Genomic DNA, 52,153 nt, shown 5'->3' with positions numbered 1-52,153 from the left:
TTAAGAATTTGATAATTATTATGATTATAGATGTTATTGGTGATATTCACGGTTATGCTGACAAGTTGGTCGGACTCCTAAAGCAGTTAGGCTATGTTCATAATGGCACCTATTTTGTACCGCCAGCGGGTCATCGGGCGCTATTTATTGGTGATTTCATTGACCGTGGGCCACAGCAAGTAGCCTCGCTAGAGATAGTCTTTGCTATGCTAGATGCAGGCGTTGCCGACGCAGTGATGGGCAATCATGAATACAATGCGCTCACCTTTGCCATGCTTGACCCAGAGCAACCTGAGCGCTATTTACGCTCGCATAGTGATGTTCATGTGCGCCAGCATGAAACCTTTTTAGCCGAAGTACCGTTTGGCTCAGAAGCGCATCAATATTGGTTACAGCGCTTTTATGAGATTCCATTGTGGCTTGAGACTGAATACGCTTGCTTTGTACACGCTTGCTGGGATGTCGATAGCATGGCGGTATTAAAGCCGCTATTGACCGCCGATAATTGCTTGACGCCTGACGCCGTTGTCGCCACGGCGCAAAAGCATAGCCCTGCTTATGAAGCGCTTGAGCGCGTGCTAAAGGGCGTAGAAACGGCGTTACCCGATGGTTTAGTCATGGTCGACAAAGATGGGGCAGCGCGCTCGCAAGTACGCGTGCGCTGGTGGCTAGATGAGCTTAACAAACGCACTATTCATGAAATTGCCCGTGCGCCAAGCTCAGGATTGGCACAGATTCCAAGCGATGCCCTAGCAGAAAATATCGAATTTGCCCTTAAAACTCATAAACCGGTATTCGTCGGTCATTATTGGCTAACAGGCGCGCCGCAACCTCTTAGCCCGCAGGTTGCTTGTACCGATTATTCGGCAGCGATTGATAGCGGTTATTTGACCTGCTATCAGCTCGATACCGAGCAGCCATTACCGCTTAAAGCCCATAACTTCGTACAGTATCGTCATGATGAAGACCCAAAGATAAAGGCATAAAAAAAGATAAATGTATAAAATCAGCGTTATTTAGCCAGCTTTGCCATTAAACAGCAAACTTGGCTTTACGAAGGCAGCAAAACTTTTGTATGATGGTCCTTTTGAGGATATCAAAGCATGAGCACCCCATCGGCTAGCGTTACCCCTGTTGAGCAAAGCAGCCCAATCACTTCTCCTGCTGGTCAGCCAAAAGTAGGTATTATCATGGGCTCGCAGTCTGATTGGGCAACCATGAGTGCCGCAGCGCAATTACTTGCCGATTTTGATATTGCCTTTGAATGTGAAGTAGTGTCAGCGCATCGTACCCCTGATAGATTGTTTGATTATGCCAAAAGCGCCAAAAGCAACGGCTTGCAGGTGATTATCGCTGGGGCTGGTGGTGCCGCGCATCTGCCCGGTATGTGTGCCAGTCAAACGCCGCTTCCTGTCTTTGGTGTCCCTGTTAAATCATCAATGCTCAGTGGTTGGGATAGCTTACTTTCTATCGTACAAATGCCAAAAGGCGTGGCCGTTGGAACCTTAGCGATTGGTGCAGCTGGCGCCTATAACGCTGCCCTTCTTGCTATTCAGGTGTTAGCATTGCATGATGAATCGATTGCGACTAAGCTGGATAATATGCGCCAAGCGCAAACCGATACCATTCTTGCCAGCCCAACACCCGGTATTATCAATCAGTAAAGTAAGTAAACTCAGCCAGATGGCGTTAAGTTTTCACAAAAAACCATTAGCAGAACTGCAATATTAACCAAGAAATGTTAAGCGCAATCATCTGGTTTTTAAATCTCAATATCAAACCTGAATACCAAATTAACGAGCAATATTCTAAACTTGATATTTTTACTCAGATGCGTTCTACTAAATACAAGGTGCATACAGTGCACCTTTTCCTATTTTAATAGCATAAGTTTTATCCCGTAAGTTTTAGATATTAGTACTCAAACTCCCTTATTCATTTTCAATGTAAAGAGCCTGCCATGACTACAGCGAACGCTTATCCTGTAACCCAAACCATTCGTACCATCGGTATTTTAGGCGGTGGTCAGCTTGGTATGATGCTCGCCGAAGCCGCCATGCCGCTCGGTTATCAGTGCGTATTTTTAGAAGACAATGCCGACTGTCCGGCCAGCCTATACGGAAAAGTTTTTCATAGCGAGCAATTAGAAGCATTTATTGCCGCAGCTGACGTCTTTACCTTAGAGTTTGAAAATACGCCTACTGCTACCGTTGAACAGCTAGCCAGCTTATCAAAATCTGGCAGCAAGCAAGGCATGTTTCCACCACCGATTGCCCTTGATATCGCTCAAGATCGCTTAAAAGAAAAGCGCATGTTCAATGAGCTTGATATCGCAACCGTACCATTTATGGTGGTTAATTCTGAAGCAGAATTAAAGCAAGCTTGCGACGAGCTAGGATTGCCTATCGTCCTAAAGACCAGCCGCGGTGGTTATGATGGTAAAGGTCAGTTTGTCATCAAAGAAGAAAGTGATATTACCGTTGCTTGGCATGAGCTTAAGGATGCGGTTAGTGGTAAAGGCGCACTAACGCCAACGCCTGCTCCCCTCATTGCAGAAGGCTTTATTAACTTTAGCCGTGAAGTATCTATCATTGCTGCCCGCGCCCAAAACGGTCAAGTACGCTGCTATGATTTGGTCGAAAACCATCATCATAACGGTATATTGGCCAAAACGCGCGCGCCTGCCGTTGGTACCAGCCATTTGTTTCAGCAAGCAACCGATGCGATTACCACTGTGATGAATCATTTAGGTTATGTCGGTGTGATGGCGCTTGAGCTATTTGTGAGCAAAGATGCTCGTGGTAACGACTATCTGCTGGCCAACGAGATTGCCCCACGCGTTCATAACTCTGGACATTGGAGTATCGAAGGCGCGATTACCAGTCAGTTTGAGAACCATATTCGCGCGGTGGTCAATCTGCCCTTAGGCGATACCGATAACGTCCATCCAGCGATTATGCTGAATGTATTGGGTCAATATCCTGATATCAGCGCGGTGCTCAATATCGATGGCGCCCATTATCATAGCTACCATAAGGCTGAGCGCGAGGATCGTAAAATTGCGCATATTACCTTGATGCCAAATGACGTTGCTGACTTAGATATTGCCCTCGCTAAGCTGGTTGCTGTGTTGCCTAATAAAGTTGGTCTTGATAAAAAGTTAGCGCCTACGGTTACCGAGAACCAAGCAAAAACACCAGAGCAAACAGCCAGCACGGAAACTGACCACGCTGTAGAAGATGCTGCTATCAGTGTTAAAGAGAGCCAACCAGAGGGTTTAGAAGATATAGAGCAGCTATCAAACGACCAGCTATCAAACACAGTTAAGGCCAAGAAATAATGCAGATTTGGGTAGATGCTGATTCGGTGCCTCTGATTGCCAAAGACTTGATTATCAAAACGGCTGAACGTACCCAAACCATGGCGATATTTGTCGCAAATCAGCCAATCAAACTGCGCAAATCACCGCTGCTCGTGATGACAGTGGTGCCATCAGGGTTTGATAAAGCCGATGATTATATCGTTGAGCAAATCCAGCCAGGCGATTTAGCCATCACTAGCGACATTCCCTTGGCCAATGATATTTTAGATAAAGGCGGTATGGTTTTAACCACCCGCGGTATGGTGTATGATAAAAATAACATCAAGCAAAAGCTTAATATGCGCGATTTTATGGATACCATGCGCGGCACGGGCGTGCTCGAGCTGCAAGAAATGAGTGGCCAGAAACCTTATGGCGACCGCGATAAAAAAGCCTTTGCCGATGGTCTTAATCGTTTGGTGCGTTAATTGGTGCGTTAATTTTCTTATGCATCATTGGACAGCTACCCTCTCTAACCTTTGTTATAAATTTCTTATTCTTATAAATAACCGCTTTTATAAATAGCAACTTTTATAAAGAACAGTTTTTATAAAGCACAGGCTTGCAAACCGTATACACTCCATAACCAAACACTATGCAAACGGCACGCTTCATAACGAAGTGTGCTCATCATTCTTGTTACGCTATATGCAGCTTTCAAAACAATCGGTTTTTGAATAATTGGTTTTTAAACAATAAATTTTAAAATAACGATAACGTATATAAAACGCATATAAAAATAGGAATGAATATGAAAATTTTAGTGATTGGCGCCAGTGGTCGAGTGGGTACAGATTTGGTTAAGCAGTTATTAGCAGATAACCATCAAGTGATTGGCACCACCCGTCAAGAAGAAAAACTGTTTGATGACGACAATTACAGCCAATTAGATTTGGATATCACCGCAGAAAAAGATGCTATTCAACAGCAAATCGAGCAAGATATCGATGCCGTTTACTTTGTTGCTGGTTCAGGTGGTAAAGACGTCTTAGAAGTTGATTTACATGGTGCGGTTAAAACCATGCAAGCAACAGAAGATAAAGGTATCAAACGCTATATCATGTTAAGTACAGTATTTTCATTAGATACCAGCAAATGGGACAACCCCGGTATTGCTGACTTAAAAGAATACTATATCTGTAAGCATTACGCTGATCAGTGGTTGGTTAATAACAGCAACCTTGATTACACCATCGTGCAAGCAGGTGCACTAAAAGAGCGTGCAGCAACGGGTAAAATCACTATTAATGATGACAATGCGGGTGAAAACTCAATTGCAGATGTGGCTACGACGTTGGCAGCTGTACTCAATGCTGATAATACCAATAAAAAAGTTTTTAGCATGCACAATGGTGAAACTGCAATTGATGCAGCGCTTGCTAAACTGTAATAAACAAAAGTTATAATAAACAATATACAGCTTTGCAGCATTATTAAAAGCAGTACAAGAATAGAAAAGCGCGTAAGCCTTCCGGTTTACGCGCTTTTCTATTCTGGTTTTTTTAATCATTGGCGGCTATGTCAAAATCTACTAGCAAGCAATTAAGCCAAGCCACTGGGAAAAGGAATCACGTCCTCTAATCTGCTAGCCCCTGTTATAACCATCAGCAACCTATCAATACCAACAGCGATACCACTACAAGGTATTAAGTCATCAGACGCTGCTAATAAATGCTCATCAATTGGCATTTGTGGCAAGTTATGATGCTGACGCAATTGATTGTCGCGCTCAAAGCGCTCTCTTAATGCCTGCCCATCTGCCAGCTCATCATAAGCATTGGCAATCTCAATACCATTAATATAAAGCTCAAAGCGCTTAGCAACTATATTACCGTCTTTATCCAGCGCGGTTTTTGCCAATGCCGCAGTTGCAGGGGGATATTCTATAATCAACGTCGGCAAATCATGACCCAAATTTGGCTCGACGGTATGACTAAACAATAAATCTAACCAGCTTTGACGAATATCTTCTTCACTATTGGTGGCGCCATTTTCTGCACTATTAAAATTAAACCCTGTCAAACCCTTATCTTCGGCCACTGCTTGTAGCGTCGCAATACTGGCAGTCAGTGGATGAATACCAACAAAGTCCATAAAGGCATCGACGTAACGGTAATGACTCAGCACAATCGAATAACCATAAAGCGCTTCAAGTAACTCGCCCAATTCAGCAGCCATATCATCTAGGTTATATTTCGGCTGATACCACTCAAGCATAGTAAATTCAATATTGTGACGCACGCCTATCTCATTATCTCGAAATACTGGGCAAATCTGATAAATGGGCACCTGCCAGCTAGCAAGTAGCCGCTTCATGGCGAACTCAGGCGACGTATGCAGATAATAGGTGCAAGGTTTATCTTGGTAGGTGACCTGCGCCGCCACTGATTGCAAAAAGGTATCAGTATTGCCTGCTTGCGATAACAAGGGCGTCTGCACTTCGAGCACGTGACGCGTGGCAAAAAACTGCCGAATAGCACTCATAAATTGCGCACGCTTGTGTGCCATTGATACGGTCATGGTCGGCGCATAGCTAGATTTAGAAAAGGAATTACTTGCTTGAGTCATTATTATTTACTGCAATTTAAGGATAAAGAATAGATTTTAAAACGATGTTTTAAGTTTTAAGGCTACCTAGCTTTTAAAACCAGCTAACTTTTAAAAACGCCTAATTTTTACGATTGCCATTCACGGCGTAAATGATAATCTCGGCGCAATTGATCAAAGTCGGCGCCCTTTACTTGACCATCAGCTAACTTACTTCGTAGTGCAGCATCATCTTGCATGATATTATAAAACTTAATCAGTCTCTCCGGATGCGCCTTGAGCTCAGACCATAAAAACATATTGAGCGGCAATAGCGTTTGCATAGACTGCGCCGGTGTGACCGCCAGTTTTTCACAAAGCGCATCATAGATAATTTGCGTACCACGCAGCTTACCTTCGACCGTGTAGCCTGCGATATGCGGTGTGGCAATCGCAAGTTTGGACAATAAACTCTCAGAAATCTCTGGCTCATGTTCAAACACATCGAGCACCAATTGGCGACCCGTACGTTCAATATCAGCTACTAAGTCATGCGCATTAATAACCGGTCCGCGCGCGCTATTGATTAATAATGTATCTGCTGGCATCACATCTAAGGCATTTTTATCGATTAAATACCGGGTTGGATAGTCGCTGCCATTAGGATTAGCATTATCTTTTTTATCGGTTAACGGCACATGCAAGCTGATAACATCACTTTGGCTAAGCACTTGCGCAAAGCTGGCATTATTAATATTCGATGCAGGCAGCAGCGGATCGTAACCCAATACCTGCCAACCTAAATCATGAGCATATTGCGCAAGGGTGCTGCCAATATTACCCAGTCCGATAATGCCTAAGGTTACTGGCGGCATCGATGGCTGACAATACTGCGGACGTAAGGTTAAGATAGCGGTTAATACATATTGCGCAACCGAATGCTTACTACAGCCAGCGGCATTGGCAAAGGTTATATTGCGTGCTGCCAAATAATCTTGATCGACATGATCGGTACCGATGGTCGCCGAACCAACAAACTTCACACTATTATTATCTGCCAATAGCGCCGCGCCTACTGGCGTCACCGAACGTATCAATAGTACTTCAGGTTGCAACTCTGCGAGCAACTGGGCATTGATATCACGTCCAGCGACGGTAAAAATCTTCACCGTGCGCTTCGTCTCTTGCCCAAGCGTTGATGGATTAAAAAACTCATTAAGGCTAGCGATATTGCTATCAGCAACAATGGTCAGAGGACGCATATTATCGTTATTCGTAGTGCTGGCATTAGGCATCTTTAAATATCCCTATTTATAAAGGTTTCTTATCAACCATCGCATCATTAGGACAGTATGTTTTTTATTATCAAACTCTATGCGCTTCTCTTTTTAACCTTAGGTTTGGTCAGTAGAAACGGTATTTTCGTCTTTATTTTGCTCAGTAGCTTTAGGTTGCAGTGGACCGTCAACCAACATCCCTTCTTGCTGGGCAAACAACTCATTCTTATGCTGTGATATCCATTCACGCCATACGGCAAGGCCGATTGCCAATACCACAGGACCAATAAACAAGCCAACAAAACCAAACGCGGTTAAACCGCCCAATACCCCGATAAAAATAATGATAAAAGGGATTTTGGTCGCGCCACTAATAACGATAGGACGAATAAGGTTATCAACCCAACTGATAACCAGTATACCCCAAAGCGCCAAGCCAATCCCTTCTACGGTATGACCTTGGCTCAATAACCAAATCGATACCGCGCCCCAAACAAATGGCGTACCAAAGGGAATTAAGGCAATGATAAAAGTCACAATGGTGAGTAAGATAGGACTTGGCGCGCCAGCGAAATAGTAACCAATACCCGCGAGCAATGCCTGCGCCAATGCAGTCAAGCCGATACCATAGACGACCGCGCGCGTGGTCGTACCGACCGAATCAATATAACCATCGATACGATTGCCAATGATATTACGCAGCGCTTGACGGATTTGACGTACCAAACTGGTGCCATCACGATAAAAGAAAAACAATGTCATCAGCGCCATACCAAGCTTGGCCAAACCACTGAAGACGACATCAAAAGCGACTTTGCCATAATAAAGATGCGACTGAACCCAAAGACGAAAAGCCTCTAGCGTCCCCTCAGGGTTTTTGTTGATTCTCCACAATACATCTTTGACTTGCTGACCGATGATGGGCAAATCTTTGACAGAATCAGGCACATCCAAATAGCCCACTTTGATGCGATAGACTAAATTACTAATGAGGCTTAACGCTTCTTGCTGCAAAATAAAGATACCAACGACGAGCGGCACACCAATCATAAGCGTGATGCTCACCGTCATAATAGCGGCGCTAAAATTTGAGCTGAATCGAACTCTTTGGTGAAAAAAATTATAAATAGGGAAAGTCACGTAGGCTAAAATCGCTGCCCATAGCGCTGGTACAATAAAAAACTGTACGACTTGGAAACATAATACGAACAGCACCACCAATAAGGTAATGGCCAATAAGCGCTGAATAAGAAATTCTTTTGTCCAGTTTTCAATCATAGCGTATAAACCAAGAGCAGGCAGCAAAAAGCCAATCCGGCTTTGCTGTAACGTTTATAAATAGGTGGATAAAAATCACAGAGCTTGTCCGTTACAGACCATGTCCGTTATTGGTATCCCTTAGCGAGTATGTTAAGTGGTAAATATTAGGTAATAGTTAATATTGGATAATAAGTTTCGTCGTAACTGCTACGTAAAGCAGTTGCTGTCAATACAGCGCGCAATACAGCTACCGTACCATACAGCACCTTTATAAACATCATATTTGGCTAGCAAAACAGCATTAATTTCTAAAAACAATCTTTGCTGATTAAAATAGCGTTAATTTGATATTTACCTGCACTTAAATGAGGTAACCCGCCGACAGTAACGGTTTATTATGCAATAAAATAAACCCAATAAATAAGACTATGTTGTAATCTTTACTTACATTTATCTGTACGCATTATCAGTGAATATAGGTGCTTGCACGCAAAAATTCCTAAGCAGATTTATCCTTGTAGAATAACGGCTATCTATCGCCTTTTTAGTCACTTCTGCTGTGATATCTTGCCAGCTAAATCACTGCTCAGTTCTATTAGTACGGACAATTGATGTTATACTAAAGGGATTAATCTGAACGCTTGGATGCTGTTAAGTTAGTATGACCTTATAGGTTTTTAGCATTATCAGCCTTGGCGTTTTGAAAATTACTTCTTGCAATCCTCATCTGCCACCCTACTCTAGACTGTCTTAATCACTGGTATTTAGAGCGGCGCTGCATATTTTGGTATTGTCGATAAGCATTATATTGATGCCTATCCAAGCTTGGCGCTCATTATTTCGACTCACTATTCAAGCGTCGTGTTTTGAGTGCCTAATTAAACACTTATATTTTGCGTTACTTTTATAAATTACTTTGATTTGGTTTTATTTGAAACCAAGACGGATTCAACACATTTACACAACCTATTGATAGGAACAATAACAATGTCAAGAGACACTGCAAAAGATACTGATAATCCCAATTCTACTGCCTCAAATGACGCCAATACGGCATCTAAACCGCAAGACAGCGTGACTTTTGCGCTAGCCCAATCGCATTTTTTGGTTGGTGATATCACAGCCAACGCTGAAAAAATGCGCACGCTCGCACTACAAGCCCGTGAGCAAGGCGCTGATGTAATTATCTTCCCAGAGTTAGCATTATTGGGCTACCCACCACAAGATTTATTGCTACGTCCTAGTCTTTCAGGTCGTATCAAAAGCGCGCTGTCGTCTTTAAGTGATATCGATGATATCGTGATGATTGTAGGCTATCCGCATGTTGATCATCATGGCACCTTTAACTCGGCTGCGATTTTGCATAACGGTCATCAAAAAGGCTTTTATCATAAACAAATCTTGCCAAATTATGGCGTATTTGATGAGCGCCGTTATTTTGATAAAGGTCGCAATCAAGTTTTATTTGACTATAAAGGCATTACCATCGGTCTACTTATCTGCGAAGATTTATGGGAAAAAGGTCCGATTGCCGAGCTTAAAAAACAAGGCGCTGACTTGATTGTGAGCTTAAACGCCTCACCTTTTGAGATTGAAAAACAAGACAACCGTAAAACCATGCTGGCCAAACGTAGTCGCGAAAACAATTTGCCTATCGTTTATCTAAACGCGGTTGGCGGTCAAGATGACTTGGTCTTTGACGGCGGCTCTATGGCCATCCAAGCCGATGGCAGCGTAGCTCACGAAGCCTCACGCTTTATGAATCAGCTCATGCTAGCGACATTTAATGTAAAGACGGCAAAATTTGATACGCAAGCAAAAGCGCCTTTATCATTGAGCCGTGAGTCAGAGATGTACCAAGCGCTGGTTGTTGGTCTCCGTGATTACGTCAACCTTTCAGGGTTCACTGGAATCATCGTTGGCTTATCAGGCGGTATCGATTCAGCCTTGACCTTGTGTATTGCCGTCGACGCTCTAGGCGCTGATAAAGTCTATGCGGTGATGATGCCGTACGAATACACCTCACAAATCAGCTTAGAAGATGCGCAAGCACAAGCACGTCGCTTAAACGTTTCTTATACCGTTTGCCCAATTTTTGATGCGGTTGAAGGTATCCGCCATACCTTAGCGCCACTATTTAACAAGTCTCCTGCTGATACTACCGAAGAGAATATCCAAGCGCGCGCACGCGGTGTGGTGTTAATGGCACTGTCTAATAAATTTGGTCATTTGGTCATCACTACGGGTAATAAATCAGAATTGGCTGTTGGTTACTCAACGTTATACGGTGATATGGCTGGCGGCTTTGATGTGCTAAAAGACGTTTATAAATCACAAGTTTATAAACTTGCAAGCTACCGTAACCGCTTAGAAGATACGCCAGTTATCCCTGAGCGTGTGATTACGCGTCCGCCATCGGCTGAGCTGCGTCCTGATCAAAAAGACCAAGATAGCCTGCCTGACTATGATGTCTTAGATGGTATCTTAATGTCGTATATCGATGAAGATATGGGCTATCAAGATATTGTCGATAAAGGCTTTGATGCTGATTTGGTCGCCAAGGTTATTAAAATGGTTGATAACAGCGAGTACAAACGCTCGCAAGCACCGATTGGCACTAAGATTAGCCATAAAGCCTTTGGTCGCGAGCGTCGTTTCCCACTGGTGAATAAGTGGTCAATAAAAGGCTAAGCTTTAACTACTGATTTATCATTACAACCTTTTAGATATGCCGTTATTTTTTAGATTAACCTCTATTTAAATGACAAACTAAAAGGTTGGATAGATTTAAGTTTTTATATAACTTTATTCAAGTGTTTTATAATTAGCTGGGTGCTTACCCAGCTTTTTTAGTTTTTATTGATAAATAATTTTCATTATCTGCTACTTGCCCCAAATTTTTATACATAATCGCTTACTTCACCCTATTCCAACTACTGTTTTTAATTTAGCTACCCTACCTATTTTTATCCGAGTCCGTCATGAGTTTGATCACCGCTACTATCTTCCTTCTTTTATTACTTACCTTGAGTGCTTTTGTCTCTGCCGCCGAGATTGCCATCGCTGCTGGTCGCAAGATTAAGCTCCAAATCATGGCAAAAGAAGGCGAAGTCCGCGCCCTTGATGTCCTGCATATGCAAGAAAATCCTGGTGGATTTATTACTGTGGTGCAAGTTGTTCTGAACGCCGTCGCCATTTCAGCCGGTGCGGTTGGTGAGTCAGCCATTAGCCCTTATTTGCAACTGTTGATTAAGCATGAAGCGGCGGCATCTATCATCTCGTTCGTGCTTATTACCAGTTTATTTTCCTTACTTGCTGATTTGATGCCTAGGCGCTTGGCGATGTCTAATGCAGAAATCTTTGCTGTACGACTGGTACGCCCGATGATGGCGTTGACTTTTATCTTTAAGCCGGTTATTTGGGTCTTTGATGGCGCCGCAAACCTTATCTTTGAGCTTTTTGACATATCAACCATTCGCCAAGATGACATTACTCCAGAAGATATCTATGCGGTAATGGACGCTGGCGCTGAAGCCGGTGTGCTCAAAAAACAAGAGCACCATTTGATCGAAAACATCTTTGAGATGCAAGAGCGTACCGTCACCTCAGTGATGAATCCGCGTGAGCATATCGTGTATTTTGATAGCAAGACCAGTACAGAGGAAGTGGTCGAGGTGATGATTGCGCAGCCGCATAATAAGTTTTTGGTCTGTGAGGAAGACGATTTAGAACAAATTATCGGTTATGTAGAGTCGCGCAGCTTTTTAGCCTTGGTACTTAACCAGCAAGAGGTTAGCCTAACTGACAAAGCGCTATTAAAACCGGCATTATTTGTACCCGATACCTTGTCTTTGTTTGAAGTATTAGAGATGTTTAAATCAACGGGTGCTGACTTTGCCGTTATCGTTAATGAATATGGCTTGGTGGTTGGCGTCATTACCCTACGCGATGTGATGAGCATTGTCATGGGTGAGCTGGTGACGGTTGAAGAGCAGCCTATCGTGCAGCGTACGGATAATTCGTGGCTTATCGATGGTATGACGCCGATTGAAGACGTCATTCGGGCACTAGATATTGTTAATTTACCGCGCAGTCAGAACTATGAAACCATCAGCGGTTTTATGATGTATATGCTGCGCAAAATTCCTAAAAAAACCGATACCATCGAATACGCCAATTATCGTTTTGAGATTATCGCTACCGACAATCTTAAAATTACCCAACTACTTGTCACCAAACTTGAAGAAGCGGTTAAGTAAAAAATCGGTTCAAATTTGGTATTAATATGTGATGAATCAATTGAGTGTCAGCTTAGTAGTTTAATGCTTTAACAGTCAATTAATAACAAGCTCAAAATCAGGCACGCGCGCCAAATATTGCCGTGCCGACGCGTACCATGGTCGAGCCATTGGCAATGGCTTCACCCATGTCACCACTCATGCCCATGCTCAGCGTATCCCACTGCGGTAACTCTGGATGCTCAATCTTGATATCTTCAAATAACTGCTTGGTTCGAGCAAAGGCATCGGTGTTGGCTTTCGCCGGAATAATCATCAAACCACGCAGTTGCAAGCGCTCGTAATGTTTAATGGCAGATATCAATGCGGGCAATTCGGCTGGCAAACAGCCGGACTTGCTGTCTTCATTATCGATATTGACTTGTATCAGAACATTAAGCGGCGGCAGTTCAGCTGGGCGTTGCTCATTGAGGCGCTTGGCAATAATCTCGCGCTCCAGCGTTTGCACCCAATCAAAATTCTCAGCAATATCACGGGTCTTATTACGCTGAATGCTGCCAATATAATGCCAAATGATAGGTTTGCATTCTGGCTGTTCTCGTAAAACTTGTATTTTTTCAAGCGCCTCTTGCAGATAATTTTCACCAAAATCACGCTGCCCTTGCCGCGCTAATGTTACGATCATCTCAGCAGGCTTGGTTTTGGATACCGCCAGTAAGGTGACCGCATTATGCTGCCTTGGCGCTTGGGCACACGCCTGCGCCACCTGTTTATTAACCTGCTGCCAACTTTCAATTAGATTTATATTCTCGATGTTACCTTCCTCATTTTGCGTATCAAATGCAGTCACAACAGTAGGAATATTATTTTTATGGGTTTGCTTAAAGATATCGTTCATAAAAGGCTCACAGGGATAAAGGATGCTATTGTCTTAGATCATTATTTTTATAAGTCATTTTAACTTTTGATAAATACTCTTTTAATAGAGAAATAATAAATCAATATTCATAAAACCAAGAATTACTGAACTATTTTTGCATTTTATTTATATAGTAGATGGTTAAATAGCCATAGTCTTGTTATGATATTGTTACATGGTCTAACATTTACTACTAAAGACAGTAGTAATGGTAACAAATACAGCGAAGATCAACATATTTTTAAGATAATTGGCTTAGATGGCGTTATAGAATAAGTATACGTTATACATTCTATACGCTTTTTGGCTCACCCTTATTTATTGATAGGAATATCCGATTATGGCTGAAAAGAATAACTTAAGCATCGAAGACTTGCTGCGCTTTACGGTCAAGCATAAAGCCTCAGATTTACATATTTCAGCCGGTATGCCAGCGATGATTCGTGTCGATGGTGAGATGACCCGTATCAATATGCCAGAGATGAGCCATCAGGTCGTGCATCAGCTGATTTATGACATCATGAATGATAAGCAGCGTGCCGACTTTGAAGAGTTTTTTGAGACCGATTTCTCTTTTGAGATTCCAAATTTAGCGCGCTTTCGTGTTAACGCTTTTAACCAAAATCGCGGTGCAGGCGCGGTCTTTCGTACCATTCCCTCTAAAGTCCTTACCATGGAAGACTTGGGTATGGGCGAGGTTTTCAAACGTGTGTCTGACTTTAAACGCGGCGTAGTATTGGTTACAGGTCCGACGGGTTCAGGGAAGTCTACCACGCTGGCAGCCATGATTGACTATATCAATGAAACGCGTAAAGAGCATATTTTAACCATTGAAGACCCGATTGAATTTGTCCACGAGTCTAAAAAGAGCTTGATTAACCAACGTGAAGTCCACCGCGATACTTTAGGTTTCGAGCCTGCGTTGCGTTCTGCGTTACGTGAAGATCCAGACGTTATCCTCGTTGGTGAGCTACGTGACCTTGAGACTATTCGCTTAGCCTTGACAGCCGCTGAAACGGGACACTTGGTCTTTGGTACTTTGCACACCAGCTCAGCGGCAAAAACCATTGACCGTGTGATTGACGTCTTCCCTGCTGCTGAAAAAGACATGATTCGAGCGATGCTTTCAGAATCGTTGCAAGCGGTCATCTCACAGACTCTTTTGCGTCGTCAAACCGGCGGACGAATTGCTGCGCATGAGATTATGCTAGGCACGCCTGCTATTCGTAACTTGATACGTGAGAATAAAATCGCTCAGATGTACTCCTCTATTCAGACGGGTGCTGGTGATGGCATGATTACCCTTGACCAAACGCTTAAAAATCTTGTCTCAAAAGGTACTATTAGCAAAGATGTTGCACGTCCTTATGCTAAGCAGCCTGAGGCGTTTATTTAGTACTGGTGTTTAGAAGACTAAACCCTTGTAGCACTAAGTTTTGATAACATTACAAATTGACAATCATAGATTTTTAATCGGCTTTATTCATTTTTAATGGTCGTTATTGGCAGTCTTTAAAAGTTTATTGAAGCACCTTTTAATCTATATATTCCAAGTGTAGGTACGTTATGGACATTGATAAACTTTTACAGTTAATGATCAATAAAAACGGCTCTGACCTTTTTATTACCGCTGACGTTGCGCCATCCATGAAAATTAATGGCAAAATTTTGCCCGTGGGCAAAACGCCGTTAACGGCTGAGCAAACTATGAGATTGGTTAAAGGCGTGATGACGCCAAGCCAACAAAAAGAATTCGACGAAACCAATGAGTGTCAGTTTGCGATTACAGACCAAGCTCAGCAAGCGCGTTTTCGGGTTAGTGCCTTTATCCAGCGCGACATGGCGGGAATGATTTTACGGAAAATTGAGAATAAAATCCCAACGGTTGAAGAACTGCGCCTGCCACCAGCGTTAAAAGAGCTGGCGATGAAAAAGCGCGGTATTATCTTGCTGGTTGGTGCAACGGGTACCGGTAAATCCACCACCCTTGCGGCAATGATTGGGCATCGTAACCAGAACTCACACGGTCATATTATTACCATCGAAGATCCTATCGAGTTTGTCCATAAGCATCGCGGTTGTATCATTACTCAGCGTGAAGTCGGTATCGACACCCACTCTTTTGAAGCAGGGCTGAAAAACACCTTACGCCAAGCGCCTGATGTTATTTTGATTGGCGAGATTCGTAACCGCGAGGTCATGAGCTATGCGATTCAATATGCTGAGACCGGACATTTGGTCTTTGCCACCTTACACGCCAATAACGCCAACCAAGCTATTGACCGTATTATTCACTTCTTTGAAACCAGTCGCCATAATCAGTTGTTTATGGATTTATCACTGAACTTACAAGCTATTATCGCTCAGCAACTGATTCCAACGCCTGATGGCAAAGGACGCCGCGCTGCTATTGAGATTTTATTAAACTCACAGCTGATTAGTGACTATATCCGTAAGGGTGAGGTTCATGAAATCAAAGATGTGATGACGCGCTCACGCGAGAGTGGTATGCAGACCTTTGACCAAGCGCTGTTTGATTTGTATGAACAGGGCGAAATCACCTATAAAGAAGCCATTCTGCACGCCGACTCTCCTAATGATTTGCGCTTAAAAATCAAATTGAGCAATAAAAATGGCACCGCCAATTTAGATGAAGGCGCTGATAGTTTATCGCTAGATATTACCTAGCTTTATATTACTTAGCTTGATCCTACTTATTAATTTATTCAGTATTTTCCATAAAAAAGCCCTCATCGAATGTGAGGGCTTTTTTATGGCTTTAAAATTAGCAGTATCAGCTATTTTTTTGAAACGCTTATTTTGCGTTGTCTTTGCAAGCCTGATTATCACAAATACCGTAGAGTACTAAAGAATGACCAGATAGCTTAAAGCCATGCTCTGCTGCTACTTTGGTCTGCTCTTCTTCGATGATTTCATTATGGAATTCGATAATCTTACCGCAGACATCACAAACCAGATGATCGTGATGCTCTTCTTGGGTAATCTCAAATACCGATAGATTGTTTTCAAAGTTATGACGCTCAACGATACCCGCTTGCTCAAACTGCGTCAGCACGCGATAAACGGTGGCGAGACCCACATCCTCACCTTGCTCAATCAGCGCCTTGTACACCTCTTCTGCACTCATATGATGCAGCTCTGCGCTTTCAAGCAGCTCTAAAATTTTGATACGCGGTAACGTTACTTTCAAACCCGCTTTACGTAAGTCTTGATTGGTAAAAGAAGCCATAATATCCCTTCTGACTATGAAAGTCTTAGCAAATAAATTCAAAAAACACGAGTTAAAAATCATTAATCATGAGTAATAATAGCGGATAAAAAAATATCAGCCATAAAAACCTAGCCACTCTTAGGCGAATTTCTAGAGCAATTTTTTATAAAAATTTGACGCCAAGTCTATGAATTTAAAATATAAATAATAAATACCGCCAGATAGCGTTTGGTAAATAATGTCGTAAGTGGTAGGCAATTGCAAGTAAATGACGTATCATTTGTCCAAGATTGCCTGCAAGACCAGCCTTATCGGTTCTTAGCTGCGCCTAACCCATTTTTTATGAGTCATCTTACCATGATAAAGACATTGAATTTTCGTTCGTTAAGCTCTGCAAGCGCAGTACGCAAGATTGCCATTACCAGTATGCTTAGTGCCGCTGTCGCTATGTCTGGCTGCTCATTACTAAGTGTGTATAAGATTGATTTGCCACAAGGTACCGCCATTACCCAAACCCAAGCACAAAAACTACAAGTGGGTATGAATCAAAATCAGGTACTTTATATTCTTGGCAGTCCGGCAATTAAAGATACATTAGAGCCTAAGCGCTGGGATTATATTTACGATTATAAAGCAGGGACAGAAGGTCGCCGCAAAGGTATCGCCGATGTTAAAAATGCCAGCCAGCATTTAATTGTCTATTTTGATGATAATGGTATAGTCACTCGTATCGAAGGTATTGACAGCTTACCGGCGTCGTAAATCTGCTCGAAAACCATAACGACTAGCTAGCAAATCATAGCGACTGACGGTTAACCCCGAGATTTATTTTTGCGCTGAGACATAGGATCAGCGCTTAAGCTGCGATATACCTCTACCCGATCAAAAGGCTGCAATATATAATTTAGTGGCTGCTTTTGTGCATATACCCCGACACGCCAACGCTTAGCCGTTGGCGTCGTCATATCAGCCGCTTGTTCGCACCATTTTTCCAGCTCTTCAAACTGTGCCAGCCAACCCACTTGCGCCAAAGCCTCATATAAAGTAGTACCTTGACTGACTTTAACGGTTAGGTAATGCTGACGCTCTGCTTCTTCGGCATACGCCAGATATACCGTCATCAAATTGCTTTGTTCAGCTTGAGACATATTAATATTAGCTTCACTGTTGCTAGCTTCACCGCTATCAGCTGCATGGTTATTAGCAGCGTTCATTAGCTTAACCACTGCAGCACCCAACCGATTAACGCTAACAGTAATGCCAATGGCACAATCAAGCGTATCGCAACCCGCCATAAGTTATAAAAAGCTTCATTGCCAAAGTTTAAAGACTTACGCAAATGGCTGATTTTCATCTGCCAACCGGCAAAAACCGACAGTAATAACACGGCGATACTACTGATAATCACCAAAATGCCAACCAGCCAATTGGTCGGTATCGCAACTACTAGCAGCAGGGCTAGCACAAAGGTTAATAGCACACTGACCAATAAGCCAAATTTATACGCCAATTGCTGCGTGCTATAGTGTAGTAAGTAGCTGGCCACAAACAATACGCCGACCCAATATAGCAGCTGCCCAATCGGTGGCAACGCCATACCGCTGATAAATAATGCGACAACACCAACCACCAGCTGTAATATCCAAATCGGTAGGACAAGCTTGGTTGCCCGATATTCTTGCTCAGCATGATGGCGAGAAGGTTTTTGGGCGTTATGATTATCCACCCCGACCGCAGTAACGGCTTGCTTGCTGACTAAATGCTGACCAAACCAATATAAACCAGTACCTGCACCCACACTGACCAATGCCAAGGCAACAGCACGTGCCCACTCACTTAAGCTGACATCGGTCATCGCAAAAGCAACATTTGGTAAACCGTTTGCCACTCCTAGCAGCAAGCCTATCAGCATTAAACCCAAGCCAATCGGTAAAGGTGCGACGCCCAGTAAGCTTAATAAGACAGCAATGACCATTAGGCCTGCGGCAATAGCAAAGCTTGGCACATCAGGTGCGCTATTTAATTCGGTTAGAGCGGCTAAAATACCAGTACTTGCACCAGATATGACCAGTGCTGCAATAATAATGGACACTAATGCGGCGAGCCAACCAAAACCGCGCCATAAAGAGCTGGCATCTGCCTCGCGCGTAAGCTTTTGCATACCCGCTAAAGGCGCCTCGGCACTACGATAGGCCAAGGCAATCTCAGCATACACGACCGGTAATGAGACCAGCACCATAGCTAATAGCCAAAGCAACCAGAAATCGATCTCACCTATAGATGCGGGTGCAAACCAACGAAACAGTAATAGCGGCAGCAGCGCGGCGATAAAGTAAGAAGCATAGCGAATCATCATAATTTAAATCCAAGCGATTCAAAGTGAATAACATTTAATGATATAAAGCCCTGATAAGCGCCGATATTTTTTCTATTAGCTTTATATATAGCTGTGTATACAGGCGACTTACCTTGTACAAGTTTTATAAAAGATTATGCAAGTTATATAAGGACTGACAGTTATAAAAAAACCCCGAAATCGGGGTTTAATAGCTAAAGCATAACGGCTGCATGAAAGTACATAAGTTAGTATTTCATTTAAACATGCAACAAATTAGTGGATAGCACTCACATAATCTGACAAGATGCGAATATCGCGATCAGACAGTTTTGAAGCAACGGTTTGCATCATGCCCATCTCACCTTCTTTTGCCGCATCGTTGACACGTTTTTGCTCATCGCTGTCGATATCATCTACACGACCAGCCGCACGGAAAAGCTTTAATTGAGTGGCGATATATTCAGCATGCTGTCCACCTAAACGTGGAAATGCAGCCCAAGCGTTACCCGCTGCATCTGGACCATGACAACCTGCACAACCGATGACACCGCGTGTCTTATCGCCGCCTAAAAACAGCTTAGTCGCTTCTTGCGTGGTTGCAGGATTACCGAATGCCACACCCCAAGGTTTTTGGCTCGCATAATATCCTGACACGTTGGCCAAATCTTGCTGAGATAAATTGGCAACTTGTGATTGCATGATACCGTTTTTACGATAGCCCGATTTAAAATCAACCAATTGTTTGTATAAGTACTTCACGTTTTGACCGCCAAGATTTGGCTGGGCTGGTATAGGACTCACACCATTAACACCGTGACAAGCAGCACAGACCGTTTCTGCGACTTGTTTACCAGCGTTAAGATCATATTCAGGAACAGTGATAGCAGCTTGTACGCTGAAACTTGCAACACATAAGCTGGCGGCAGCGATTAACTTTTTCATTGATACAAATCCTACTAACTCGGCGTAAGCATTATCTAGCATGATTGCATTATTTAGAGACACAAAATATACAGAGCCATCATTTAGCCAGCTAAGCCATATATTCTGCGGTCTTTATCACAAGCAGCCCGAAAGTACTTACTAATATCAGGGTTTATTTTGGATTATTATAGCAAGACTTTTTACTATTTGCCTACTTAATCGTAGCATTGGGGATTTTTTCTATTCATATCCTAATCACCTACTTCATAAAAACAAAAAAGCGCAAAAGGTTTAGTAGCCTTGCGCCTTATATATTTTTATAAACAATGATGGATAGCTTTATAACTTAGGTATGACCTATGCACGGGTTGAACGCTATTTACTCATATATTCGATAAGTTTACGGTAATCAGCATCGCTGCAATCTGTGCACAATCCACCGGCGGGCATTTGAATCATGCCACTTTTCACCGATTTAATCAGCGCAGGCATGCCCTTTTGTTTGATGAGCTGTTGCCATTTGGCACTGTCGCCTTTTTTAATGGCATTGAGCGCGCCACTATCGTGACAAGCAGCACATGAGTTATTATAGGACGTTGCAATATCAGCCGCACTGGCAGTACTTAGCATCGCGGTGCCAATTATGAGCGCGGTTGCCGTACTGGCTAATAAGCGATAGCTTTTGGCAACTGTTGTGGTGATTGAGAACATGGGACACCTCACATCGTTTCTTCATTCGCTTAATCAATAATTTTATTAAACGTCTTTCATTCAATCTGTCTGACTAAAGATTGTAACAATATATGTCGTATTAATATATATAAATATAGTTTAGCTTTGTTAACGGCTGCTCATGAGGCAGAAGACTGCCCTAAGAGCCGATTTACTTGAAAGTCATTTTAAGACTATGCCGCCAATAGTCTGTAATTAATATAAGGGTAATGGCCGTTATTTCAATAACTAAGCGCCGTAATAGTATAGAATAGGCGGTATCCTAAAACCCTTATATGATTGAAGTCTTATTTTTGCCGCGCACCTATTCCATACGCTGCTGTAAGCACTGCTTAATTCAAAAACTTTTATTACCGTATCCAATTTTTCAAGATTAATGAGTCACTTATGAGTACCCCGTTCAAAGATGTCGCCGCTGAACACGCGGCTTTTAATACCAAAGCCCGTCAACGCATTCAGCAAACTGAATTTCTCATGTCTGCGCCAACTTTTCGCCTTTGTCCGCCTGATGTTGGATTAGAGATTGCCTTTGCTGGACGTTCAAACGCTGGTAAATCATCTGCTATTAATGCACTGACCAATCAGCGTCAATTGGCACGCTCGTCTAAAACGCCTGGCCGTACGCAGATGATTAACTTTTTTAGTATTGGCGATAGTGATAGACGTTTGGTTGATTTGCCCGGCTATGGTTATGCGGCCGTACCGCTTGAGATGAAAAAAGAATGGCAGGTTGAGTTAGAGGAATATCTCGTATCGCGCTCAAGCCTTGCAGGTTTGGTGTTGATGTCAGATATTCGTCATCCACTGAAGTTCTTTGATGAGCAAATGCTGCATTGGGCAAAAGATGGCGATCTGCCAGTGCATATCTTGCTGACCAAAGCCGATAAGCTTAAATATGGTGCCTCTAAAAACGCGCTACTGAATACCCGTAAAAGACTGAAGCAATTGGGCTTAAACTGTACCATTCAGCTATTTTCAGCGTTAAGAAAAGAAGGGCTTGATGAATTGGCAGGCGTCATGGGCAACTGGTATGAGTATCAGCTGGATGCCAATAAAATTATTGAATCCTCTTTTGCCTTGCTAGAAGGTGCTGAGCTAGAAGACGCGATTGCAAAGGACGCTGCTCAAACAGGCAACGTTGAGAAAGATAGTGCTGAAAAAGATAATATTGAAAAGGACAGTGCTGAAAAAGACGGCGAGTAAACCTCATGGTTTTCGCCAGTCACGGTTTTTGTCAGTTATAGTTTTTAACCAGTCACAGTTTCAGCCAAAAAGAGTTTATCGCTAACAACGATAAACTCTTTTTGATTTTTATGACCCTCTTTTACCATTTAAACGAATGCTTATTTAAGCACACAATAGCTCAGCCAATGCTTGCGGGGTATCTACTTGATAAGTTGGCTGCTCGGCAGCAAGCTCGCTACTCGACGCCGTACCATAATTGACCGCAATACTGGTCATGCCCAAACGGTTGGCCATTTGAATATCATAAATACTGTCGCCGATAAATACCGCCTGCGAGATAGGCTGCTTGGTATAATCTAAAATATCGCTGAGCATTTGCGGGTCAGGTTTTGAGCCTGATTCATCAGCACAGCGCGTGATGGCAAAATAGTGATGACTGTCAGAGCCATCTAACACCCGATCTAATCCCTTTCTTTTCTTACCAGTGGCGACCGCCAGCTGCTTATCTTGCTGTTGCAAGGTTTGCAGCATAGTTTCGATAGGCGCAAAAAACGGCGTACGATGGCTGCTCGGAATATAATAATCCGCATAACTTTGCTGAATCGCTAGCTTCTGCGCAGCGGTTGCTTGCGGATATAAAATCTCAATGCCATGCATCAAGCTCAGGCCGATGATGTCTTTGACGGCCTGATCGGTGGTAGTAAAGCCATGCGCCTCGCCTGCCACATGCATTGACTCAACGATTAAGCCAATCGAATCCATCAAAGTGCCATCCCAATCAAAAATAATCAGCGTTTTATCTGCTAAGTGATGCTCGGCTGCTAAATCAGAAGTATTTGCTGCTAATGCATGAGCGAGTGCTGCTGTTGTCATGGACTAACCCTTAACGATTCATCGTAAATGGCGGATGTGAAAACGTCACGGTCACTTATTTGGCTAAAACATGCCCTTATAAGTTACTGTGACGTTTGTGCTTCATCTTGAATATTAATATAAAAACTGAGAATGGAATATCAGTCATTTAAGCTTATTCAGGTAGTTTAATGTCAGCTGGCAACCAAGCTACCATCTCATCTGGTAATGGCGCAGTAATGGTCTCATAGCCGGGAATATCCAAACGCCACGCATGCAAGCACAGACGATGCACGCCAGACTTGTCATGCACGTTGTATTTATCATCACCTAAGATAGCATGACCAATATGCGCCAAATGCACGCGGATTTGATGGGTACGACCGGTCAATGGCTTAGCTTCAATCAAACTGACTGGCTGATTGGCCAGCATAAAGCGACCATGAACGATAATATCTGTCTGACTTTCTTTAGCTTGGGCATCTTGTGCATCTACTTTTACGCGGCGCTCACCACTAGCCAGTGTATAGCGCAATAATGGCGCATCAATACGCTGCTCGTTCAGGGCAGGCTGACCTTTGGCGATACATAGATAATGTTTTTGGATGGTCTTATCAACAAGATGCTGCTGCAAGGCTTTTAACGCTGAGCGTTTCTTAGAAATCATCAGCAGACCTGAGGTATCTTTATCGATACGATGAATCAGCTCTAAGTACTTTTTGCCCGTCACTTCCCGCATGGCTTCAATAACACCAAAATCTAAACCACTACCGCCATGAACGGCGATGCCCGATGGTTTATTCAATACGATTAACCCTTCATCTTCGTAGACCACACGTGCCAATAAACTCTTGGCAAATTCGGTACTGATAATAGGTTTATCACGGGTGGCTAGCTGAACAGGCGCAATACGTACGACGTCTTCACGCTGTAATCTGTCATGCGCTTTACAACGTTTATTATTGACGCGCACTTCGTCCGAGCGAATCATTTTATAGATATGCGGTTTAGGCAAGCCTTTTAGACGATTGAGTAAAAAGTTGTCCAAGCGCTGATCATGCTGATGGCGAGTGACTTCAAGGTAGTTGACCTTTTCAAAGTTACTAATTTCGTCATCGGCACTTTGCGGGCGCGTTTTGCTATTAAAGATAGCCGGAGCTTCGTGGATAGGTTCGTCGTTTGTCATTTTGTCGTTTGTCATTTTTAGTTAGGTATTTACATAAAGATTTGCTATAGTTTAGCATGTTGAGCGCCAATTAAGCAGAGGCTGCGACAATAATTCATCGTTGTTACAGACAGTGTAGCGCCATTTTTACTGCTGGTCAGTACTGGTTAGTTAAGCGCTGCCTGTTATAAAATCTGCCACGCTTGTGTGTTTCATCTGATTTTAAGGGTGTTATATCCCTTGATATACCCTATAATGCCCCATAAATTGTAAGAACAACGCTGACATTTATTAGTACAAAACAGTATTAGTACCAGATAAGTTATCAGCATAAGATTGTTTATCATTACAGAATATTGTGACATTAGACAACATCGCTTTGATAGATTTTTAAAACATTTTATCAAACGATAACAACATAACATTTACTCACTACCGCATAACCACGACTTGCCTTGATAACTATTTATGATCATACATAATTATTTATCATCCAGTCCTTTAGGCGCGCAGATGAGCAAGTATGGGTCGTTTAGAGCCAGAATCGAGCATCATTAACTGATTGTCGATAGCTGCCTGAGTATTGGTGGTCAAACAGAGGACGATAAGTAGAATAGACAAGAGACACCGTGCCGATAAGCCGGTCATTTATTCTGTTTGCCAAGTACGCCCCGCTGATGACGAAAGCAGCGCCACCTAGCTTTGAGATACCCCAGATATATTGACGTTATACCCAAAAGAACGATAAATAAAGAATGACCAATTGCTTCACCTAAAAGGATAACCGCTGCACGGCACTATTTTATACGATAACACTTATATAATAGTCCTTAATGACAGCGATATTATTGCTAGACCTTGATTGATTACTGTGACAGCACGATGCTTTTTTAGTACCTGTGACCTTTTGACTCTCAGTCATTATCCACCGCCACCCTTACAACGTGCGCTGACCCTCAAACTGGATAAGACGACTGCTAATAAAAGACCACTCACTTGCTCCTGCATTAATCATTAGAACAAGCCTATTCATAATAACTCTATAGATAGTAGCCTTACACCCTATCTTATCTATATGAATGTTACCGACATTAGCATACCTTATCGCTAATACATTTTAGGTCAAAAAGCGATTGCGAAAAGCCCGCGCGCTTAACTGCATTTATGCTTTACGTTCTACCGCTCATTAACGTCTGCTCAGGCTAATTGTATTATTAGCCACACTTGCCTCCCTGCCCTAAAGCCTGTCTCGTCGTTGTTCTGCGTACTCATAGGATACTAATATGAAACGCATTTTAATCAACGCTACTCAAAACGAAGAAATTCGTGTTGCCCTTTGTAAAGGCAATCATCTTTACGATTTCGATTTAGAAAACCGTACCCGCGAACAAAAAAAATCTAACATTTATAAAGGTCATGTGACCCGTGTCGAGCCATCGCTTGAAGCGGTATTTGTCGAATATGGCTCACAGCGTCAAGGCTTCTTACCGATTCGTGAAATTTCTGCTGAATATTTAAGCGGCAATCCACGTGATGAAAACATCAAAAAACTGATCAAAGAAGGCGATGAGCTCATCGTCCAAGTTGAAAAAGAAGAGCGTGGTAATAAAGGCGCGGCTTTATCAACTTACGTGTCACTAGCAGGTCGTTATTTGGTGTTAATGCCAAACAACCCTCGTGGCGGCGGTATTTCACGTCAAATCTCGGGTAAATTGCGTGAAGATATGAAGCGTATGCTTGGCAGCTTAGATTTGCCAAAAGGCATGAGCGTTATCATTCGTACTGCTGGTATTGGCAAAACCCAAGAAGACTTGCAGCATGACTTAAATCACTTGCTTAATATCTGGCAAGCCATCCAAGAACAAAATCAAAAATATCCTTCACCGCGTTTGGTACATCAAGAAGCTGGCGTCGTGACGCGCGCCGTGCGTGATTATCTACGTGATGATATTGCTGAGATTTGGATTGATAACGAAAACGCTTATATCGAAGCGGCAGGTTTTATCGACGCGGTGATGCCAAAACAAGCTGAAAAGCTACGTAAATATACCGATTATGAGCCAATGTTTTCGCGCTTTAATATCGAAAAACAAATCGAAACGGCCTATCAACGTGAAGTACGTTTGCCATCAGGTGGCTCAATCGTTATTGACCAAACTGAAGCCTTGGTGTCTATCGATATCAACTCAGCCAAGTCAACCAAAGGCTCTGACGTTGCTGAAACTGCTTATCATACCAATTTAGAAGCTGCCGATGAGATTGCCCGTCAATTGCGCTTGCGTGATATGGGCGGCTTGATTGTCATTGATTTCATCGATATGAATGACAATAAGCACCAAAAAGAAGTTGAAAAACGTTTAGTCGATGCCACCAAATATGACCGCGCCCGCGTACAGTTCGGTGATATCTCTAAATTTGGTTTGATGGAGATGAGCCGTCAGCGCCTGCGCCCATCATTAGAAGAATCGACTGGCTATATCTGCCCACGCTGTCATGGTAATGGCATGATTCGTGATTTGCGTTCATTATCACTATCGATTATGCGTCAAATTGAGCAAATCGCTCTTAAAGAACGTCAAGGTGAAGTACAGGCAGAAGTCCCAACGGATATCGCTGCTTTCTTATTAAATGAAAAGCGCGATGCCTTGGTCTACCTTGAGCAAGACAGTGGTACGCGTATTACTATCTTGCCGCATGCGCATTTAGAATCGCCAAACTTTAAGCTACACTTTAACCGTGACGGTTTTGCCCCATCAAGCTATGAGCGTATTACGGATACAGCCCAAGAACATAGCGATTTGGGTTATGAAGTTGACTGGCAAACCGCTGAAAAAGAGCGTCCTGAGCAGCAGCCGACGCGCCAGCCACGCCAAATAGCCGATAACAGCAGTAATAATAACGGTAATAACAGTCAAGCGAATACGAGCGCCAATACCCAGCAAAGTGCGCCGAGCCAGCAGCAGAATACGACCAGTCATAGCAATGACCATCGTAGCAATGCCAATGCTAGCAATGTTTCATCAGCACGGGCGCCGCAGCCACAAACACCGACGCAAAGTGCACCGGCTGTTGTGGCTACAGCTGCGCCAGTAGTGACCCAAACTGCTCCTGTTGCTGCTGCCCAACCGCAAGCCGTTGCTTGGTTGTCTAATTTATTTGCGCAAGCACCGCAGGCACAGACCACTCATAGCGTCAGTAGTCGTGATGCCGCTGAAGCCATTGAAGCACTGGTCAATACGGGCGCGCAAAGCTTAGGCTCGTTTGGGCAAGTTGATAACAGTGTGCTTACTGATAACAATCAAGCTACAGCTGCGCCGCAAGAGAGCAATCAACAAGCTAATAATCAGCCGTCAAACGCCAATCGTCAGCAGACGTCTAACAACACAGCTGATGACAATAACGATGCTGAAGAAAGAAGAAGACGTAAGCCACGTAAATCACGCCCTTCTAAGACGCGCCAAAGAAAAGAGCCGTCAGATGAAACGAGTGATAACGTCGCTGGCGATACGACAGACAGCAGCATAAGTAGCGCTGATAACAAAGAATCGAACAGCCAAGATAAACGTCAGCAGGATAACAGACGCCCTAACGACCGTAATCGCAATAATCGTCAAGACAGCGCTCGCAATGGTAATGAGAGCAGCGAAAATAGCAAAGGCAATGAACGTCATGAGCGTACCGATACTGATGACAAAAACGCCAATACTGCAGACGAGCAAACTCGTGCTAAGCGTAAATCAAATAGCCAACGTCAATCACGCGGCAAACTTGAGCGCGGCGAAACGTTAAGCGCTGACAATGCACAACAAAATGCTCAGCTAAGCACTAAAGAGGCTAATAATGGCAATGGTAGAAGCCAATCTAGCTCACGCCGCAACCAAGACCCTAATGAAGTTATATTACAGGTCAATGAAGCAGCCACGGAACTCAAGTCGCCAGAAGTGGTACATTTATCTTTAGATGACAGTAAATCTGTAGCAGCCACTCGCCAAGCACCTGAAAAGCAAGGCGCTGAGAAAGCTAGCAATGACGCTGATAAGCAGAAAGCACGTCAAGAAGACAGCACGCCGAAAAATGTAGACAAGCCGGAAGCTGTTGAGCAAAAGACTGACAGTCAAGCGGCTAAAAACAGCCGTGAATCGGTTGATAACGGTGAAAAAAACAGTAAGCAAGTCGATACAGATAAAGCTGTTGACAGTGATGCAGTTCATCTAGAAGAAGCAAAAATAGCAGAGCCAAAAGCAGACCAAGCACAACCAAGCGCTACTGAAGCTAAAGTGCAAATGTCTGACGCTAAGTCTACAGATGACAGTAAAATCGCCGCTAAAAAAGTTGCTGCTAAAGAAGCAGGTGCAGATGAGCAAGCAACGTCTAACAGCAGTGATGTTAAAACTGACCGTCCAGCTGATAGCAAAAAGCTAGCGGAAAGTCAAAAGCCAGTAGATGCCACTGCTGAAAATGAAGCAGCTACAGAGAAAGCTCAGGAAACAGCTTCTGATGTTGCCACTGATGCTAAGGCTGACGATGCCAGCAATAGCAAGCAACCAGCGTTCGAGCTTAACCATGACGCTTTGTTTGCTAAGCGCTATGTGACGGCTAATAAGTTTGGTCAAGCCAGCAATGACCCACGTCTGGTACGTCGTCAACAGGCTCAAACACCGATAACTAAAAAATCGGTCGCTGAAATACCTCAGGCAAATCAGCAAGACAAGCCAACCGCTGTAAACGTACCAGCTATCCGTGGTACGGTTGGTGAGTTTATCCGTGCGACGCTACCAGAAGCGCAAGCGCGCTTAGCAGCAGAGGGCGTTATCAACTGCTTTAATGCTGCTATTGCCTTGCATGTTGAGCAAGCGCAAGCCGCTACTACTGACGAGGACAAGGTTAAAGTCGATAGCAGTAATGAGCCTAAAGTAGTGACTGGCGAAGCTGCCAATCAAGAATTTAACTTTAGCAACTATGGTTATCAACCTTTAGCAGCAGATTATATCGCCCGCTTTGAGAAGATGACGCAAGCGGTCAGTCAGTTTGCCGCCGCGCAAGGTAAAACAGCCGTTGAACCACGCGCTATTAGCAAACGGGCAAGCAACGACCCACGCGGTCAGCATCCTGACTATCAGGAAGTAGCTGTAGTTACCACTTCTGAAGCGCCTGCAGATGACGCTTTAGCTGCCGACAACGACATCGATGTTCATGTAGATGCCCATAAAGTAGAAGCAAATGCGCTTGTAAATCAAGGTCAGACAAACGATGTCAGCGCCGATAGTGAGCAGCTGTTAAAGGTTGAGCAAGCACTAGAAGAAGGAAACGCGGCGCAATCTGATGTTGAAGCAGCGAAGGCGGAAGAAGTCAAAACAGCAGATGCTGATACTGAAACCAGCGTTTCTGATGTCGAGCAAAGCGAAACTGAGCAAGCGCCTGAGCCAACTGAACAAGTATCAGAACCAGCGACAAAAGAAGAAATTCAAGCAGCGAAGTCAAAAACAACCATCGCCAGTTATAAAAACATGATTGAAAATGTGGCTGAGCAGTTGTTGCCACAAAAAGGCATGTTTAATTTAACCACGCCAAAAGTACCTAAGGCGCGCACGCGTAAGCCGAAGACTGAGCATAAGAAGCCAACGCAGGCGGAAAAATCAGAATCTGATGATACTGATAGCGAGAGCTAATCGCCTTTTATAAACAGTCTTTCAGAAAATGTAAAAGCCCCAAAGTTGTTAGCAACTTTGGGGCTTTTTTATATCTTCTTCAATGTAGTTGTTTATCAATAGCGGTTTTTATCAACAGCGATTGTTATAAATAAGGCTCTCTAATAGTCAGAACCTTTAATAACCAGAATTCTTGAATAAGATTAATGTGTAGAAGGCGCGTCTTTATTGCGTATTTTATTAATTACCGTCAATAGAGCAACGATAGCAGCTCCAATGATAAAGCCGATAACACCATTTAATAACGCCGTGGTAAAGCTCTCAAAAATGCCCGTTAAATGGGCAATATCTTCAACTTCATGGTGTAAAAAATTAATACCGTGTACCAAGATACCACCACCAACTAAGAACATCGCCAAAGTACCAGCGATCGATAAAAACTTCATCAATTTAGGCGCTGCCGCGAATAAAACCTTACCGACTTTTTGAGTAAACTTGCCGTCTTTTTCCATCATATGTAGGCCCACGTCATCGATTTTAACGATACCAGCGACCAAACCATAAATACCAACGGTAATACCAATGGCTAAAATAGACAGCACCAAGCTGCGCTGTAACAAGGTAGCCGTTGCCGTCGCGCCTAGCGCAATGACGATAATCTCTGCCGATAAAATAAAGTCGGTACGTACCGCCCCTTTGATTTTTTCTTTTTCAAAGGCGACCAAATCGACCGTTTCATCGGCGTTGGCTTGCCGGCGCGCATTTTGTTCTTCATCATCAGGTATAGCATGCGGCCAAAAGCGGTGAATAACCTTTTCAGCACCCTCATAAACTAAAAATAGACCACCACACATAAGCAAAAACGTGATTAAAGGCGGATAAATGGCACTGATAAGAATGGCCGCCGGCACCAAGATAAGCTTATTAATAAACGAGCCTTTGGCGACCGCCCAGACCACTGGCAGTTCACGATTTGCTTTGACGCCGGTGACCTGCTCAGCATTCAATGCCAAATCATCACCCAACACCCCCGCGGTTTTTTTGGCGGCGACCTTAGTCATGACCGACACATCATCTAATATCACGCTGATATCATCAAGTAGGGTTAATAAACTGGCACCTGCCATATGGGCTCCTTAGAAAATTAGAAAGAAAATTAGAAAAATTGTTTTAGTAAATAATTTAGACATAGTTTAATTGAGAGATAGCTTATAAGAAACGGTTATAAATAGTAGCCTACCTAGACATAAGCCGAGATGAAATAGTGCAAATGTATTTTATTTCTCTTGTTGTAACATTTATCTATAAATTGTAGATTTGACAATGCTAAAACTCACCTTTAGTGGTTATTTATAAAAATATGCTAATATGACAGCTATTGCCACTTATCTTTTATTATCAATAAATTGTATATCACCATTGCAATATATGGCCCTGATAACAAAATCTAGTGAATATGCGGCAAGCGTTTACACATTTTTTACTGCCCTTTACTGCCCTCTTTTTTATATCTATATCTTGCTTAGGCACGACTGCCTAAAGGAAACACCCTATGTTTTTACCTTCTTTTTCTAAAACTACCGCTACTCGTGATGCATTTTCTCGCAAGCCTTTATCTCGTATGATGATGGGTGCGTTGCTAGTCGTGGTTGCGGCGGGCTGCTCTAATAATGCCGCTGATGCAACCAGTAATACAGGCATCGTCAATAGTGCAGAAGCCAAAGTCAGTACCGCGCAGGTGGCAGCCGATAGTGATTCAGCAGTGGTAAAATCCTTACAAGCAAACCTAAAAGCTTCAGGCATTGAAGAAAACATTCTTTCAGCCGTACCAACGGACATGAAAGATATTTACTGGGTAACGGCATCGGGCTTACCTTCTTTCTTTACCGATAAATCTGGCAAACACATTATCCAAGGGCAAATCATCGCCGTTGGCGCAGAAGCACCGGTTGATATCAGTGGCGCTTTGGTTGCCAAAACCGCGCAAGAAGCGCTAAAAGCAGTCGACAAAAAAGACATGATTATTTATCCTGCTAAAGGCGAAACCAAATCTGTCGTGTATTCCTTTACCGATGCCGATTGTCCTTATTGCACTAAGCTTCATGAAGAGATAGATGACATCAATGCGCGTGGTATTGAAGTGCGTTATTTGGCATGGCCGCGCAGCGAAGGCAGCATTCCAAAGATGGAAGCCATCTGGTGTAGTGAAGACCGTAATGCGGCGATGGATCAGGCAAAAATGGGTGCTAACGTCCAAGCCCCTAGCTGTAATAGTCCGGTAAAATCGCAAATCGAGCTTGGTATGGCACTGGGCGTCCGTGGTACACCCGCTATCTTTACCGAGTCTGGACAACAAATCGGTGGTTATTTACCGGCTGCACAATTGGCACAAACAGCGATTGATGCCAGCTAGTCGTTTGCCCTGATATTATTGACTTTGGCGACAGTGAGTTTGGGTAGACGCCACAAGCGCTTGTCGGTATGATACGATAAAGCGCTTGGCGATATTAGTCGTATATTTTTATACCGTTCTTCCTTATATCAGCACTCTTTATATCAACCCTTTTATATCAGCGTTTTTATGTAAGAGCCTGTATAGAAGCATTCTTATCCAACTCTATAATCTCTTGAGGATACTGTGAGCAAATCCATCAAACTAGCGATACTTGGTCTCGGCACCGTCGGAACGGGCGTGATCAACCTAATCAATGATAATTTAGATGAGTTAAAACGCCGTAGCGGACGCGATATTGTGATTACCGAAGTCGGTACCCGTCGTCAGCGCGATGATATCGATCCGAACATTATTCAAAACAGTGACTTGATGGCAGCCGCTGCCAGTGACAATGTCGATATTGTCATCGAAGTGATTGGCGGTACGACGCTGGCTAAAGACGTGATTATGCATGCCATCAAAAACGGCAAACATGTGGTCACCGCCAATAAAGCGCTGCTCGCTGAACACGGCAATGAGATTTTTGCCTTTGCGGAAGCCCATAACGTACATGTTGCTTATGAAGCAGCAGTGGCAGGCGGTATCCCAATTATTAAAGTCATGCGCGAAGGCCTTGCTGCCAATAAGATTGAGTGGTTAGCGGGTATCATTAATGGTACTGGCAATTTTATCATGACTGAAATGCGTGATAAAGGTCGCCCGTTTGCCGACGTATTGACCGAGGCGCAAGAGCTTGGTTATGCTGAAGCCGATCCGACTTTTGATGTCGAAGGCATTGATGCTGCTCATAAGCTCGCCCTTCTTGCTTCTATTGCCTTTGGGATTCCGCTACAGTTTGATAAAGTTTACTGTGAAGGGATTACAGCTATTACTTTGCAAGACGTCAACTACGCTGAAGAGCTTGGCTATCGCATCAAGCATTTAGGCTTTGCTGTACGCCGTGAAGGCGATGGCTCAGGTGACAACAGTACGGCGGGTATTGAGCTGCGCGTCCACCCGACGCTTATTCCACAAAATGCCCTACTTGCCAACGTCAATGGCGTAAAAAATGCGGTACTGGTCAACTCTCATCCGCTTGGACAAACGCTCTATTGCGGCGATGGCGCAGGTGCAGGTGCTACCGCTTCTGCGGTGATGGCTGATGTGATGGATTTGGTTCGTGTTCTTGGTAGTAAAGATAGCAACAATGAAAGCACGAATGGTCACCATGTGCCACATTTAGCCTTTATCCCAGAGCAATTATCAGACACGCCTATCTTGCGCGCTGAGCAAATGATTACCGGTTATTATCTGCGCGTACATGCGCATGACAATCCTGGGGTATTGGCTGATATCACGCGCATTTTGAGTGATGCGGGTATCAATATCGATGCCATTTTACAAAAACCTGCCCATAAACTTGGTCAAGTGCCGGTAATTATCTTGACGCTACCTGTGGTTGAAAGTCAGATGAATATTGCCATTGAAAAAATCGAAAAGCTCGATACTATTACTGATAAAGTAGTGCGTATCCGCTTAGATGAGCTGGCGTAATTTATCCAGCGCTTAAGCTGTATGACTCATTAAGCCAGACCGCTACGAATCAATAAGCGGATGGCTTTAGCTTAACTGTTTTATTTTAATGATGAAAAATAGCACTTTCGTTTCAAAACCTAAAAGGGAAGAAGAATAATGTCAAATGATGCAATTGTAATTTTAAACGGCGCACGTACTCCAATGGGCGGCTTTCAAGGCGCACTTAAAGACATGAGCGCCACAGAATTGGGCGCTGCTGCTATTAAAGCCGCTGTTGAGCGTTCAGGCGTAAGCGTTGATAATATTGATGAAGTCATCATGGGCTGTATCTTGACCGCCGGTCTTGGTCAAGGCCCTGCTCGTCAAGCCATGCGTAAAGCAGGTCTAAATGATGCTACTGGTGCCGTTACCATTAATAAACTTTGTGGTTCAGGTCTAAAAGCGGTTATGCAAGCGCACGATGGTATTAAAGCGGGCAGCTTTAACGTGGCAGTTGCAGGTGGCATGGAATCGATGACCAATGCGCCTTATATTATGCCAGGGTCGCGCGGCGGCTATCGCATGGGACATAAAGAAGTCAAAGACCATATGTTCTTAGACGGTCTAGAAGACGCTGAAACAGGTAAGCTGATGGGTCAATTTGCCCAAGAAATGGCCAATGAAAAAGGCTATACCCGTGAGCAAATGGATGATTTTGCCATTGAGTCGCTTAACCGTGCGTTGACAGCCATTAAGGACGGTCATTTTAAAGATGAAGTTACGCCAGTTACTTTCAAAACTCGTAAAGGCGAGCAAAGCGTCGATACTGATGAGCAGCCAGCCCTTGCCAATGCTGAGCGTATTCCTACCCTACGCCCAGCTTTCGCTAAAGACGGTACGATTACCGCGGCAAATGCCAGCTCAATCTCAGACGGCGCTGCAGCTGTCGTAATGATGAAAGAGTCACAAGCAAAAGAGGAAGGCTTAGATTATCAAGCACGCATCGTAGCCGCGGCTTCTAATTCACGTCATCCAAGCGAATTTACCATTGCTCCAGTTGGCGCGATTGAAAAAGTATTGGACAAAGCAGGTTGGTCAGTTGCTGATGTCGACCTATGGGAAATCAACGAAGCATTTGCGATGGTAACGATGGCTGCGATGGATGAACTCAACATCGAGCACGCTAAAGTCAACGTCGAAGGCGGCGCTTGTGCCCTTGGTCATCCAGTAGGCTGTTCAGGTGCGCGTATCTTAGTGACGCTTATCAACTCGCTAAAACGTACGGGCGGCAAAAAAGGCGTCGCAACCTTATGTATCGGTGGTGGTGAAGCGGTTGCTGTAGCAATTGAACTGGCTTAATTTTAAACCGTTTAACCTTTTAACTTCTAAATCTTAGCGCCTTAAAAAATTTTAAGACCCTAATATTGAGTTAATAGTTCTAAGCGTTAACTGATTTTCTTACTATTTAAAAACCGCATGACTTTTGGTTGTGCGGTTTTTTTATGCGTGAAATTTACAAATCACGAAAATTTGTTTATTGCTGTAAGAAAGCCTTAACTTAAATTTATATAGTGATAGTGAGTTTTACAGCCTATTACACGCAATTACCTCAAGCGCACACTTTGCTACCTTGCTCATATATCTCATTGAAAATCGTGCTGTTACGATATGAACAAGTTGATGGAAAGGCTATTTACTAGAGTTGTTAATTAAATTAACAATTTAGCTATCCACTAGAGCCGTCTTGGCTTAAGACAACAACTTACCAGTTTCTCAGTAATGCGATTTTTATCGCATTTTATTTTAAAACAATAATTACTAATTTATTTAAATAAAATTTACTCATATAAAAGGAAGATAATAATGAGCCAACTAATTCGTTTAAGAGATATCCAAGCGACTCACCGTGACCTTATCGGTGATGACTATTATGACCCAACAGGCAAAACAGCATACGGCGTCAATGAAGAAAAAATCGGTAAAATCGAAGGCGCTTTAGTAGAAGATACCACCGGTCGCATTCGTTATCTAATCGTTGACGCAGGCGGTTGGTTTAGCTCAAAAGAAGTATTGGTACCAGCAGGTCTAGCGCGTATCGTTGGTGATGATGTCTTTTTTGATAGCCTAACGCAAGCGCAAGTCGAAGCAATGGAAGTATACGATCACGACTATCAATACAGCTATAAAGAGCAGTATGAAAAAGATCGTCAATCATTTGTGGCTGATAGCATTCCAGAAGCTGAACGTATGGAGATTGCAGACCATGCCTATAATGCCCCAAATACGCTAGAGCTCCTAGAAGAGCGCTTGACAGTTAATAAAGATCGTATCGTAGCAGGCTTGGTAAAAGTCGGTAAGCATGTGGTGACTGAAGAGCGTAATATCGACGTCGAGCTAGAAGAAGAGCACGCTAATATCCAGCGTACCAACGTAGACCGCCCAACAGACCGCCGTATCGGTGATATTGATGGCAACCAAACCGTGGAAGTTGAGCTAGAAGCGGAACGTGCCCGCGTTAATAAAGAAACTTATGTCTCTGAAGAAGTAAATGTCGGTAAGACAACTGAGCGTCATACTGAAACGATTGCTGAAACCATTCAACGCGAAGAGTTAGATATCGATGGTGATGGTAACGTGGTTGACCGCGATGGTAATCTTTTTGACCGCGATGATATCACTGCCGAAGATGTACGCCGCGCTCGTGGTATGTAATAAGCAATTCTTTCGCATAGTTCCACCATCTTTGATAAGCAATTCTTCATAAGATGAATGCATACTATGTGACCGTAATTAGCAGCTGAGTGTTATGCTCAGTAGATAAGACCAGAGCTCGCCTCTGGTCTTTTTTTATACCTATTTATTATATCTGCCCATAAGGAATATGATCATGAACGCCGACGACAATGACATGAAACAGCAGCCAATTAAGCAAGATGCACACTTAGCAACAACGAATGCTTCTTCTTTAGATAGAATAGCCAACCATAGTGGTGAGAATAAATTACCCGCGCCTGATTTAGCTACACCTGACTTATCTACTTCCTCCCCTACTTTTAAGTCTAATCAGCAGCAAGCACTAATAGGCAGTGGGCAAGATGGTTTATTCAATAATTCAGCAAACAATCTGTCAAATAATCTAGAAGACATGAAAAACGGTGGTTATCTAGAACTATTAGAAGAACGCCCTGTCATTAACAAGGAACGCTTGGATGTCGGCAAAGTAACGGTCACTAAGCATACGCGCACAAAAACCATCGACGTACCTATTGAATTGGTAGAAGAATATATTACTGTACGCACTGATTATTATGATGCAGAAAGTCAGGATTTATTATCAGGTAAGTACGATGATAAAGACATATTACGTCACGTGGAGCCATCGTTAGATAGCAGAGCCGTGGTAACAATCAATGGCAAACAGATTGAGATGGGCGCTGAGCCGATTGAGATTATTTTATCGCGTCAAGTGGCGACGATTACCAAAGATACTCATGTGATGCAAGAAGTAGAGATTAATAAAACCACCCATACGCATACCGACAGCATTCAAGTAGAAGTTAAGCATGAAGAGCTAGATGTTACCGAAGAAGGTTTTTTAGCCCATGAACGTGAACATAGTACATCGTATAAAGAATAAAGTTATATAAAATCGAGCATTTATTCTAAGAACTTCAAAGGCCAGACCAAAAAAAAGCAACGTCAGCGTTGCTTTTTTTATAAGGTTTTATCTAAATTTAATCAGAAAAAACCTCATTTTATAAACCTACTTTTATACTGCGTCTTCTACAGTTGCAGCATCTTCGGCTTTCTTACACTCATACGTGCTGACGTTGGTTGCATCTGCACCCGCCGTACGCATCACACCTGTTTCGCGCTCTTTATGAGCCACGCGCCACTGTATAAAGCCTTCACCACCATCGATGGCAGTTTTTGCTTCAAACACTTCAGGGTTAGTCGCATCGTTGGTTTTCGTTAAAGTCGCTGTACCTTGGGCAGTTGCAAGAATGACCTGATTATCAGTATCTTTATACGTCGCTTCAACGGCGAGCGCAGGTGAACATGAATAACTTATTTGATTGACGCCGGTATTAACAGAAGCAATCGTATCATCTTCTACGTCGCTGGCAGGCGCATCTACCACCACATCACTAGGCTCGGCAGGATCAGCAGACATGGGTACAGACTGCTCTTCACTGATACTGTCTTCTAGACTTGGCTCTGTCTCTTGCTGTTGTTGACAAGCGCTAAGCGTCATGGCACCCGCCAGTAAACTGGTTAGGACAACAGAGGTACGCAATTTTTTTAATAATTCTACATTCATCACACTCTCCCAAATAAAGATGTTAAACACTATAGCGCGCCCGTAAATTCACGCCTATGTTGGATTTGTAATTAATCGCTAAAAAGACACTGATACTTTTATAATCGTAATTCTCATACTCATACTCATACTCATACTCATACTCATACTCATACTCATACTCATACTCATACTCATACTCATACTCATACTCATACTCATACTCATACCAATTATTCGATATAAGTACTAAGGCTATATCTATAAAAAAAGTCCCTATCTATTTTAGATAGGGACTTTTTATCATAACTTAACAATGGTTGATTATCAATGTTTAGATTTTACCGTGACATTGTTTATATTTCAGTCCTGAGCCACAAGGACACGGGGCGTTACGGCTGATATTCATACCAGCGTATGGGTCTGGCTCATTTGCACCACCACTACCCACCACAGCGCCTGCTGCGGTCGCCCCAGCAAGATTGCGGTTTTGTGCAGCGGCTCTATCGGCGCCGCTATCCATATTGTCGATATCGCTGTGCTCAAACTGCATTTGCATCTGCGCCGCATTTTCACGCTGCTGCGCTTCTAATGCTGCAAGCTCTTCTTTGGTCGGGATATGTACACGTGATAAATCTTGTACCGTCTCAGATTTAATTGCCCCAAGCATCATTTGGAATAATTCAAACGACTCACGCTTATATTCTTGCTCAGGGTTTTTTTGTGCATAACCACGCAGATGAATACCTTTACGCAGCTGATCCATTTGGGTTAAATGCTCTTTCCAATGCTTATCTAGGCTTTGGAGCATAAAGTGACGCTCAAGCTGGGCGGCATCTTTTTCGCCCATTTGCTCACGGCGGCTATGATAACGATCCAATGCCGTTTGGATGATTTTGGCACGTAAGCCTTCTTCATCTAGGCGGCGATCTTCATCAAGCCAATCGTTAATGGGCATGGCAATCTTGAATTCGTCCTCAAGCTCGTCTTCTAAACCATCGATATTCCATTGGTCATCGATAGAGCCCGGCGGGATAAACTGGTTAATCATGGCATTATAAACTTCATGATGCATGACTTCGATGGCCTCTAACAAATCTAGCTCTGCCAGTAAATCATCACGCTGGCTATAGATGACTTTACGCTGCTCATTGGCGACGTCATCGTATTTCAATAGGTTTTTACGGGCATCGAAATCGCGGCTTTCTACTTTACCTTGGGCATTTTCAATCGATTTTGAGACCATTTTATGTTCAATGGCTTCATCTTCTTTAAGACCCATGGCGCGCATCATGTTAACGACGCGGTCACCGGCAAAGATACGCATCAAGTCATCTTCAAGCGATAAGAAGAAGCGCGACATCCCTGGGTCACCTTGACGACCGGCACGACCACGCAGCTGGTTATCAATACGGCGTGATTCATGACGCTCAGAGCCGATAATATGTAGACCACCAGCAGCAACGACTTGGTCATGCTTGACCTGCCACTGCGCTTTTAGGCGTGCCATCTCTTCTGGACTAACCGAATCAATATCTTCGATAAATGATTGCCAGTTACCACCAAGGATAATATCGGTACCACGACCAGCCATGTTGGTCGCAATCGTTACAGCCTTTGGACTACCAGCCTGTGCGATGATCTCTGCTTCACGCTCATGTTGCTTGGCGTTTAGGACGTTATGTTTGACGCCTTCTTGGTCAAGCAAATAAGACAACTCTTCACTGGCTTCAATCGTCGCCGTACCAACCAATACTGGTGCGCCTTTGGCTTGAATTTCTTTAATCTCGCGGATGATACCTTTATATTTCCCTAACTTGGTTAAGAAAATCTGGTCATCCATATCGATACGCGCAATTGGCTCATGGGTTGGAATCACGATGACATCTAAATCATAAGTGGATTTAAATTCTGCCGCTTCGGTATCAGCTGTACCTGTCATACCTGACAGTTTGTCATAGAGACGGAAGTAGTTCTGGAATGTCGTGGTTGCAAGCGTTTGGTTCTCTGCTTGAATTTCAACATTTTCTTTGGCTTCTACCGCTTGATGCAGACCTTCTGACCAACGGCGACCGGGCATCGTACGACCAGTGTTTTCATCAACGATAACCACTTCGCCATCATCAACGATGTAATGGACGTTTTTAACGAAAACATGGTGAGCACGAATCGCTGCTTGGACGTGCGCCAATAGTGGCAAACGGCTTGGGCTATATAAACTTTCATTTTCACCAAGCTCGCCAACTTCAATTAAGAAACGCTCAATTTTCTCATAGCCTTTTTCGCTAATCTCGATTTGACGGTTTTTCTCATCAATCCAGAAATCTTCTTCTTCGTTATTCTTATTGGCTTCTTCGTCTTTTGAACGAATAAGCACCGGAATAATGGTGTTAATCAGCGCATACATGCGTGATGAATCTTCGGCTTGACCCGAGATAATCAATGGCGTACGTGCTTCATCAATTAAAATAGAGTCAATTTCATCAATGATACAGAAGTTTAGCGGACGCTGTTTTTTCTCAGCTAAGCTAAAAACCATATTATCGCGCAGATAATCAAAACCGTATTCGTTGTTGGTACCATAAGTGATATCTGCTTGATAAGCGTCAATTTTTTCTTGAGGCGGCTGCTGCGAATAAATAACGCCAACCGTCATACCCAAAAAGCTGAATAATGGACGGTTTAATTCCGCATCACGCGCGGCCAAATAATCGTTGACCGTGACCAGATGGACGCCTTTGCCACTGATAGCATTGAGATACATGGCCAAGGTACCCATTAGAGTTTTACCTTCACCGGTTTTCATCTCAGCGATTTTGCCTTCGTGCAGGGTGATACCACCGATTAGCTGCACATCATAGTGACGCATGCCATTGACGCGTAGCGATGCTTCGCGGCAGACCGCAAACGCTTCTGGTAATAATGCATCTAAGCTTTCACCTTTTTGGTGTCTTGCTTTAAACTCTTCGGTTTTTTGTTGTAATTGCTCATCAGACAGGGCTTGTATCGTAGCCTCGTGTGCGTTGATTTTGCTGACCACTTTGCGCATGCGCTTTAATTCGCGGTCATTTTTCGTGCCAACGACACTGCCTATAATCTTTGATAACATAATTTTTTGACCTATGGAAATATTCGATAATTAGTGCGCATTAGCCAAGGCTTCATATGCTGCCGCCTTGTCATCATAGCTATCATAGTCATCACCCGACCAACGTACCACTTAATGAAGTACTGACTAATGACGTGTCGCCTAATGAAGTATCGCCTAATGAAGTATCGCCCAATTAAGTGTGACGTCATTATATATGGTTATGACGCCGATGGATACAAGGGCAATGAGTAGATATTTGCCGACGTAAAAACCTAGTAGGACGTGATGAACTACCCACTACCTAAAGAGGTAGGGGTTTCTTAGATAATACCCATACTTGATACGATATTTTGTATCAGCGGTTAGGTAAATTGGCTAAGCTAACCCCGCCGCACCGACGGTTTTTGATTGTTCAGCCAGCATCAATCCTTGATTTAAGATATTGATGCTGGCGTTGATGTCCCTATTATTTTTTTGCAAACAACTAGGGCAATCCCATGATCGCACTGACAACGGTAATTCAGCTTTAGTCAGTAAATGACCACACCCTGAGCAAGTTTTAGAGGATGGATACCATCGGTCTATCTTGACAAGCGTTTTACCGTACCATTCTGCCTTGTATGCAAGCATGGTAGTGAAGGTTGACCATGAGCTGTCTGAGATGGCCTTAGACAGCTTTTTATTCTTAACCATACCTTTGACGTTTAAATCCTCTATAGCAATAACATCGTGGTTTTTGATGATTTTGTATGAGAGCTTATGTAGGAAATCTTTGCGGCTATTGGTTATCTTCTCGTACACTTTAGCAACTTTAACCTTTTGTTTTTGATAGTTGCGACTGTCTGACAACTTACGTTGCTGAGCTTGAGCAACTTCTCTACGTCTGGCTAAAATCTTTTGTTCTCGCGTAAGTTTACCTTGCAGCCTTGATAAAAACTTAGGATTAGCAACCCTACACCCGTCCGATAAGACGATAAAGTCTGTCAATCCTAAATCAATACCTATTCTTAAGCCTGTTTTTGGTAACTCGCTGACAATAGTTTCGACTAAGAGGCTCACATAGTATTTACCCGATGGGCTTTTACTAACCGTAGCGCTCTTGATTAAGCCGTTTATTTTGTCAGGGAATTTAGCGCTGATATGACCAATCTTAGGCAGTTTAACAGTGCTATCTGTGATCGCCACTGTGCCTTTTTGATTGTTAGTGATATAGCTATCACGCTGACCTTTTTTCTTAAATTTAGGAAAGCCCGCGCCTTTAAAGAACTTACTATAAGCAGCTCTTAGGTTTTGCTGGACATTGGCTAGTGCCAAGCTGTCTACTTCCTTTAGCCACTCAAACTCTTTTTTATATTGGGCAGGTGTATTTTTAAGCTCAGTATTGGTTTCTTGGTAATGACTTATTTTATCAGCAAGCATCTTATTCCAGATAAAGCGCGTACAACCAAACGACTTAGCAAGGAATATCTGCTGCTCGTCATTTGGGTATAATCTTACCCTGTAGGCTTTAAGGATTTGCTTAGTCATGACTCCCCTTGATTGATAATATATTGCTTAATAACTTCTAGTGGCGCGCCGCCTGTAGTGATTAAGCAAAACGATTGCGACCAAAACTTAGATTCCCAAAGCTTATCTTTAATTCTAGGGTAACCTTTTTTTAGTAAGCGAGAGCTAGCTGACTTATACGCATTAATGAATTTACTGATTTCGGTTTTAGGATGGGCTTTGAATAAAACATGAACATGGTCTTTGTCATGATTCCATTCTAGTAGCTCGATTTTATAGCTCATACCGATTCGTTCAAATATTGCTTTAGCGGCATTAGATATTTCATTATCAAAAACCTCACGGCGATACTTAGTTACCATGATAAGATGGTAGTTTAGCAAAAAGACTGAATGAGCATTAGTATCTAATATCATTGCTATACATAAACTTAATTAATTTACACTGATCGTAAGCCAGTAAAATATCAAAGTCAATAAAATACGTATTCATCTCACCACCTAAGAGATGGGAGACTTCTGCGCTAAAATGTTAAAATAGCGCTTATAGTCTTAATCTTTCAAGCTTTTCCCTACTCCATTTAACGGGATAATTTACTAACCCTCAGCCGTTATTTATTCTTATAAAAATCAGCATTTCGCCCCACGTAAACCCATTTAAGCATCATAAGAGATCCTGCATGACCGTTAAGCCGTCCGCTCAAAATCCTCATTTAGCTGAACCATTAGTCATAGGTGATGCCGTTTATCACTTGGCAGACCATACGCCGATGATGGTGCAATATCTAACCATGAAAGCCAACTATCCACAAGCGCTGCTGCTGTACCGGATGGGTGATTTTTATGAGTTATTTTTTGATGATGCCAAGCGCGCGGCGCAGATACTCGATATCACGCTCACTCGCCGTGGTACGGATAAAGCCGGTAACACCATTGCGATGGCAGGAGTGCCGTTTCATGCGGCTGATAGCTATATGGCACGGCTCATTGCCGCTGGGCAGACCGTGGTCGTTTGTGAGCAAATTGACGAGTCAGTTACTAGCAGCCCGTCCAATACACCGACAATGGGCGAGAAGCAAAAGAAAGATAAAAGTAAATCGGCAGCTGGCACTATCATGCGCCGTGAAGTAGTTAAAACCCTGACTGCAGGAACGATTACCGACGATGCGCTGATTGCGCCCAATCACACACCGACTGTCGTCGCCATTGATATCGAAATTCCTAAATCAAACAGCAAACAACCCTTGCAAGCAGCCATTAGCCAAATGGATTTAACGGCTGGAACCCTAACGACGCAAACGCTTAGCGCCAGCTCGAATAACAGCCATGATGATATTGAAGGCTTGCAAACTCAAATGCTGACGGTGCTGGCACGCTTTGCGCCGAGTGAATGTATTATTAGCGAGGCACTTGGCAACAGTTTTGACAGTAGTGGTAGTAATGGCGAAGATTGGCTGCTATGGCTACGGCAAAATCTTGATTGCCCTATTATCGAAGTTGCGGCTAATGACTTTCACCGTGAGCATGCCAGCGCAACCCTTTGCCAGCAGTTTGACGTACAACGTCTAGATGGGCTTGGTATTAGTGACGCGCCACTTGCCCAATCTAGCTGTGCCGCACTAATTCATTATGCACGGCAAACCCAGCAACGCCATGTGCCACAAGTTAACCAGCTTGTTGTTGAATATAATGATGATTATTTAATCATTGATGCCAATAGTCAGCAAAACCTTGAGCTGTTTACCCCCGTTAGCAGCAATGGTACATCATTAATATCGGTACTTAATCATTGTCAAACGCCAATGGGACGCCGCTTACTCATGCAGCAAATGAAACGTCCCTTGCGTCAGCATACACGTATTAATCTGCGCTTAGATGCAATCACTAGCCTTTTGCAGTCGGACAATCATTCTGACGAAAATAAGCAGGTTAATGAAAACTTAGAAAAACATTCATTGGTCAGCAGTTTGCGTGAAACCTTAAATGCTATCGGTGATATTGAGCGTATCAGTAGCCGTATCGGGCTGATGAGTGCCAAGCCACGTGACTTGCGTAAATTGGCTGATGGTATTGCTAGTAGCGCCCAGCTTAATACTTTACTGATAAATGCAGGTATTAGCCATGAGCAAGCAGGATTGCTGCCCATGCTGATGCAGCAATTACCTGCCCAACTACCTGCCGTACAATCCGTGGCCGAGCTAATCGAGCGCGCTATTATTGCAGAGCCACCAGCGCATATTCGTGATGGTGGCATGCTTGCGGCAGGCTACGATGCAGAGTTTGATCGCCTCAGCCATTTGCATGACAATATCCAAGTGACTTTAGATGAAATGGTTGAACGTGCGCGTCAGGAGAGTCAATTACCCAGTCTAAAAGTCGGCTTTAATAAAGTCAGCGGCTTTTATTTTGAATTACCCAAAATGCAGGCAAAGAATGCACCGGCGCATTTTATCCGGCGGCAAACGCTGAAAAGCAGCGAGCGCTTTATTACTGATGAGCTAAAAGAAGTCGAGACCGAATATCTAAGCGCACAGACATTAGCGTTGACTCGCGAAAAGCAGCTATATCACGAACTATTGACCATATTAAGTAGCCATTTAGCCGAACTGCAACAGCTTAGCGCGGCTATCGCACAAATAGATGTCCTTAGCAATTGGGCACAGCTTGCCATAATTTATAATTGGCAACGTCCAGTCATGAGTAACGACTCAAAAAATGACAGTTATGCAAAAATTGATAGCCAAACTAGTATTTATATCAAAGCAGGTCGTCATGTCGTTGTCGAAGCTGCTTTAAATCCAATCCATACGAGCAATAATATTCATCAAAGCAGTACCAAACATAGCAGCCATTTCGTTGCCAATGATTGCGCATTAGGCAGTCATACCAATCCTGAAAGACTGTTAATGATTACCGGTCCTAATATGGGCGGCAAATCTACCTATATGCGGCAAACCGCGCTGATTGTCCTACTCGCTCATTGCGGTAGTTTTGTCCCAGCATCAAGCGCTCATATCGGTGATATCGACCGTATCTTTACGCGTATTGGCTCAGCTGATGACTTAGCAGGTGGCAAATCTACCTTCATGGTTGAGATGATTGAAACCGCTAATATCCTGAATCAAGCGACCAATAAATCACTGGTGCTGATGGATGAAGTCGGACGCGGTACGGCTACCACTGATGGTTTAGCAATCGCCCATGCTTGCGTCAATAGATTGGTCGAGATTGGCTGCCTGACATTATTTGCCACCCATTACTTTGAGTTGACAAAATTGGCGCAAAATAACACAGAAAAAAATATAGAAAATAATGCAAGCAATCATGCCAATATCCGCAACGTCCATGTCGCCGCCAGTGAAGTCGATGGTCAGTTGCTATTACTCCATCAAATCAAAGATGGCGCGGCAAGCTCCAGCTTTGGACTCCATGTGGCAAAAATGGCTGGTATCCCAACTCAGGTGCTTAATGATGCCAAACGTTATTTAATAGACAACCTAAAAGCGGAAAACGAAAAAACCATTGATGATAAAAATGAATTAGCTAAGTCGTTAAACGATAAACAGCAGCAAAATTATGAGAGTAAAGTAGAAAGCATAAGGGTCAGTGATACTACTCGAACTCAAAAATCAGGTAATATTCCACAACAAAATCATTTGTTTAGCTTACAAGATGAGCTAAGTGCGATTAATCCTGATAACCTAACGCCAAGGCAAGCACATGACTTACTTTATCATCTAAAGGAAATCATTAGTCATTAAAGGGAATTGTCAATGAGTGGTAAAAGCGCTAAAATGTGCCTTATTTTTAATCTATTCTATTTCGCCCAATCCAATAACAGGTAGACAGTACTATGACCTTTGTCGTTACAGAGAACTGCATTCTTTGCAAATACACCGACTGTGTGGAAGTCTGTCCTGTAGACTGCTTTTATGAAGGACCGAACTTCCTCGTCATCGACCCTGATGAGTGCATCGACTGCGCACTATGCGAGCCTGAATGCCCTGCCAATGCCATCTTCTCAGAAGATGAAGTGCCAAAAGGGCAAGAGGTATTCACTCAGCTAAATGAAGAGCTGGCACAAAAATGGCCAAACATCACTGAGATGAAGGGTCAATTACCAGAAGCTGAAAAGTGGGATGGCGTGGAAGGTAAAATTCAGTATTTAGAGAAGTAGCTATTAAGACTCAATAAGATATAAAACCTGTATCATAGTAAGTATTATTAACCGGTTTATGGTTTACAAGCATTTGGTAAATATCTGGTGTTCACTGTCGTGCCAACGCCTGTTACTCCAGCTATAGTAAAGTTACCACAAATCCAGGCTGAACCACCATCAACCGTAGTCATCGACAATACAGCACCTGAAGCTTTGCCTATATTTATAGTTGCCGTCATTACACCGTTAGGGTAAGTTCCCTGCACTGTGTTACTGACGACTGAGTATTTCCCCGTTCGCATGGCGCTAATCTGATTAGTATTTAGAGTAGTATTGAGATCGATTATTTTCGTCGGCCAAGCATTTTTTTCTTTACCATATTCAGCCAAGGGTTGCTTTAACGCTCCTAACAAATGCACCGCCTCACTGACTTGTGCGCGCGTGATATAGTCTTGATAAGCAGGAATAGCAACAGCCGCTAGGATACCGATAATAGCTACCACAATTAGGAGTTCCGTGAGTGTAAAGCCAGACTCACTAGACATTTTATTATGCGAACTGTAATTTTGAATTTCTAAGTAATATAGATGCATACCGTTTTCTGCAGTTATCGATTCAACGACAGTCATGCAAGAAGTATACCTATTATTTCCTAGTAACTAAAAATCTAGGGGCTGTAGTATATAAGGATTAAATATCACACCATATTCTCAGGGTTTTAAGCTGATTAGATGGTGAGCCATAGTTAAATCTAAACTCGCACTCTTTTAAAAATAAATGGAAGTTCTTTTTATCAATCCCATTATATTTTCTGAGGGTTCGCTTAGACTGATTCCAAAAGTTCTCAATGCCATTGATGTGATTGCTTTTACCACAAGTAAATCCTTTAGAGTGATTGACTCTAAAATGTTTAAACTCGCTCACATCCAATGCATTGTAACCTCGATAACTATCCGTATAAACAAAGCTGTCAGGCTTAATTTTACGCTTAATAACAGGCATTAGAGTAGTCTGTCTGCTACGACAATGGTATAAACCCTTACCGTTTCGTTTTAGAAGACCAAATACAGCTGTTTTACCAGTAGCCCCGCAACCTCTTTTGCCTTTGCGTACGCCACTAAAGTAACTTTCATCTAATTCGACTTCACCATCAAAAAGCTCATCAGCTTGTAATGAGAGATGGTTATCTATAACAAGTCTTATTTTATGATAAAAAAGTGCAGCAGTGTTAGGTTGGATATTGAGTAAATCTGCGGCTGTTCTAGCGGTTACTTCAGCCGTAAAATCTATATATCCATTTTATTAAAAATAACAGAAGGTAGGTTTTTTATGATCAGCATGATTAGTAACCATTTACTAGGCGTATAAATAAGCTTTCTGCTATTACTTATAGCTTTAATAATATTTTTTGCGACGTGCTTAGGATCAGCCAGCTTTCCTTTAATTACTAAGTCTTTTGTCATAGGCGTTGCGGTAGGACCAGGTTTAATCAAGGTTACCGTGACTGCGCTTTTACGTAGCGCTAATCGGTGCTGTAAACCTTGTGCATATGTATCGATTAGAGATTTTGATGCGCCATATATATAGTTAGAACCACGACCTCGATCACCTGCCACTGACCCTATAATACCTAGTTTCCCATGATTATTTTTTATCATACTTTGAATAATCGCTTCAGCAAATAGAACAGGTGAGATACCATTTATTTCTAAAGAATGCTTACAATCAACTATATCGAGCTGACATTCTTCTTGTAAAGGCAAGCTACCATGCGCAATAAGAGCAATATCTATCGCAAAGTCTTGGGTTAAGGTCTGAATATAGCTTTGAATCACATTAGCGTCTAAAAAATCCATTACTTGTAGCTGAATATTGGTTTGCGGCCATCGGCAAATAAGGTCTTTCGCAACTCTTTGTAATTTATAATTATTACGTCCTACAAGTATTAAATCACATGGCTGCTGACTAAGCCAAATTCTTACACAATGCTCTGCTATGACAGAGGTCCCTCCTACAATTAGAATATTTTTCTTTTGCAAAACTGCCTACTCCCCTAATAAACGCCGAGACATATCCGAGCTAATGCCTGGATCTTTATATTTTAGAAATTTTTCAAAATTTGGATAGCCCACTTCAAATAACTCTTTAGACATACAAGCATCTTTTGCTAAATAAAGTCTACCTTTAGCATGATAAACCAGACGATCTAACTCAGTAAATAACTCAAGAGTAGGTTGACCTCGATTAGGAAAATCTAATGCAAGTGTAACTCCAGGTCGAGGAAAACTCAGCATACCTTTAGACTGACGATTACCAAAAGTTTTAAGCACTGCTAAAAACGAACCTTGATTATACTTTTTTATGACCTTTAACATAGCCTCAATAGTTTGTACCCCAACATCACGTGGTATGACGCATTGGTACTGATAAAAACCACGAGCTCCATAGATTTTATTCCAGTCATGTAACTTATCTAATGGATAAAAAAAAGGTTCATAATATACTATTTCTTTCCTTCGCATTAAACGGTGAGTATGGAAGTAAGAGAAATTAAATAAAGGTAAACTAACTTTATTTACCAAAGAGATAGGTGGAGTGAAAAACAACGTTTTGTCTTTATATTTTGGTATAGATAAGTTTTTTGATTCAGATAGGTTCCCACGAATAAACAATCCCTTAACTGAAGATCCAGTTAAGCAATCGATCCAAGAAACGGTATATTCCCAATCCTTTTCTGAAGAATCAGCTAAATCAAAAAACTCTTCTATGCTGTAATAGGGGATGGTTTCAGAATCAATCCATGGACTTGAAATAGCACGTAGCCGTAACTTTACTTCTAGTATCAAGCCTGTTAATCCTATACCCCCTAATGTTGCATAAAACCATTCAGGTTTTTCACGACTAGAGCATTCAATAATAGCTTCATCAGTACGTAATATCTTAATATATAAAATGTGATCACCAAATGTACCAAATCTATGATGATTTTTGCCGTGAACATCATTACTGATAGCACCTCCTACTGTGACCATTTGCGTACCAGGTGTAACAGGTAACATCCAGCCTTGTGGTATCAAGACACGGTTTATTTCCTGTAAACTCACTCCAGCCTCACAATGCAATATCCCACTTTTTATATCAAACGATATAAAATGATCTAAGCTAGTTGTATGCCATAAGCTACCATGTGTATTCAAAGCCGCATCACCATAACTGCGACCCATGCCATGGGCAATACCAGGACAGTGATGCTTTAATTGATCTATAGCGTGACTAGGTGTGTCAAAAATAACTATATTATGCTCTATACTTGCTAGTCGACCCCAAGATTGTATTTTAGCCATCTGATAAATAATACCTTATAAATACATAACGTTGATCTAATTTGTACTTAACTATATAGCCAATAATTAATCCTAAAATTCCACCCAAATAGCGCATTTCTTTCGTTGCAAAAGCATAGTGAAAAGTAAGCTCAAAGCCCCAAAAAATTAAAGTCGTAACAACTCCCATCACTGCATACAAAAAAAATACTTTGCTGTTATGTACTGTACTTGTTGTTTCATATTTAAATATATATTTTTTATCTAAAAAGTATTTTATTAATAAGCCAATCACAGTACCCACCAGAATAGAAGAATAAAGTGAGAACTTACTAGAATCCAAGTGAATATATACCTCTTGTGTTAATATATTACAGGAAGTAGCGACAACTGCAAACAAAGTATAGAGCGACGCAATTTTAATAGATTCAATCATAGGCTAACCTAAGTCAATATATTATTATTAACTAATCTTTTATCGAAAATCATCATATGTATAATATATCTAACAATTTTATCACCATTGAAGAGTTTTTGGGCTTAATTAAGCTCACTCGGCCTAAACAATGGGTGAAAAATGGTTTCGTTTTTGCTCCATTATTATTTGCTGGCGAATTTTTAAATATAGAGTCGGCCTATCTTACTCTATTGGCATCAATCGCATTTTGTATTGCTGCTTCAGCAGTGTATATTCTAAATGATTTTAAAGATATAGAGAAAGATCGTAAACATCCTACTAAGTCTAAAAGCAGACCTTTAGCGACAGGGCAAGTTAGACCTAAAACTGCCATATATCTACTCATTTTACTCTATCTCATTTTATTATCATTTTGGTTATATATTCCCTCGGTCATGTTTGTCATTTTACTTTATTTGCTGATTAATTGGGGTTATACATTTAAGTTAAAGAATGAGCCTGTGCTAGAGATATTTATTGTGGCTTCTGGTTTTGTACTGCGTGTTTATTCAGGAGCTCTTGCTATTGCGGTTCCTATTTCAGAATGGATGTTTATAACCACATTAAGTATTTCACTTTACTTGGCTTCTATTAAAAGAAGGCAAGAGATAATCATTAATAAATCTCATGGCAGGGATGTTTTGGCAAAATACTCTATTGAGTTGGTAGATCGCTTTGCAGAAATGTCCGCTATTATGGCAATTGTTTTTTATAGCCTCTATGTAATGGCGGTTCAACCTAAACTGGTCGTTAGCATCCCTTTCGTAGTTTACGGTTTGTTCCGTTACTGGTATTTGGTTGATGTATTAAATGAAGGTGAGTCACCAACAGATGCACTTTTACAGGATATACAATTACTACTGACAGTGATTCTTTGGATAGGATGCTGTTTCTGGGTCATATATTTAAATTAACCTAATCATGAATCCAATTTTAAAGAGATCACTGTGTCATATTATATCTACGCAATAACGCCATTTTTTGCCTGGTTTGTCTGTGGTATTACAAAATTTATTCTCAACTGCATAATAGAAAAAAGACTGGCTTTTGACCTTATAGGTTACGGAGGCATGCCAAGCAATCATAGCGCCATTGTCACTAGTATAGTCAGCCTGATTGGCTTTAAGGTCGGTATAGATATACCAGCTTTTGGAGTAGCGCTTACACTAGCTTATATTGTCATATTGGACGCTAGTAGTTTAAGAAAACAAATAGAAAAGCACGCCATTGGCATTAATCGATTAAATCAACTAAACAATAACTCAGTAATATTACTTAGAGAAAGAATTGGTCATTCTAAGACTGAAATATTCGTTGGCATAGCTATTGGTTGCTTGGTGGGTTTTGTTGGAAGTATGCTATAAGCATAGTTTAAAACGAGGTGTATTAATGTGAGTTTTTACAAGACAAAAAAATTAGTGCTGCCAGTAAGCTTGCTGGTATTTGCTGTGTATTTTTTATTCTCAGCATGGGTTGCTGATGATGCATACATTACGTTTAGAACAGTAGAAAACCTTCATAGTGGATATGGTTTGAGATGGAACATCATCGAGAGGGTTCAAAGTTATACACATCCTTTATGGATGATACATTTGGTTGTTGGCAAATATATCATCCACGATTTGTATTATCTCAGCTTAGCATTAGGACTTTTATATACCTCTTTAACGATATATTTCCTATATTTATTGACTAATAAATATATTATACAC

At 42.5% G+C, this 52,153-nt stretch carries 44 protein-coding genes; 23 read left to right on the top strand and 21 right to left on the bottom strand.

The features are described 5' to 3' along the window. The first annotated feature begins 20 nt into the window (after nt 1-20). From JMX50_RS12570 to JMX50_RS12550, 5 genes are all read left to right on the top strand, one after another. Nucleotides 21-986: a metallophosphoesterase gene (locus JMX50_RS12570; protein WP_201629897.1), complete on the top strand. Its 966-nt coding sequence runs from the start codon at nt 21-23 to the stop codon at nt 984-986. A gap of 117 nt (nt 987-1,103) precedes the next feature. Continuing rightward, the gene (purE, locus tag JMX50_RS12565) at nt 1,104-1,664 is read left to right on the top strand and encodes a 5-(carboxyamino)imidazole ribonucleotide mutase (protein WP_201629896.1); all 561 of its coding nucleotides are present in this window, start codon (nt 1,104-1,106) and stop codon (nt 1,662-1,664) included. A 296-nt stretch (nt 1,665-1,960) separates the two neighbouring features. Continuing rightward, nucleotides 1,961-3,340 (top strand): 5-(carboxyamino)imidazole ribonucleotide synthase, encoded by a 1,380-nt coding sequence (locus JMX50_RS12560; protein WP_227671062.1) that lies wholly within the window; start codon nt 1,961-1,963, stop codon nt 3,338-3,340. Continuing rightward, nucleotides 3,340-3,789 carry a YaiI/YqxD family protein gene (locus JMX50_RS12555; protein WP_021814375.1) on the top strand — a complete coding sequence of 150 codons (450 nt, stop codon included), beginning with the start codon at nt 3,340-3,342 and terminating at the stop codon, nt 3,787-3,789. The genes JMX50_RS12560 and JMX50_RS12555 overlap by 1 nt, the downstream gene beginning before the upstream one ends. A 323-nt stretch (nt 3,790-4,112) precedes the next feature. Beyond that, complete coding sequence (locus tag JMX50_RS12550) at nt 4,113-4,751, top strand: NAD(P)H-binding protein (RefSeq protein ID WP_201629890.1); 639 nt, start codon at nt 4,113-4,115, stop codon at nt 4,749-4,751. A 152-nt stretch (nt 4,752-4,903) separates the two neighbouring features. On the opposite strand, the gene epmA is transcribed toward JMX50_RS12550, so the two are convergent. The 3 genes from epmA to JMX50_RS12535 form a co-directional block, all read right to left on the bottom strand. Then, on the bottom strand, nt 4,904-5,929 hold the full coding sequence (epmA, locus tag JMX50_RS12545; RefSeq protein ID WP_201629889.1) for an EF-P lysine aminoacylase EpmA: 1,026 nt from the start codon (nt 5,927-5,929) through the stop codon (nt 4,904-4,906). 107 nt (nt 5,930-6,036) lie between these two features. Further along, nucleotides 6,037-7,149: a 4-phosphoerythronate dehydrogenase gene (locus tag JMX50_RS12540; protein ID WP_201629902.1), complete on the bottom strand. Its 1,113-nt coding sequence runs from the start codon at nt 7,147-7,149 to the stop codon at nt 6,037-6,039. A gap of 132 nt (nt 7,150-7,281) precedes the next feature. Then, nucleotides 7,282-8,442 carry an AI-2E family transporter gene (locus JMX50_RS12535; RefSeq protein WP_227671060.1) on the bottom strand — a complete coding sequence of 387 codons (1,161 nt, stop codon included), beginning with the start codon at nt 8,440-8,442 and terminating at the stop codon, nt 7,282-7,284. Between the two features lie 969 nt (nt 8,443-9,411). On the opposite strand from JMX50_RS12535, the gene JMX50_RS12530 reads away from it, so the two are divergent. Both JMX50_RS12530 and JMX50_RS12525 read left to right on the top strand, forming a co-directional pair. Continuing rightward, nucleotides 9,412-11,115, top strand: coding sequence for an NAD+ synthase (locus JMX50_RS12530; RefSeq protein ID WP_201562350.1), 1,704 nt, complete (start codon nt 9,412-9,414; stop codon nt 11,113-11,115). Between the two features lie 290 nt (nt 11,116-11,405). After that, nucleotides 11,406-12,683 (top strand): hemolysin family protein, encoded by a 1,278-nt coding sequence (locus JMX50_RS12525; protein ID WP_201619100.1) that lies wholly within the window; start codon nt 11,406-11,408, stop codon nt 12,681-12,683. Nucleotides 12,684-12,780: 97 nt separating this feature from the next. On the opposite strand, the gene JMX50_RS12520 is transcribed toward JMX50_RS12525, so the two are convergent. Beyond that, nucleotides 12,781-13,512 carry a YggS family pyridoxal phosphate-dependent enzyme gene (locus JMX50_RS12520; protein WP_413786839.1) on the bottom strand — a complete coding sequence of 244 codons (732 nt, stop codon included), beginning with the start codon at nt 13,510-13,512 and terminating at the stop codon, nt 12,781-12,783. Nucleotides 13,513-13,921: 409 nt separating this feature from the next. On the opposite strand from JMX50_RS12520, the gene JMX50_RS12515 reads away from it, so the two are divergent. Both JMX50_RS12515 and JMX50_RS12510 read left to right on the top strand, forming a co-directional pair. Next, nucleotides 13,922-14,977, top strand: a complete 1,056-nt coding sequence (locus tag JMX50_RS12515; RefSeq protein ID WP_149490560.1) for a type IV pilus twitching motility protein PilT — start codon at nt 13,922-13,924, stop codon at nt 14,975-14,977. 170 nt (nt 14,978-15,147) lie between these two features. After that, complete coding sequence (locus JMX50_RS12510; RefSeq protein WP_201619098.1) at nt 15,148-16,269, top strand: PilT/PilU family type 4a pilus ATPase; 1,122 nt, start codon at nt 15,148-15,150, stop codon at nt 16,267-16,269. Nucleotides 16,270-16,396: 127 nt separating this feature from the next. On the opposite strand, the gene fur is transcribed toward JMX50_RS12510, so the two are convergent. Beyond that, nucleotides 16,397-16,831 (bottom strand): ferric iron uptake transcriptional regulator, encoded by a 435-nt coding sequence (fur, locus tag JMX50_RS12505; protein WP_201562358.1) that lies wholly within the window; start codon nt 16,829-16,831, stop codon nt 16,397-16,399. 324 nt (nt 16,832-17,155) lie between these two features. Here fur and JMX50_RS12500 point away from each other — a divergent pair, with 324 nt between their 5' ends. Further along, a complete protein-coding gene (locus JMX50_RS12500) occupies nt 17,156-17,575 on the top strand; it encodes an outer membrane protein assembly factor BamE (RefSeq protein WP_183619781.1) in 420 nt (139 codons plus the stop codon). Between the two features lie 50 nt (nt 17,576-17,625). Here JMX50_RS12500 and JMX50_RS12495 read toward each other — a convergent pair whose 3' ends face one another. From JMX50_RS12495 to JMX50_RS12480, 4 genes are all read right to left on the bottom strand, one after another. Then, nucleotides 17,626-18,027 (bottom strand): RnfH family protein, encoded by a 402-nt coding sequence (locus JMX50_RS12495; RefSeq protein WP_227671059.1) that lies wholly within the window; start codon nt 18,025-18,027, stop codon nt 17,626-17,628. Continuing rightward, nucleotides 18,027-19,169 carry a hypothetical protein gene (locus JMX50_RS12490; protein ID WP_201629882.1) on the bottom strand — a complete coding sequence of 381 codons (1,143 nt, stop codon included), beginning with the start codon at nt 19,167-19,169 and terminating at the stop codon, nt 18,027-18,029. The genes JMX50_RS12495 and JMX50_RS12490 overlap by 1 nt, the downstream gene beginning before the upstream one ends. Nucleotides 19,170-19,424: 255 nt before the next feature. Next, nucleotides 19,425-20,093, bottom strand: coding sequence for a c-type cytochrome (locus JMX50_RS12485; RefSeq protein ID WP_201562362.1), 669 nt, complete (start codon nt 20,091-20,093; stop codon nt 19,425-19,427). 357 nt (nt 20,094-20,450) lie between these two features. Further along, nucleotides 20,451-20,786, bottom strand: a complete 336-nt coding sequence (locus tag JMX50_RS12480; RefSeq protein ID WP_201629875.1) for a c-type cytochrome — start codon at nt 20,784-20,786, stop codon at nt 20,451-20,453. Nucleotides 20,787-21,194: 408 nt separating this feature from the next. Between JMX50_RS12480 and yihA the strand changes: the two genes are divergently transcribed. Then, nucleotides 21,195-22,010 carry a ribosome biogenesis GTP-binding protein YihA/YsxC gene (gene yihA / locus JMX50_RS12475; protein ID WP_201629873.1) on the top strand — a complete coding sequence of 272 codons (816 nt, stop codon included), beginning with the start codon at nt 21,195-21,197 and terminating at the stop codon, nt 22,008-22,010. Nucleotides 22,011-22,154: 144 nt separating this feature from the next. Here the strand turns inward: yihA and JMX50_RS12470 are convergent, their stop codons facing one another. Together JMX50_RS12470 and JMX50_RS12465 are read right to left on the bottom strand one after the other, a co-directional pair. After that, entirely contained in the window at nt 22,155-22,865 is a 711-nt protein-coding gene (locus JMX50_RS12470) for an HAD-IA family hydrolase (RefSeq protein ID WP_201629870.1), read from the bottom strand. 154 nt (nt 22,866-23,019) lie between these two features. After that, entirely contained in the window at nt 23,020-24,030 is a 1,011-nt protein-coding gene (locus JMX50_RS12465) for an RluA family pseudouridine synthase (RefSeq protein WP_201562370.1), read from the bottom strand. A gap of 1,262 nt (nt 24,031-25,292) precedes the next feature. On the opposite strand from JMX50_RS12465, the gene JMX50_RS12460 reads away from it, so the two are divergent. Further along, a complete protein-coding gene (locus JMX50_RS12460) occupies nt 25,293-29,678 on the top strand; it encodes an Rne/Rng family ribonuclease (RefSeq protein ID WP_201629868.1) in 4,386 nt (1,461 codons plus the stop codon). Between the two features lie 182 nt (nt 29,679-29,860). Here JMX50_RS12460 and JMX50_RS12455 read toward each other — a convergent pair whose 3' ends face one another. Further along, nucleotides 29,861-30,784: a DUF808 domain-containing protein gene (locus JMX50_RS12455; RefSeq protein ID WP_201629866.1), complete on the bottom strand. Its 924-nt coding sequence runs from the start codon at nt 30,782-30,784 to the stop codon at nt 29,861-29,863. 425 nt (nt 30,785-31,209) lie between these two features. On the opposite strand from JMX50_RS12455, the gene JMX50_RS12450 reads away from it, so the two are divergent. The 5 genes from JMX50_RS12450 (at nt 31,210) to JMX50_RS12430 (ending at nt 37,243) form a co-directional block, all read left to right on the top strand. Further along, nucleotides 31,210-32,070 (top strand): DsbC family protein, encoded by an 861-nt coding sequence (locus tag JMX50_RS12450; RefSeq protein ID WP_201629859.1) that lies wholly within the window; start codon nt 31,210-31,212, stop codon nt 32,068-32,070. Nucleotides 32,071-32,295: 225 nt separating this feature from the next. After that, the gene (locus JMX50_RS12445; RefSeq protein WP_201624697.1) at nt 32,296-33,645 is read left to right on the top strand and encodes a homoserine dehydrogenase; all 1,350 of its coding nucleotides are present in this window, start codon (nt 32,296-32,298) and stop codon (nt 33,643-33,645) included. Between the two features lie 138 nt (nt 33,646-33,783). Then, nucleotides 33,784-34,965, top strand: coding sequence for a thiolase family protein (locus tag JMX50_RS12440; protein WP_201619088.1), 1,182 nt, complete (start codon nt 33,784-33,786; stop codon nt 34,963-34,965). 504 nt (nt 34,966-35,469) lie between these two features. Then, entirely contained in the window at nt 35,470-36,318 is an 849-nt protein-coding gene (locus tag JMX50_RS12435; protein ID WP_201562382.1) for a DUF2382 domain-containing protein, read from the top strand. Between the two features lie 175 nt (nt 36,319-36,493). Beyond that, a complete protein-coding gene (locus tag JMX50_RS12430; RefSeq protein WP_227671057.1) occupies nt 36,494-37,243 on the top strand; it encodes a YsnF/AvaK domain-containing protein in 750 nt (249 codons plus the stop codon). Nucleotides 37,244-37,375: 132 nt separating this feature from the next. On the opposite strand, the gene JMX50_RS12425 is transcribed toward JMX50_RS12430, so the two are convergent. Beyond that, a complete protein-coding gene (locus JMX50_RS12425; protein WP_201629857.1) occupies nt 37,376-37,927 on the bottom strand; it encodes a hypothetical protein in 552 nt (183 codons plus the stop codon). Between the two features lie 313 nt (nt 37,928-38,240). After that, nucleotides 38,241-41,015 (bottom strand): preprotein translocase subunit SecA, encoded by a 2,775-nt coding sequence (gene secA / locus JMX50_RS12420; RefSeq protein ID WP_201629856.1) that lies wholly within the window; start codon nt 41,013-41,015, stop codon nt 38,241-38,243. A 56-nt stretch (nt 41,016-41,071) separates the two neighbouring features. On the opposite strand from secA, the gene JMX50_RS13295 reads away from it, so the two are divergent. Continuing rightward, nucleotides 41,072-41,194: a hypothetical protein gene (locus JMX50_RS13295; RefSeq protein WP_265088600.1), complete on the top strand. Its 123-nt coding sequence runs from the start codon at nt 41,072-41,074 to the stop codon at nt 41,192-41,194. A gap of 178 nt (nt 41,195-41,372) precedes the next feature. On the opposite strand, the gene tnpB is transcribed toward JMX50_RS13295, so the two are convergent. Both tnpB and tnpA read right to left on the bottom strand, forming a co-directional pair. Further along, nucleotides 41,373-42,524 carry an IS200/IS605 family element RNA-guided endonuclease TnpB gene (gene tnpB, locus JMX50_RS12415; RefSeq protein ID WP_201629850.1) on the bottom strand — a complete coding sequence of 384 codons (1,152 nt, stop codon included), beginning with the start codon at nt 42,522-42,524 and terminating at the stop codon, nt 41,373-41,375. After that, nucleotides 42,521-42,919, bottom strand: coding sequence for an IS200/IS605 family transposase (gene tnpA / locus JMX50_RS12410; protein WP_201629848.1), 399 nt, complete (start codon nt 42,917-42,919; stop codon nt 42,521-42,523). The genes tnpB and tnpA overlap by 4 nt, the downstream gene beginning before the upstream one ends. A 263-nt stretch (nt 42,920-43,182) precedes the next feature. Here tnpA and mutS point away from each other — a divergent pair, with 263 nt between their 5' ends. Both mutS and fdxA read left to right on the top strand, forming a co-directional pair. Further along, a complete protein-coding gene (gene mutS, locus JMX50_RS12405) occupies nt 43,183-46,263 on the top strand; it encodes a DNA mismatch repair protein MutS (RefSeq protein WP_201629845.1) in 3,081 nt (1,026 codons plus the stop codon). A 92-nt stretch (nt 46,264-46,355) separates the two neighbouring features. Next, nucleotides 46,356-46,679 (top strand): ferredoxin FdxA, encoded by a 324-nt coding sequence (gene fdxA, locus JMX50_RS12400; protein ID WP_149492489.1) that lies wholly within the window; start codon nt 46,356-46,358, stop codon nt 46,677-46,679. A gap of 56 nt (nt 46,680-46,735) precedes the next feature. Here the strand turns inward: fdxA and JMX50_RS12395 are convergent, their stop codons facing one another. The 5 genes from JMX50_RS12395 to JMX50_RS12375 form a co-directional block, all read right to left on the bottom strand. Beyond that, nucleotides 46,736-47,290 (bottom strand): pilin, encoded by a 555-nt coding sequence (locus JMX50_RS12395; RefSeq protein ID WP_320157655.1) that lies wholly within the window; start codon nt 47,288-47,290, stop codon nt 46,736-46,738. 61 nt (nt 47,291-47,351) lie between these two features. Next, a complete protein-coding gene (locus tag JMX50_RS12390) occupies nt 47,352-47,951 on the bottom strand; it encodes an IS1595 family transposase (RefSeq protein ID WP_201629898.1) in 600 nt (199 codons plus the stop codon). After that, nucleotides 47,948-48,700 (bottom strand): SDR family NAD(P)-dependent oxidoreductase, encoded by a 753-nt coding sequence (locus JMX50_RS12385; protein ID WP_201629844.1) that lies wholly within the window; start codon nt 48,698-48,700, stop codon nt 47,948-47,950. Before JMX50_RS12385 ends, JMX50_RS12390 begins: the two co-directional genes overlap by 4 nt. Nucleotides 48,701-48,706: 6 nt before the next feature. Beyond that, a complete protein-coding gene (locus tag JMX50_RS12380; protein WP_201629842.1) occupies nt 48,707-50,005 on the bottom strand; it encodes an FAD-binding oxidoreductase in 1,299 nt (432 codons plus the stop codon). Next, nucleotides 49,998-50,420, bottom strand: a complete 423-nt coding sequence (locus JMX50_RS12375) for a GtrA family protein (protein WP_201629841.1) — start codon at nt 50,418-50,420, stop codon at nt 49,998-50,000. Before JMX50_RS12375 ends, JMX50_RS12380 begins: the two co-directional genes overlap by 8 nt. Nucleotides 50,421-50,476: 56 nt before the next feature. On the opposite strand from JMX50_RS12375, the gene JMX50_RS12370 reads away from it, so the two are divergent. The 3 genes from JMX50_RS12370 to JMX50_RS13235 form a co-directional block, all read left to right on the top strand. Beyond that, entirely contained in the window at nt 50,477-51,355 is an 879-nt protein-coding gene (locus tag JMX50_RS12370; protein WP_201629840.1) for a decaprenyl-phosphate phosphoribosyltransferase, read from the top strand. A gap of 33 nt (nt 51,356-51,388) precedes the next feature. Further along, nucleotides 51,389-51,805: a divergent PAP2 family protein gene (locus JMX50_RS12365; RefSeq protein ID WP_201629838.1), complete on the top strand. Its 417-nt coding sequence runs from the start codon at nt 51,389-51,391 to the stop codon at nt 51,803-51,805. A 27-nt stretch (nt 51,806-51,832) separates the two neighbouring features. Beyond that, the coding region (locus tag JMX50_RS13235) for a hypothetical protein (RefSeq protein ID WP_413786838.1) at nt 51,833-52,153 on the top strand (321 nt) is incomplete at its 3' end.

The organism is Psychrobacter maritimus, assembly GCF_904846345.1.
GTDB lineage: Bacteria > Pseudomonadota > Gammaproteobacteria > Pseudomonadales > Moraxellaceae > Psychrobacter > Psychrobacter maritimus.
This window is presented reverse-complemented; position numbering and strand designations above follow the sequence as displayed.

Excerpts from the sequence above, each read along its gene's own strand:
- JMX50_RS12570 (WP_201629897.1), top strand. The coding sequence starts at position 21 with ATGATTATAGATGTTATTGGTGATATTCACGGTTATGCTGACAAGTTG.
- purE (WP_201629896.1), top strand. The coding sequence starts at position 1,104 with ATGAGCACCCCATCGGCTAGCGTTACCCCTGTTGAGCAAAGCAGCCCA.
- JMX50_RS12560 (WP_227671062.1), top strand. The coding sequence starts at position 1,961 with ATGACTACAGCGAACGCTTATCCTGTAACCCAAACCATTCGTACCATC.
- JMX50_RS12555 (WP_021814375.1), top strand. The coding sequence starts at position 3,340 with ATGCAGATTTGGGTAGATGCTGATTCGGTGCCTCTGATTGCCAAAGAC.
- JMX50_RS12550 (WP_201629890.1), top strand. The coding sequence starts at position 4,113 with ATGAAAATTTTAGTGATTGGCGCCAGTGGTCGAGTGGGTACAGATTTG.
- epmA (WP_201629889.1), bottom strand. The coding sequence starts at position 5,929 with ATGACTCAAGCAAGTAATTCCTTTTCTAAATCTAGCTATGCGCCGACC.
- JMX50_RS12540 (WP_201629902.1), bottom strand. The coding sequence starts at position 7,149 with ATGCGTCCTCTGACCATTGTTGCTGATAGCAATATCGCTAGCCTTAAT.
- JMX50_RS12535 (WP_227671060.1), bottom strand. The coding sequence starts at position 8,442 with ATGATTGAAAACTGGACAAAAGAATTTCTTATTCAGCGCTTATTGGCC.
- JMX50_RS12530 (WP_201562350.1), top strand. The coding sequence starts at position 9,412 with ATGTCAAGAGACACTGCAAAAGATACTGATAATCCCAATTCTACTGCC.
- JMX50_RS12525 (WP_201619100.1), top strand. The coding sequence starts at position 11,406 with ATGAGTTTGATCACCGCTACTATCTTCCTTCTTTTATTACTTACCTTG.
- JMX50_RS12515 (WP_149490560.1), top strand. The coding sequence starts at position 13,922 with ATGGCTGAAAAGAATAACTTAAGCATCGAAGACTTGCTGCGCTTTACG.
- JMX50_RS12510 (WP_201619098.1), top strand. The coding sequence starts at position 15,148 with ATGGACATTGATAAACTTTTACAGTTAATGATCAATAAAAACGGCTCT.
- fur (WP_201562358.1), bottom strand. The coding sequence starts at position 16,831 with ATGGCTTCTTTTACCAATCAAGACTTACGTAAAGCGGGTTTGAAAGTA.
- JMX50_RS12500 (WP_183619781.1), top strand. The coding sequence starts at position 17,156 with ATGAGTCATCTTACCATGATAAAGACATTGAATTTTCGTTCGTTAAGC.
- JMX50_RS12495 (WP_227671059.1), bottom strand. The coding sequence starts at position 18,027 with ATGAACGCTGCTAATAACCATGCAGCTGATAGCGGTGAAGCTAGCAAC.
- JMX50_RS12490 (WP_201629882.1), bottom strand. The coding sequence starts at position 19,169 with ATGATGATTCGCTATGCTTCTTACTTTATCGCCGCGCTGCTGCCGCTA.
- JMX50_RS12485 (WP_201562362.1), bottom strand. The coding sequence starts at position 20,093 with ATGAAAAAGTTAATCGCTGCCGCCAGCTTATGTGTTGCAAGTTTCAGC.
- JMX50_RS12480 (WP_201629875.1), bottom strand. The coding sequence starts at position 20,786 with ATGTTCTCAATCACCACAACAGTTGCCAAAAGCTATCGCTTATTAGCC.
- yihA (WP_201629873.1), top strand. The coding sequence starts at position 21,195 with ATGAGTACCCCGTTCAAAGATGTCGCCGCTGAACACGCGGCTTTTAAT.
- JMX50_RS12470 (WP_201629870.1), bottom strand. The coding sequence starts at position 22,865 with ATGACAACAGCAGCACTCGCTCATGCATTAGCAGCAAATACTTCTGAT.
- JMX50_RS12465 (WP_201562370.1), bottom strand. The coding sequence starts at position 24,030 with ATGACAAACGACGAACCTATCCACGAAGCTCCGGCTATCTTTAATAGC.
- JMX50_RS12460 (WP_201629868.1), top strand. The coding sequence starts at position 25,293 with ATGAAACGCATTTTAATCAACGCTACTCAAAACGAAGAAATTCGTGTT.
- JMX50_RS12455 (WP_201629866.1), bottom strand. The coding sequence starts at position 30,784 with ATGGCAGGTGCCAGTTTATTAACCCTACTTGATGATATCAGCGTGATA.
- JMX50_RS12450 (WP_201629859.1), top strand. The coding sequence starts at position 31,210 with ATGTTTTTACCTTCTTTTTCTAAAACTACCGCTACTCGTGATGCATTT.
- JMX50_RS12440 (WP_201619088.1), top strand. The coding sequence starts at position 33,784 with ATGTCAAATGATGCAATTGTAATTTTAAACGGCGCACGTACTCCAATG.
- JMX50_RS12435 (WP_201562382.1), top strand. The coding sequence starts at position 35,470 with ATGAGCCAACTAATTCGTTTAAGAGATATCCAAGCGACTCACCGTGAC.
- JMX50_RS12430 (WP_227671057.1), top strand. The coding sequence starts at position 36,494 with ATGAACGCCGACGACAATGACATGAAACAGCAGCCAATTAAGCAAGAT.
- JMX50_RS12425 (WP_201629857.1), bottom strand. The coding sequence starts at position 37,927 with ATGAATGTAGAATTATTAAAAAAATTGCGTACCTCTGTTGTCCTAACC.
- secA (WP_201629856.1), bottom strand. The coding sequence starts at position 41,015 with ATGTTATCAAAGATTATAGGCAGTGTCGTTGGCACGAAAAATGACCGC.
- JMX50_RS13295 (WP_265088600.1), top strand. The coding sequence starts at position 41,072 with ATGCTGCCGCCTTGTCATCATAGCTATCATAGTCATCACCCGACCAAC.
- tnpB (WP_201629850.1), bottom strand. The coding sequence starts at position 42,524 with ATGACTAAGCAAATCCTTAAAGCCTACAGGGTAAGATTATACCCAAAT.
- tnpA (WP_201629848.1), bottom strand. The coding sequence starts at position 42,919 with ATGATATTAGATACTAATGCTCATTCAGTCTTTTTGCTAAACTACCAT.
- mutS (WP_201629845.1), top strand. The coding sequence starts at position 43,183 with ATGACCGTTAAGCCGTCCGCTCAAAATCCTCATTTAGCTGAACCATTA.
- fdxA (WP_149492489.1), top strand. The coding sequence starts at position 46,356 with ATGACCTTTGTCGTTACAGAGAACTGCATTCTTTGCAAATACACCGAC.
- JMX50_RS12395 (WP_320157655.1), bottom strand. The coding sequence starts at position 47,290 with ATGACTGTCGTTGAATCGATAACTGCAGAAAACGGTATGCATCTATAT.
- JMX50_RS12380 (WP_201629842.1), bottom strand. The coding sequence starts at position 50,005 with ATGGCTAAAATACAATCTTGGGGTCGACTAGCAAGTATAGAGCATAAT.
- JMX50_RS12375 (WP_201629841.1), bottom strand. The coding sequence starts at position 50,420 with ATGATTGAATCTATTAAAATTGCGTCGCTCTATACTTTGTTTGCAGTT.
- JMX50_RS12370 (WP_201629840.1), top strand. The coding sequence starts at position 50,477 with ATGTATAATATATCTAACAATTTTATCACCATTGAAGAGTTTTTGGGC.